54 protein-coding genes, 2 tRNA genes and 1 pseudogene (1 of these 57 only partly in view) are annotated in these 55,206 nt (G+C 69.8%); 28 read left to right on the plus strand and 29 right to left on the minus strand.

Features of this window, described 5'->3' with window-relative positions; genetic code table 11:
- A pseudogene (locus BA895_RS09195) lies at positions 1–779 on the plus strand (IS481 family transposase); the annotation flags it as partial.
- Here the strand turns inward: BA895_RS09195 and BA895_RS09200 are convergent.
- Entirely contained in the window at positions 776–1,711 is a 936-nt protein-coding gene (locus BA895_RS09200) for a hypothetical protein (RefSeq protein WP_070191609.1), read from the minus strand. The pseudogene BA895_RS09195 and the gene BA895_RS09200 sit on opposite strands and share 4 nt — an antisense overlap.
- A 228-nt stretch (positions 1,712–1,939) precedes the next feature.
- Between BA895_RS09200 and argG the strand changes: the two genes are divergently transcribed.
- The 7 genes from argG (at position 1,940) to fabF (ending at position 9,226) form a co-directional block, all read left to right on the plus strand.
- On the plus strand, positions 1,940–3,364 hold the full coding sequence (gene argG / locus BA895_RS09205) for an argininosuccinate synthase (RefSeq protein WP_070191610.1): 1,425 nt from the start codon (positions 1,940–1,942) through the stop codon (positions 3,362–3,364).
- Positions 3,365–3,393: 29 nt separating this feature from the next.
- Positions 3,394–3,858, plus strand: coding sequence for an SRPBCC family protein (locus tag BA895_RS09210; RefSeq protein WP_070191611.1), 465 nt, complete (start codon positions 3,394–3,396; stop codon positions 3,856–3,858).
- A 144-nt stretch (positions 3,859–4,002) separates the two neighbouring features.
- On the plus strand, positions 4,003–5,220 hold the full coding sequence (locus BA895_RS09215) for a CdaR family transcriptional regulator (protein WP_070191612.1): 1,218 nt from the start codon (positions 4,003–4,005) through the stop codon (positions 5,218–5,220).
- A gap of 133 nt (positions 5,221–5,353) precedes the next feature.
- Positions 5,354–6,283, plus strand: a complete 930-nt coding sequence (locus BA895_RS09220; RefSeq protein ID WP_070191613.1) for an ACP S-malonyltransferase — start codon at positions 5,354–5,356, stop codon at positions 6,281–6,283.
- Positions 6,284–6,437: 154 nt separating this feature from the next.
- The gene (locus tag BA895_RS09225; RefSeq protein WP_070191962.1) at positions 6,438–7,517 is read left to right on the plus strand and encodes a beta-ketoacyl-ACP synthase III; all 1,080 of its coding nucleotides are present in this window, start codon (positions 6,438–6,440) and stop codon (positions 7,515–7,517) included.
- Positions 7,518–7,602: 85 nt separating this feature from the next.
- Positions 7,603–7,851, plus strand: a complete 249-nt coding sequence (locus BA895_RS09230) for an acyl carrier protein (protein ID WP_070191614.1) — start codon at positions 7,603–7,605, stop codon at positions 7,849–7,851.
- 124 nt (positions 7,852–7,975) lie between these two features.
- On the plus strand, positions 7,976–9,226 hold the full coding sequence (gene fabF, locus BA895_RS09235; protein ID WP_070191615.1) for a beta-ketoacyl-ACP synthase II: 1,251 nt from the start codon (positions 7,976–7,978) through the stop codon (positions 9,224–9,226).
- A 144-nt stretch (positions 9,227–9,370) separates the two neighbouring features.
- Here fabF and BA895_RS09240 read toward each other — a convergent pair whose 3' ends face one another.
- The gene (locus BA895_RS09240) at positions 9,371–9,886 is read right to left on the minus strand and encodes a DUF3145 domain-containing protein (RefSeq protein WP_070191616.1); all 516 of its coding nucleotides are present in this window, start codon (positions 9,884–9,886) and stop codon (positions 9,371–9,373) included.
- Positions 9,887–10,273: 387 nt separating this feature from the next.
- Here BA895_RS09240 and BA895_RS09245 point away from each other — a divergent pair, with 387 nt between their 5' ends.
- Positions 10,274–11,155, plus strand: a complete 882-nt coding sequence (locus BA895_RS09245; protein ID WP_070191963.1) for an alpha/beta fold hydrolase — start codon at positions 10,274–10,276, stop codon at positions 11,153–11,155.
- A 43-nt stretch (positions 11,156–11,198) separates the two neighbouring features.
- Here the strand turns inward: BA895_RS09245 and BA895_RS09250 are convergent, their stop codons facing one another.
- Entirely contained in the window at positions 11,199–11,537 is a 339-nt protein-coding gene (locus BA895_RS09250; protein ID WP_070191617.1) for a bifunctional 3-phenylpropionate/cinnamic acid dioxygenase ferredoxin subunit, read from the minus strand.
- A 121-nt stretch (positions 11,538–11,658) separates the two neighbouring features.
- Between BA895_RS09250 and BA895_RS09255 the strand changes: the two genes are divergently transcribed.
- Together BA895_RS09255 and BA895_RS09260 are read left to right on the plus strand one after the other, a co-directional pair.
- Positions 11,659–11,735 (plus strand) — tRNA-Ile (locus BA895_RS09255).
- 92 nt (positions 11,736–11,827) lie between these two features.
- Positions 11,828–14,719: a S8 family serine peptidase gene (locus BA895_RS09260; protein WP_217493870.1), complete on the plus strand. Its 2,892-nt coding sequence runs from the start codon at positions 11,828–11,830 to the stop codon at positions 14,717–14,719.
- A 94-nt stretch (positions 14,720–14,813) separates the two neighbouring features.
- On the opposite strand, the gene BA895_RS09265 is transcribed toward BA895_RS09260, so the two are convergent.
- Positions 14,814–16,706, minus strand: a complete 1,893-nt coding sequence (locus tag BA895_RS09265) for a glycoside hydrolase family 15 protein (protein WP_070191618.1) — start codon at positions 16,704–16,706, stop codon at positions 14,814–14,816.
- Positions 16,707–17,019: 313 nt separating this feature from the next.
- On the opposite strand from BA895_RS09265, the gene BA895_RS09270 reads away from it, so the two are divergent.
- The 5 genes from BA895_RS09270 (at position 17,020) to BA895_RS09290 (ending at position 21,918) form a co-directional block, all read left to right on the plus strand.
- On the plus strand, positions 17,020–18,399 hold the full coding sequence (locus BA895_RS09270) for a M23 family metallopeptidase (protein ID WP_070191619.1): 1,380 nt from the start codon (positions 17,020–17,022) through the stop codon (positions 18,397–18,399).
- Positions 18,400–18,576: 177 nt separating this feature from the next.
- Positions 18,577–19,305 (plus strand): amino acid ABC transporter ATP-binding protein, encoded by a 729-nt coding sequence (locus BA895_RS09275; protein WP_070191620.1) that lies wholly within the window; start codon positions 18,577–18,579, stop codon positions 19,303–19,305.
- Positions 19,306–19,441: 136 nt separating this feature from the next.
- Positions 19,442–20,281: a glutamate ABC transporter substrate-binding protein gene (locus tag BA895_RS09280; protein ID WP_070191621.1), complete on the plus strand. Its 840-nt coding sequence runs from the start codon at positions 19,442–19,444 to the stop codon at positions 20,279–20,281.
- 75 nt (positions 20,282–20,356) lie between these two features.
- The gene (locus BA895_RS09285) at positions 20,357–21,022 is read left to right on the plus strand and encodes an amino acid ABC transporter permease (RefSeq protein WP_070191622.1); all 666 of its coding nucleotides are present in this window, start codon (positions 20,357–20,359) and stop codon (positions 21,020–21,022) included.
- Positions 21,019–21,918, plus strand: a complete 900-nt coding sequence (locus BA895_RS09290) for an amino acid ABC transporter permease (RefSeq protein WP_070191623.1) — start codon at positions 21,019–21,021, stop codon at positions 21,916–21,918. The genes BA895_RS09285 and BA895_RS09290 overlap by 4 nt, the downstream gene beginning before the upstream one ends.
- Before the next feature lie 92 nt (positions 21,919–22,010).
- Here BA895_RS09290 and BA895_RS09295 read toward each other — a convergent pair.
- The 5 genes from BA895_RS09295 to BA895_RS09315 all read right to left on the minus strand — a co-directional run bounded on the left by BA895_RS09295 (position 22,011) and on the right by BA895_RS09315 (position 26,106).
- A tRNA-Asn gene (locus BA895_RS09295) sits at positions 22,011–22,083 on the minus strand.
- A gap of 92 nt (positions 22,084–22,175) precedes the next feature.
- Complete coding sequence (locus BA895_RS09300; protein ID WP_083283160.1) at positions 22,176–22,658, minus strand: hypothetical protein; 483 nt, start codon at positions 22,656–22,658, stop codon at positions 22,176–22,178.
- Positions 22,655–24,481 carry a glycoside hydrolase family 15 protein gene (locus tag BA895_RS09305; RefSeq protein ID WP_070191625.1) on the minus strand — a complete coding sequence of 609 codons (1,827 nt, stop codon included), beginning with the start codon at positions 24,479–24,481 and terminating at the stop codon, positions 22,655–22,657. The genes BA895_RS09300 and BA895_RS09305 overlap by 4 nt, the downstream gene beginning before the upstream one ends.
- Complete coding sequence (tal, locus tag BA895_RS09310) at positions 24,478–25,563, minus strand: transaldolase (protein ID WP_070191626.1); 1,086 nt, start codon at positions 25,561–25,563, stop codon at positions 24,478–24,480. The genes BA895_RS09305 and tal overlap by 4 nt, the downstream gene beginning before the upstream one ends.
- A gap of 57 nt (positions 25,564–25,620) precedes the next feature.
- Complete coding sequence (locus BA895_RS09315) at positions 25,621–26,106, minus strand: hypothetical protein (RefSeq protein ID WP_070191627.1); 486 nt, start codon at positions 26,104–26,106, stop codon at positions 25,621–25,623.
- Positions 26,107–26,200: 94 nt separating this feature from the next.
- On the opposite strand from BA895_RS09315, the gene BA895_RS09320 reads away from it, so the two are divergent.
- Positions 26,201–26,896 carry a helix-turn-helix domain-containing protein gene (locus tag BA895_RS09320; protein ID WP_070191628.1) on the plus strand — a complete coding sequence of 232 codons (696 nt, stop codon included), beginning with the start codon at positions 26,201–26,203 and terminating at the stop codon, positions 26,894–26,896.
- An 18-nt stretch (positions 26,897–26,914) separates the two neighbouring features.
- On the opposite strand, the gene BA895_RS09325 is transcribed toward BA895_RS09320, so the two are convergent.
- The 3 genes from BA895_RS09325 to BA895_RS09335 all read right to left on the minus strand — a co-directional run bounded on the left by BA895_RS09325 (position 26,915) and on the right by BA895_RS09335 (position 30,695).
- Complete coding sequence (locus tag BA895_RS09325; RefSeq protein WP_070191629.1) at positions 26,915–27,433, minus strand: hypothetical protein; 519 nt, start codon at positions 27,431–27,433, stop codon at positions 26,915–26,917.
- Positions 27,433–29,373 (minus strand): DNA primase, encoded by a 1,941-nt coding sequence (gene dnaG, locus BA895_RS09330; protein ID WP_070191630.1) that lies wholly within the window; start codon positions 29,371–29,373, stop codon positions 27,433–27,435. The genes BA895_RS09325 and dnaG overlap by 1 nt, the downstream gene beginning before the upstream one ends.
- Before the next feature lie 92 nt (positions 29,374–29,465).
- Positions 29,466–30,695 (minus strand): deoxyguanosinetriphosphate triphosphohydrolase, encoded by a 1,230-nt coding sequence (locus tag BA895_RS09335; protein ID WP_070191631.1) that lies wholly within the window; start codon positions 30,693–30,695, stop codon positions 29,466–29,468.
- An 82-nt stretch (positions 30,696–30,777) separates the two neighbouring features.
- Here BA895_RS09335 and BA895_RS24705 point away from each other — a divergent pair, with 82 nt between their 5' ends.
- Entirely contained in the window at positions 30,778–30,909 is a 132-nt protein-coding gene (locus tag BA895_RS24705) for a hypothetical protein (RefSeq protein ID WP_256388441.1), read from the plus strand.
- A 32-nt stretch (positions 30,910–30,941) separates the two neighbouring features.
- Here BA895_RS24705 and BA895_RS09340 read toward each other — a convergent pair whose 3' ends face one another.
- Positions 30,942–31,580: a YdeI family protein gene (locus BA895_RS09340; protein ID WP_070191965.1), complete on the minus strand. Its 639-nt coding sequence runs from the start codon at positions 31,578–31,580 to the stop codon at positions 30,942–30,944.
- Positions 31,581–31,650: 70 nt separating this feature from the next.
- On the opposite strand from BA895_RS09340, the gene BA895_RS09345 reads away from it, so the two are divergent.
- Positions 31,651–32,358 (plus strand): hypothetical protein, encoded by a 708-nt coding sequence (locus BA895_RS09345; RefSeq protein ID WP_070191632.1) that lies wholly within the window; start codon positions 31,651–31,653, stop codon positions 32,356–32,358.
- Between the two features lie 27 nt (positions 32,359–32,385).
- Here the strand turns inward: BA895_RS09345 and dusB are convergent, their stop codons facing one another.
- Together dusB and BA895_RS09355 are read right to left on the minus strand one after the other, a co-directional pair.
- Positions 32,386–33,618 carry a tRNA dihydrouridine synthase DusB gene (dusB, locus tag BA895_RS09350; protein WP_070191633.1) on the minus strand — a complete coding sequence of 411 codons (1,233 nt, stop codon included), beginning with the start codon at positions 33,616–33,618 and terminating at the stop codon, positions 32,386–32,388.
- Between the two features lie 54 nt (positions 33,619–33,672).
- Positions 33,673–34,389: an alpha/beta fold hydrolase gene (locus BA895_RS09355; protein ID WP_070191634.1), complete on the minus strand. Its 717-nt coding sequence runs from the start codon at positions 34,387–34,389 to the stop codon at positions 33,673–33,675.
- A gap of 17 nt (positions 34,390–34,406) precedes the next feature.
- Between BA895_RS09355 and BA895_RS09360 the strand changes: the two genes are divergently transcribed.
- Positions 34,407–35,258 (plus strand): sulfurtransferase, encoded by an 852-nt coding sequence (locus BA895_RS09360; protein WP_070191635.1) that lies wholly within the window; start codon positions 34,407–34,409, stop codon positions 35,256–35,258.
- Positions 35,259–35,328: 70 nt separating this feature from the next.
- On the opposite strand, the gene BA895_RS09365 is transcribed toward BA895_RS09360, so the two are convergent.
- The 3 genes from BA895_RS09365 to BA895_RS09375 form a co-directional block, all read right to left on the minus strand.
- Positions 35,329–36,270, minus strand: a complete 942-nt coding sequence (locus tag BA895_RS09365; RefSeq protein ID WP_070191636.1) for a type IV toxin-antitoxin system AbiEi family antitoxin domain-containing protein — start codon at positions 36,268–36,270, stop codon at positions 35,329–35,331.
- Positions 36,271–36,398: 128 nt separating this feature from the next.
- Positions 36,399–37,451, minus strand: a complete 1,053-nt coding sequence (locus BA895_RS09370; protein ID WP_070191637.1) for an ROK family protein — start codon at positions 37,449–37,451, stop codon at positions 36,399–36,401.
- 14 nt (positions 37,452–37,465) lie between these two features.
- Entirely contained in the window at positions 37,466–38,860 is a 1,395-nt protein-coding gene (locus BA895_RS09375) for a glycine--tRNA ligase (RefSeq protein ID WP_070191638.1), read from the minus strand.
- 65 nt (positions 38,861–38,925) lie between these two features.
- Here BA895_RS09375 and BA895_RS09380 point away from each other — a divergent pair, with 65 nt between their 5' ends.
- The 5 genes from BA895_RS09380 to BA895_RS09400 are packed head-to-tail and all read left to right on the plus strand — an operon-like array spanning position 38,926 to position 42,547.
- Positions 38,926–39,222 carry a DUF6703 family protein gene (locus BA895_RS09380; RefSeq protein WP_070191966.1) on the plus strand — a complete coding sequence of 99 codons (297 nt, stop codon included), beginning with the start codon at positions 38,926–38,928 and terminating at the stop codon, positions 39,220–39,222.
- 42 nt (positions 39,223–39,264) lie between these two features.
- The gene (locus BA895_RS09385) at positions 39,265–40,239 is read left to right on the plus strand and encodes a metal ABC transporter substrate-binding protein (RefSeq protein WP_070191967.1); all 975 of its coding nucleotides are present in this window, start codon (positions 39,265–39,267) and stop codon (positions 40,237–40,239) included.
- Positions 40,236–41,111, plus strand: coding sequence for a metal ABC transporter ATP-binding protein (locus BA895_RS09390; RefSeq protein ID WP_070191968.1), 876 nt, complete (start codon positions 40,236–40,238; stop codon positions 41,109–41,111). The genes BA895_RS09385 and BA895_RS09390 overlap by 4 nt, the downstream gene beginning before the upstream one ends.
- A gap of 18 nt (positions 41,112–41,129) precedes the next feature.
- Positions 41,130–42,146 carry a metal ABC transporter permease gene (locus tag BA895_RS09395; protein WP_070191639.1) on the plus strand — a complete coding sequence of 339 codons (1,017 nt, stop codon included), beginning with the start codon at positions 41,130–41,132 and terminating at the stop codon, positions 42,144–42,146.
- Positions 42,143–42,547 carry a Fur family transcriptional regulator gene (locus tag BA895_RS09400; protein ID WP_070191640.1) on the plus strand — a complete coding sequence of 135 codons (405 nt, stop codon included), beginning with the start codon at positions 42,143–42,145 and terminating at the stop codon, positions 42,545–42,547. The genes BA895_RS09395 and BA895_RS09400 overlap by 4 nt, the downstream gene beginning before the upstream one ends.
- A 9-nt stretch (positions 42,548–42,556) precedes the next feature.
- Here BA895_RS09400 and BA895_RS09405 read toward each other — a convergent pair whose 3' ends face one another.
- The gene (locus BA895_RS09405; protein ID WP_070191641.1) at positions 42,557–43,330 is read right to left on the minus strand and encodes an isoprenyl transferase; all 774 of its coding nucleotides are present in this window, start codon (positions 43,328–43,330) and stop codon (positions 42,557–42,559) included.
- Between the two features lie 49 nt (positions 43,331–43,379).
- Positions 43,380–44,108: a DNA repair protein RecO gene (gene recO / locus BA895_RS09410; protein WP_070191642.1), complete on the minus strand. Its 729-nt coding sequence runs from the start codon at positions 44,106–44,108 to the stop codon at positions 43,380–43,382.
- A 140-nt stretch (positions 44,109–44,248) separates the two neighbouring features.
- On the opposite strand from recO, the gene BA895_RS09415 reads away from it, so the two are divergent.
- Together BA895_RS09415 and BA895_RS09420 are read left to right on the plus strand one after the other, a co-directional pair.
- On the plus strand, positions 44,249–44,899 hold the full coding sequence (locus tag BA895_RS09415) for an alpha-ketoglutarate-dependent dioxygenase AlkB (RefSeq protein ID WP_070191643.1): 651 nt from the start codon (positions 44,249–44,251) through the stop codon (positions 44,897–44,899).
- Between the two features lie 15 nt (positions 44,900–44,914).
- Entirely contained in the window at positions 44,915–45,754 is an 840-nt protein-coding gene (locus BA895_RS09420; RefSeq protein WP_070191644.1) for a maleylpyruvate isomerase family mycothiol-dependent enzyme, read from the plus strand.
- Between the two features lie 94 nt (positions 45,755–45,848).
- Here the strand turns inward: BA895_RS09420 and leuA are convergent, their stop codons facing one another.
- The 9 genes from leuA to BA895_RS09460 all read right to left on the minus strand — a co-directional run bounded on the left by leuA (position 45,849) and on the right by BA895_RS09460 (position 54,783).
- Entirely contained in the window at positions 45,849–47,582 is a 1,734-nt protein-coding gene (gene leuA / locus BA895_RS09425; RefSeq protein WP_070191645.1) for a 2-isopropylmalate synthase, read from the minus strand.
- A gap of 466 nt (positions 47,583–48,048) precedes the next feature.
- Positions 48,049–48,585: a hypothetical protein gene (locus BA895_RS23495; RefSeq protein WP_139142591.1), complete on the minus strand. Its 537-nt coding sequence runs from the start codon at positions 48,583–48,585 to the stop codon at positions 48,049–48,051.
- Positions 48,586–48,588: 3 nt separating this feature from the next.
- Positions 48,589–48,756 (minus strand): hypothetical protein, encoded by a 168-nt coding sequence (locus BA895_RS23895; protein WP_175442287.1) that lies wholly within the window; start codon positions 48,754–48,756, stop codon positions 48,589–48,591.
- A 224-nt stretch (positions 48,757–48,980) separates the two neighbouring features.
- Entirely contained in the window at positions 48,981–49,991 is a 1,011-nt protein-coding gene (era, locus tag BA895_RS09435; RefSeq protein WP_083283162.1) for a GTPase Era, read from the minus strand.
- Complete coding sequence (locus BA895_RS09440; RefSeq protein ID WP_070191647.1) at positions 49,978–51,285, minus strand: hemolysin family protein; 1,308 nt, start codon at positions 51,283–51,285, stop codon at positions 49,978–49,980. The genes era and BA895_RS09440 overlap by 14 nt, the downstream gene beginning before the upstream one ends.
- Before the next feature lie 14 nt (positions 51,286–51,299).
- On the minus strand, positions 51,300–51,767 hold the full coding sequence (ybeY, locus tag BA895_RS09445) for an rRNA maturation RNase YbeY (protein WP_070191648.1): 468 nt from the start codon (positions 51,765–51,767) through the stop codon (positions 51,300–51,302).
- A complete protein-coding gene (locus BA895_RS09450) occupies positions 51,764–52,900 on the minus strand; it encodes a PhoH family protein (protein ID WP_139142592.1) in 1,137 nt (378 codons plus the stop codon). Before BA895_RS09450 ends, ybeY begins: the two co-directional genes overlap by 4 nt.
- A gap of 13 nt (positions 52,901–52,913) precedes the next feature.
- The gene (locus tag BA895_RS09455; protein WP_070191649.1) at positions 52,914–54,431 is read right to left on the minus strand and encodes a S10 family peptidase; all 1,518 of its coding nucleotides are present in this window, start codon (positions 54,429–54,431) and stop codon (positions 52,914–52,916) included.
- A gap of 1 nt (position 54,432) precedes the next feature.
- Positions 54,433–54,783 carry an HIT domain-containing protein gene (locus BA895_RS09460; RefSeq protein ID WP_070191650.1) on the minus strand — a complete coding sequence of 117 codons (351 nt, stop codon included), beginning with the start codon at positions 54,781–54,783 and terminating at the stop codon, positions 54,433–54,435.
- Between the two features lie 67 nt (positions 54,784–54,850).
- On the opposite strand from BA895_RS09460, the gene BA895_RS09465 reads away from it, so the two are divergent.
- Positions 54,851–55,206 carry the 5' portion of an RNA polymerase sigma factor gene (locus BA895_RS09465; protein ID WP_083283164.1) on the plus strand. The gene runs 304 nt beyond the window's last position, so the window shows 356 of its 660 coding nt (coding positions 1–356); its start codon is at positions 54,851–54,853; its stop codon lies off the right edge, out of view.

The following is a 55,206-nucleotide window of genomic DNA, read 5'->3' on the forward strand; positions in this document are numbered from 1 at the left end:
CCCACGTCGTGCCCGCGGCAGCTGGACCGGCGCACCGAACGGCGGATTATGGGGTCTCGCGGCGCTGGGGTCCGGCCCGGATCGGGTACCGGCTGCGGCTGAACCCGGCGACCGTCCACAAGGTCCTGACCCGCCACCACGCGCCGCCGCTGTCGTGGACCGACCCGGCTACCGGGGCCCGGCTACGGGCCAAACCCGCGCCGCTACGGTACGAACACGAGGCCCCCGGTGACCTGGTGCACGTGGATGTCAAGAAGCTCGGCCGGATCCCCGATGGTGGTGGGCACCGCATCCACGGCCGGGCCAAAGGCAACCGGATCAAGAAGGCCGCCCGGCCGGGGACCGCGTTCATCCACAACGCGGTCGATGACCACTCCCGCCTGGCGTACGCCGAGATCCTGGCCGATGAGCGGAAGGAGACCGCGTCGGGGTTCTGGGCCCGGGCGAACGCGTACTTCGTCTCGTGCGGGATCACGGTCAAACGGGTCCTGACCGACAACGGGTCTGCCTACCGCTCAGGGGCTTTCGCGGCAGCCCTCGGCCCGGTCGTACACAAACGGACCCGCCCGTACCGGCCCCAGACCAACGGCAAGGTCGAACGGTTCAACCGAACCCTCGAACAGGAATGGGCCTACGCCCGCCCGTACCGCTCCGAAACCGAGCGGGTCGCCGCGTTCCCCAGCTTCCTGCACACCTACAATCACCACCGCGGCCACACCGCACTCAAGGGCGCCTCACCAGCCGAGCGCGTACCCAACCTCTGTGGGCACAACACCTAGCAGGCCGCCAGCGCGCATGCCGCCATGACCCGGCGCCTGAGGCCGTCAGGGTCGGACAGGTCGACCCACACCAGGCGCACGACGACCCAACCGTCACGACGGAGGACGTCCTCGCGCCGCTTCTCGTCGAAGAGCACCCGACGGTCGCCATCGGCGTACTTCACGGCCCCGTCGAACTCGACGAGCACGCGGGTGCCACGAATCCGGAAGTCGGCCCGGTACCGACGACCCTCTGCGACGACCTCGAACTGGGGCTCGAGCTCGAAACCGAGCATGGAGAGCACGAACGCGGTGCGAGACTCCCCGGGGGACTCATGCTGAGGATCGACGAGCGACAGCGCCGACCGGACGGGTCCGATGCCTGTGTGCTTCGCAAACACCGCAACGGCCCCGGAGAGCTCGGTCGCGGTCGCCGCTTGGGCTCGGAGCGCCGCATCGGCCGCCACGAGGAAGGCCTGGGGCCCCGCCAGCAGCCCGGCCTGCACCGCGGCGTAGGCGACGGGTACGGCTCGCGGGCGATGGCTCTCGAGGCTGCCGGCAACGTCGGCCGCTGGACGATGCAGGCCGGCCACCTGTCGGTGCACCCTCACGCCTGGGCGTGACACGGACACGCCTCCCGCCGCCGGCGCCCATGCGGTCAGGTGCACCGTGTCGAGGGGGGCGGCGTACGTCGGGAGGCCGGCGAGAACGAGTCTCGAGTGGTGGCTGAGGGCAGCCCGCATGCGGAACTGGCGACCGAAGGCGATCGAACGCAGGCGATGCAGCTGCTCTCGCTCCGGGGGTGCCCCTTCGGCGATGGCGTACCAGCCGACGGCCAGCCGCAGACAGCGACCGTCCTTCACCAGCCGCCCCAGAGCATTCTTGTCCAGGCCGACGCGCGCGGCGTCGGCGGCTGCAAAGACCCCGTCACGGGCAATGAGAGTCAGGTCCATGACCAGAGCCTCCGGCACGACGGGCGCACCGTCAGGTGCTGGCCCGGCCAGCTGTGGACAACGCTGAGACCACGCAGGGAGGTGTGGATGGGTCAGCAGAGCCGAACTGGGTCAGCGGCGCCGCAGCGCTCGGCCGCTGCTGACCCTCAGCCCGCTCACTGACCCGGGGCGCAGCCGGTGATGAACCCGCGTTGGATAGGTATGCATGACTGTGCATATACTTGCAACATGTCAAAAGTTCTGACCTCGCTCCCCGTCGGCGACCGCGTCGGCATCGCCTTCTCGGGCGGTCTCGACACCTCCGTGGCCGTGGCCTGGATGCGCGAGAAGGGGGCCGTGCCCTGCACCTACACGGCCGACCTCGGGCAGTACGACGAGCCCGACATCGACTCGGTGCCCGGGCGGGCCGTTGCGTACGGGGCCGAGATCAGCCGCCTCGTCGACTGCCGAGCCGCGCTCGTCGAGGAGGGCCTCTCGGCCATCGCGTGCGGCGCCTTCCACATTCGCAGCGGCGGCAAGACCTACTTCAACACCACCCCGCTCGGCCGGGTCGTCACCGGCACGCTGCTCGTGCGCGCCATGCAGAACGACGACGTCTCGATCTGGGGCGACGGTTCGACGTTCAAGGGCAACGACATCGAGCGGTTCTACCGCTACGGCCTGCTCGCCAACCCCCACCTGCGCATCTACAAGCCCTGGCTCGACGCCGACTTCGTCACCGAGCTCGGCGGGCGGCACGAGATGTCGCAGTGGCTGAGCGCCCGCGACCTGCCCTACCGGGCGAGCGCCGAGAAGGCCTACTCGACCGACGCCAACATCTGGGGCGCCACCCACGAGGCCAAGACCCTGGAGTTTCTCAGCGAGTCGATGGAGGTCGTCTCCCCCATCATGGGCGTGGCCCACTGGGACCCGTCGGTGACCATCGAGACCGAGGACGTCACCGTCACCTGGGAGTCCGGGCGCCCGGTCGCCATCAACGGCCGGACCTTCCCGGATGCCGTCGCCCTCGTCGACGAGGCGAACACCATCGGCGGGCGGCACGGGCTGGGCATGAGCGACCAGATCGAGAACCGCATCATCGAGGCCAAGTCGCGGGGCATCTACGAGGCACCGGCCATGGCCCTGCTGCACCTGACCTACGAGCGCCTGCTCAACGCGATCCACAACGAGGACACCATCGCGAACTACCACGCCGAGGGCCGCAAGCTCGGGCGGCTGCTCTACGAAGGCCGTTGGCTCGACCCGCAGAGCCTGATGATCCGCGAGTCGCTGCAGCGGTGGATCGCCTCGGCCGTCACGGGCGAGGTCACCGTGCGCCTGCGTCGCGGCGACGACTGGTCGATCGTCAACACGGCCGGGCCGGCCTTCAGCTACCACCCCGAGAAGCTGTCGATGGAGCGCACCGAGGATGCCGCGTTCGGCCCCGTCGACCGCATCGGCCAGCTGACCATGCGCAACCTCGACATCGCGGACACTCGCGCGAAGCTCGAGCAGTACGCTGCCGCGGGCCTGCTCGGACAGGGCGCCACCGATCTTGTCGGCGAGCTGGCGCCCGGTGGCGCCGCGGCCATCTCTGCCAACCCGGCGGCATCCGGTGTCGACGCCGAGGACGACGCGCTCGACCGGGCCGCGATGGAGTTCGGCACCGACTGACTCCCACGGTTAACGGGTACGGTCCACGCATGAGTGACGACGGAAAAATGACTGTCCACCGCGCGATCGACGCCTCGGCTGCCGACATCTTCGACGTGCTGAGCAACCCCAAGCGCCATACCGAGCTCGACGGCTCGGGCTTCGTCCGTTCCGACGAGAAGGCTGAACGCATCAAGGCGGTCGGCGACGTCTTCCGGATGAACATGGAGGGCCCGCACATGGGCGGTGAGTACCAGACCGACAACACCGTCAGCGGCTTCGACCACAACAAGCTCATCGCCTGGAAGACCGCCCCGGCCGACACCGACCCGCCCGGGTGGGAGTGGCTGTGGGAGCTCGACCCGACGGGCCCTGACTCGACCGACGTCACCCTGACCTACGACTGGTCGAAGGTGACCGACAAGAAGATCCTGTCGATGGTGAGCTTCCCCCTCATCACCAAGGAACAGCTCGAGGACTCCCTCGGCAACCTGGCGTCCTCCGTCTCCAGCTGAGCGGCCGGCCCCCTCGGAGCACCGAACGCGAGACCATCCGCACGAGCCCGCCCACTGCCCCACGGCAGCGGGCGGGCTCGCGTGCGTCAGAGCCGTTTGTGGGCCGCCCACAAACCACCGGCCGGCGACCCTAGGCTGGGGCGGGTGAACCAGCCGCCGCGTCAGCGACCGAGCGAGGTGACCGCCCTCGCGGTCGCCCAGAGTGCCGGCGAGCTCGCCACGCTGGCGGCGCAGCGGATGGAGGCGAACCTGCGCTGGTACCGCGACCTCTCGGCGCAGGAACGCTCGCAGGTGGGCCTCGTCGCCCAGGCGGGCATCTCGCAGTTCATCACCTGGTTCCACCATGACGAGGGTCACGCACCCTCGGCGATCTCGATCTTCGCCAACGCACCCCAGGAGCTGACCCGGTCGGTCAACCTGCGTCAGACCCTCGACCTCGTGCGCACCGTGGTCGACGTCGTCGAGTCGCGCGTGGAGAGTCTGGCCGGGCCGGGCGACGAACAGCTGCTGCGCGAGTCGGTGCTGCGCTTCTCGCGCGAGATCGCCTTCGCCGCGGCCGAGGTGTACGCCGGGGCGGCGGAGGCCCGCGGAGCCTGGGACGCCCGCCTCGAGGCCCTCGTGGTCGACGCCGTGCTGCGCGGTGAGGCAGATGAGTCGATGCAGTCGCGCGCCACGGCCCTGGGCTGGGGAGAGGTGGCCGACGTCACCTTCGTCGTCGGCGCCACCCCGGATGACCGGCTCGGGGCCGGCGGGCCGGCCGCCGCCGTCGACGATCTGCGCCGGGCGGTGCGCCACCACCGGGTCGAGGCGCTGGCCATCGTGCAGCGAACCCGACTCATCGCCATCCTCGGGGGCACGCGTGAGCCCGCGCGTGTACTGGCGGACGTGCAGGACTGCTTCGGTGAGGGGCCGATCGTGATCGGGCCCACGGTGCCGCACCTCTTCGCCGCCGGTCGTTCAGCCCGTGCGGCCCTCAGCGGTCTGTCGGCCGCACCGGCTTGGCCGGCGTCGCCACGGTTGCTCGAGGCCGATGCCGTGCTGCCCGAACGGGCCCTGGCCGGCGACGGGCCGGCGCGACGAGCGCTGGTCGACCGGGTGTTTCGCCCGCTCGCGCGCCCATCGCAGGCATCGCTTCTCGAGACCGCGACGGCCTACCTCGAGAACGGCGGATCGATCGAGGCCACCGCCCGGATGCTGTTCGTGCACCCGAACACCGTGCGGTACCGGGTCGGCCGCATCGCCGCGGTCACCGGCTACGATCTCGGCACGCCGCGCGAAGCCTGGGCCCTGCGCATCGGGCTCTCTCTCGGCCGCCTCGACGCGAGCACCCCGGGGCGTTCGGCCCCACCTACCACGGGTTGAGCAGTGCTGACCGCCGTCCATCCGGCGAGCGTATTCATTACCGAGCAGTTTGGAGGTTTCCTCCAAACAATGTCATGTGACTTGGTGACTTTCGCTGGCGCCGTCGAGGGGGCTGAGCCGCCATGGTGGAGGGGTGCTAGCCATCGTGTGCCCCGGACAGGGCTCCCAGACCCCCGGCTTCCTCGCCCCCTGGCTCGAGCTCGACGGGGCGCGTGAGCAGCTGACCGCGCTCGGAGGTGCCGCTAGCCTCGACCTCGTCGCGCACGGCACCGAGTCCGACGCCGAGACCATCAAGAACACCGCCGTCGCCCAGCCGCTCATCGTCGCGGCCGGCCTGGTGGTCGCCTCGGCGCTCTTCGCCTCGCGCGATGACCTCGTCGCCACCGGCGCGGTGCTGGCCGGCCACTCCGTCGGGGAGCTGACCGCAACCGCCCTGGCGGCGGTCATCACCGACGAGCAGGCCATCACCCTCGTCGCCGCCCGCGGACGCGCGATGGCGCAGGCCAGCGCGGTCACGCCCACCGGTATGGCCGCGGTGCTGGGCGGCGACCCCGACGAAGTGCTCAGCACTCTCGAGGCGCTCGGCCTGACCCCGGCCAACGTCAACGGCGCCGGCCAGGTGGTCGCCGCGGGCACGATCGAGCAGGTCGCTGCCCTGCGTGACGCCCCGCCGGCCAAGGCCCGCGTCATCCCGTTGCAGGTGGCCGGCGCCTTCCACACTCATCACATGGCTCCCGCGGTCGAGGTGCTCGGAGCGGCAGCCGCGTCCGTCACACCTGCCGATCCGGCGCTCACCCTGCTCAGCAACGCCGACGGCACACCGGTCGAGAGCGGCGCGCAGGCCCTCGACCGGCTGGTTCGCCAGGTGAGCAACCCCGTGCGCTGGGACCTCTGCATGGAGACGATGCTCTCTCTGGGCGTGACCGGCCTGATCGAGCTCGCCCCGGCCGGCACTCTCGTCGGTCTGGCGAAACGGGCCATGCGAGGCGTGGAGACGCTCGCCCTCAAGTCGCCCGACGACCTCGCTGCGGCCCACACCCTGATCGATGCCCACCGCGCATGACCCCTGCGGTCCAGACTGGCGCGAAGGGCCCCTCTAGGGGCACGCTCAGGGGTAGGGCCCCGGCCGACGGTGATCCTGCCGGTCGCCTGCTCCTGCGTCGCCGCCTGATCTCCGCAGCTCTCCGAACCCGACCCGAGAAGGCCACGTGACCTCGATCCCCTCCCCCGTCTCGCCCAAGGGCACCGGCACGCTCGCCGACCTGGGCCCGGGCAGACACTCCCGCGTCCTCGGCGTCGGCGCCTACCGCCCGGCGCGCGTGGTGACCAACGCCGAGCTCGTCGACAAGATCGACTCCAGCGACCAGTGGATCCGCGAGCGCACGGGCATCATCAGCCGACACTTCGCCGCCGAGAACGAAAGCGTCATCGACATGGCCGAGGCGGCCTCACGGCAGGCCCTCGAGCTCGCCGGCATCCGCGCCGACCAGATCGGGTTCGTGCTGCTGGCCACTGTCACCCACCCCTACCAGACTCCCGCAGCCGCCCCCGAGCTCGCCTACCGCCTGGGCTCTACGGCGCCTGCGCTCGACATCTCGGCCGCCTGCGCCGGGTACTGCTTCGGCGTGGGTATGGCCAGTGACCTGGTCAAGGCCGGGTCGGCCGACTACGTGCTCGTCGTCGGCGTCGAGAAGCTGAGTGACTTCACCGACCCCTACGACCGCGGCAGCGCCTTCATCTTCGGTGACGGCGCCGGTGCGTGCGTCATCGGTCCGAGCGACACACCCGGCATCAGCCCCACGGTGTGGGGCTCCGACGGTTCCCAGCGCGACGCCATCACCCAGCGCGAGTCCTGGGTCGCGGTCAAGGACACCTGGCTCAACGAGGAATGGACCCCCGGCGAGGAGCAGGCCGATCTCGCGGGCCGCAGCTCGAAGGGGTGGCCCGCCATCGGCATGCAGGGTCAGTCCGTGTTCCGGTGGGCCGTCTGGGGCATGGCCCCCGTGGCGCAGCAGGCCATCGACAGGGCGGGCATCACCGCCGACGACCTCGACGCCTTCATCCCGCACCAGGCGAACGTGCGCATCATCGACGCGATGGCCAAGCAGCTGAAGCTTCCCGCCGACATCCCCATCGCCCGCGACATCGCCACCACGGCCAACACCTCGGCGGCCTCCGTGCCGCTCGCGACAGCGCGGATGCTGGCCGAGAAGGAGATCCCGAGCGGTGGCCTCGCGCTGCAGATCGGGTTCGGGGCCGGCCTCGTGTATGCCGCCCAGGTCATCGTGCTGCCCTAGGCACGCCCAGGTTCCCGCCGGTCCGACGGGTCACATCGGACCACTGCAGAGCGCCACCACCACCGTCAACACAAGGAGCAGCCAGATGGCTCAGTCCGAGCAGGAGATCCTCGCGGGTCTCGCCGACATCGTCAACGAAGAGACCGGTCTCGACACCGCGTCGGTCGAGATGGACAAGTCGTTCACCGACGACCTAGACATCGACTCCCTCTCGATGATGACCATCGTCGTCAACGCCGAGGAGAAGTTCGGGGTGCGCATCCCCGACAGCGAGGTCAAGAACCTCAAGACCGTTCGCGACGCCGTCACGTTCATCGGCGGCGCGCAGTCCTGAGCCACCGTCACCCTCGGGTGACCGACGCTGGGTCACGAGCCCGATCTCGTGACCCGGCGTCCGCTCGGCCCCAGCACGAACACCCAGAAACGACCACGGCTCAATCCCTAAGGAGCACCTCACCATGACGTCCCTTCGCGACCGACGAGTCGTCGTCACCGGTCTCGGTGCCACCACCCCCGTGGGCGGCACCGTCCCGCAGACCTGGGACGCCATCCTCGCGGGCCAGTCCGGCGCCCGACCGATGGAGTACGACTGGGTCAGCAAGTACGAGCTGCCCGTCACCTTCGCCGCGACCATCAAGGTTCCGCCCATCGAGGTGCTGACCAAGGTCGAGACCCGCCGGCTCGACCCCTCCAGCCAGTACGCGCTGATCGCCTCGCGCGAGGCCTGGGCGGATGCCGGCTCCCCCGACGTCGACCCCGAGCGACTCGGCGTCGTGATCGGTTCGGGCATCGGCGGAGTCTGGACGCTGCTCGACCAGTGGGACAACCTGCGCGAGAAGGGCCCGCGTCGGGTCTACCCGCTGGCCGTCCCGATGCTCATGCCGAACGGCCCGGCCGCCGCCGTGTCCCTCGAGCTCGGTGCCCGTGCGGGCGCCCACACCCCCGTCAGCGCCTGCGCGTCCGGCGCGGAGGGGATGGGCTACGCCATCGAGATGATCCGTACCGGCCGCGCCGACATCGTCGTCGCCGGTGGCACCGAGGCCGCGGTGCACGCCCTGCCGATCGCCGGTTTCGCCGCCATGCAGGCGCTCTCGACGCGCAACGACGAGCCCGAGCTCGCGTCGCGGCCCTACGACATCGACCGTGACGGGTTCGTTCTGGGTGAGGGCTCGGCTCTCATCGTGCTCGAGTCGGAGGAGCACGCGAGGGCCCGCGGTGCGCGCGTCTACGCCGAGCTCGCCAGCGTCGGCATCTCGTCTGACGCGCACCACATCACCGCGCCCGAACCGGAGGGCGCCGGCGCCTCACGGGCCATGCTGGCCGCGATCGAGCGGGCCGACCTCGACCTACGCGACATCATCCACGTCAACGCCCACGCCACCTCCACCCCGGTCGGTGACATCGCCGAGTACAACGCCATCAAGCGGGCCTTCGGCGACTTCACCGACCACCTCACCGTCACCGCCACCAAGTCGATGACCGGGCACCTGCTCGGCGCGGCCGGTGCGCTCGAGGCGGTGTTCACGATCCTGTCGGTCTACCACCGCACCGTTCCGGCGACGATCAACCTCGACCATCAGGACCCCGCGATTGCCCTCAACGTCGTCACGGGTGAGCACCAGACGCTGCCGGCCGGCGACATCGCCGCCCTGAACAACTCGTTCGGGTTCGGCGGGCACAACGTGGCCCTGGCCATCCGCAGCATCTGAGCGGGCGGGCCACCTCCTTCCGACGCAGACCCGAAGAACGTACGACGAAGGCCCGGAGGCACGAACCCTCCGGGCCTTCGTCGTCCCGGTGTCGCCGCACTGGAGGTCGCGACGGCCGGGAGGTCGGAGAGGCGTTCTGGCTGCTCAGCCCACCTGGTGCAGCCAGCGCACCGGGGCGCCGTCTCCGGCGTACCGGAACGGCTCCAGCTCGTCGTCCCAGGGGGCGCCGAGCAACAGGTCGATCTCGTCCTGCAGAGCGAGCACGTCGCCCTTGGTGCGGGCGATGGCCTCTCGCAACCGGTCCTCCTGCACGACGGCATCCCCCGAGACGGAGGTCATCGTGTGGTGGATGCCAAGGCTCGGGGTGTATGACCAACGGCCCCCGTCGGCGTGCGCAGACGGGTCCTCGGTCACCTCGTAGCGCAGACCGTCCCACCCACGAAGGGCGCTGGCGAGGTGAGCCCCGGTGCCGACCGGGCCGCTCCAGCCCAGCTCGGCGCGCATCGACCTCGGCGCCACCGGTTGGGGCGACCACTCGAACGAGACCTGCTCACCGAGCACGGCCTCGACCGCCCAGGTGATGTGCGGGCAGAGCGCGGCGGGGGTCGCGTGAACGAACACGACCCCGCGCGTGGTGACACGCGACCTCACGGCAGACATCCGAACCTCCTGGGTGTGTGAGGGACGTCTTCCCCAACGACCTCTCACACCCGGGCCAGCCATACCACCGAACGATCTTCGCCGGCGTCCGCCCGAACTCTGAGCGGATGCCGCCGTGCCCACCGGAGCGGGCATGGGGCCCATTGTGCACCACGAGCCCCCGCGTGCACCAGAGGCACCATCAGTCACAGCGTCGGTACAACGGCTCGGTGGCAGCAGACACGGCCGACCAGGCGCCGGCCGCAACCGTCGGAAACGGCATCTCGGCAGTCCTGGTGGTCCACAATGGGTACAACGCCGGATCGCGGCCGGGCCCAGTGCGCCCGCCGGGGTCAGCGTCGGGCTCGAGGTGCGAGCCGGCAGCAGACCAAGGAGGTGTCGACCGTGATGGGTCCGCAGACCATGTCCCTGCACGGCAACGCCTTGAGCTACGTCGACAGCGGCAGCGGGGACGTCGTGCTCTTCGTGCACGGACTGCTCGGCTCACACCGCAACTGGCGCACGCTGATCGACCGCATCGACGACACGCACCGGGTCATCGTCCCCGACCTGTTCGGGCACGGGTCTTCAGCCAAGCCGCAGGGCGACTACTCCCTCGGCGCCCACGCCGGCATGCTGCGCGATCTGATCGATGCCCTCGGCGTCGACAAGGTCACGCTCGTCGGCCACTCCCTGGGCGGCGGCATCTCGCTGCAGTTCTGCTACCTCTTCCCCGAGCGGGTCGAACGGCTCGTTCTCGTCGGCTCCGGCGGGCTGGGCCGTGAGGTCATCCCGGCCCTGCGGGCCGCCACCCTGCCGGGAGCCGAGTGGGTCCTTCCCCTCATCGCCTCCACCAGGGTGCGCGGTGGGGTCGAGACCATCGGACGCGGCCTTGCGCGGGTGGGTTGGCGAGCCAGCCACGACATGCGCGCTGCCTGGGAGGGGTTCACGGCGCTCAACGACGCCGACAGCCGACGCGCCTTCCTGGCCACCACCCGTGCCGTGATCGACCCGGGGGGGCAGAGTGTCACCGCAAAGGACTACCTGCCTGACCTCGCCGACCTGCCCGTGCTGGTCGTCTGGGGAACCAACGACATGGTCATCCCGGTCTCGCACGCCGAGCGGGCCAGGGAAGCGATTCCCGGGTGTCGCGTCGAGCTGTTCGACGGGGCCGGACACTACCCGCACCTCGATGACCCCGACCGCTTCGCGATGCTGTTGCGCGACTTCATCGCTGTGACCGGGCCGGGCCAGGAAGAACCCGCCCCGAACACGAAAGCCGCAGGCTGACCGAGCGGTTGGTTCGGCTCGCCACCGGGCCGCGGGGCCGCAGTCAGGCGGCCGGCACCCCCACGAAGAGGAACACGTCGTCATCGCGCACCTCGACCTTGTGGGTGCGCACCGGCTTGGTGGCCGGCAGGCACTGTGGCACCCCGTCGGCCAGGCAGAACCGAGTCGCGTGGAGCGGACACTCGACCTCGCCGGCCTCGACCCACCCCTCGGAGAGGCTGGCGTCCTCGTGGGAGCAGGTGTCATCGAGCGCGTAGTACGTGCCGTCGTCGTCGCGAAAGAGCGAGATCGGCTCAGCCGACCCGGTCAGCTCCATCGGAAGCAGCAGGGCCTCCCCCGGCTCGACATCGCCCACCGCGGCGGCGCGGATTCCCTCGCTCATCTGGCTCCTCCCGTGCATCACGTGCCCGCTCAGGGCTCTCGTGCGAGCCTAGGCGATCCAGGGCAGGGCGCGGGCCCCGGCTAGGATCATCGCGTCCTGGCGCGAGGTCGGCGTGAGGTCAGGGGCAGTAGCTCAGCCGGTCAGAGCAGCGGACTCATAATCCGTCGGTCCAGGGTTCAAGCCCCTGCTGCCCCACCAGTACCACGCAGCAGTATCTCACTTGGGTCCCTTTTGTGGCACTCATACTATTTGGGCGCGCGAAGACGCATTTGTTCAGGTAAGTGTGTTTCATGCATTCGAACACGCGCCGTTCGGCGCCTCAGGGGTTCACCAAGATGCGTTCCGTACGTGGCGCCATGACCTTCGTCGTGGTAGCCGCCATGTCACTACCACTCACCGCGGCCGCTCTCACGCCGCCTGACCGACCTGTCGCCCGCCCGGTCGTCTTGCCGGGCCAGATGCCCGCCACCAGCTCGGCCCAGATCGCCGCACTCCAGAAGATCAAGTCCTCGCTCACCGGGGCCGAGCGCAAGCTCGACAGCCGGCTGGCCGTCTCGCTGCGGGCGCGCAGCAACGGCGCCCTGCGTGCCGCCCTGCCCGCCCTCGACGCGGCGTCGGCGACCAAGGGCGCCACGGTCGCGGTCGACATCGACGTCAGCACGGTCACCGACTCGCTGCTCGCCCGCCTGCGCGCGACCGGGGCGAGCGTCGTCTACTCCTCGCCGACCGTGCGCTCGGTACGGGCGAACGTTCCGCCCGACGCGCTCACCACCGTGGCGGGCTGGAAGGAGGTGCGTTCGGTTCGTGAGGCCGGCGGCGCGATGACCAGCGATGACGACCGCCGAGCCCCGGGCCGCATGGTCGACCCGAACAGTGCGACGTCGGAGAAGCAGCAGCGCACCGCGCGCGTGGAGGCCGCCCTGAAGAGGGCGCTCAAACCCACGACCAACAAGCTGGCCGCCGGCTCGGTCACCTCCGAGGGCGACAAGGCGCACGCCGCCGACACCGCTCGCCAGCGGTTCAAGGTGACCGGCACCGGCGTCAAGGTGTGCGCTCTCTCTGACGGCGTCGACTCGCTGGCCGCCTCGATCGCCTCGGGCGATCTGCCCCCGGTCGACGTGCTGCCGGGGCAGGAGGGTAGCGGCGACGAGGGCACCGCGATGCTCGAGATCATCCACGACCTCGCCCCTAACGCCGAGCTGGGCTTCGCCAGTGCGTTCATCAGCGAGGCCTCCTTCGCCGACAACATCCGGGCCCTGCGCTCGCAGGCCGACTGCGACATCATCGTCGACGACGTCCTCTACTACGCCGAGTCGCCGTTCCAGGACGGCCCCGTCGCCCAGGCGGTCAACACCGTGACCGACGACGGTGCGCTCTACTTCAGCTCGGCCGGCAACGAGGGCAACGTCATCGACGGCACCTCAGGCAACTACGAGGGCGACTTCGTCTCCTCCGGTCAGGGCGTCGGCAAGTTCGCGGGTACGGCTCACGACTTCGACCCCGGCCCCGGGGTGCAGGTGTTCGAGCCGCTGTCCGACGAGAGCTCCGGCGTCGTGGTGCCGCTGTTCTGGGCGAACCCGCTGGGGGCGGCCACCGACGACTACGACCTCTACCTGTTCGACTCGGCCGGCAACGTCACCGACTTCTCGCAGCAGGTGCAGAACGGCACCCAGGACCCCTTCGAGATCCTCCAGACCGGGTTCGGAGCCGGACAGCGGCTCGCCGTGGTCAAGTTCTCCGGCGCCGACCGCTACTTCCAGCTGTCTGCGTTCCGAGGTCGCTACTCCGACTCCGCCGACGGCCTCAAGGCCTACGTCACCCCCGGCATGACCCGCGGTCACTCGGCCACGGTCAACGCCTTCAGCACCGCGGCAGCGCCCGCCGCCGACCCCCTGCCCTTCGCCCTGGAGACCGGCGACCCACCGAACCCCTCGGGACCGTTCCCGAACGCGTTCACCCGCAACCAGCTGCCGGAGCGGTTCACCTCCGACGGCCCCCGCCGGGTCTTCTTCCAGGCCGACGGCACCCCGTACACGCCGGGTAACACCAGCTCGACCGGTGGCGTCGTGCGCCAGAAGCCCGACATCACCGCGGCCGACGGGGTGTCGACCACGGTGCCCGGCTTCTCGCCCTTCTTCGGCACCTCGGCGGCCGCTCCGCACGCGGCCGCTCTGGCCGCGCTGGTGCTGTCGGGCAACCCCCGCATCTCGCTGGCAAGCGTGCGCAGCGCGCTGACGTCAACCGCGATCGACCTCGCTCCCGCCGGGGTCGACAACCGCACCGGCCACGGTGTGGTGCTCGCCACGAGGCTCCTGCGGCAGACCGGGGCCACCCCGCAACCGCTCGTCAGGGCGGGCCAGGCCACGGTGGCCCCCGCCGGTGACGGAGACCCGTACCTCGAGCCGGGTGAGAGCGGTGTGCTCACGCTGCCGGTCACCAACGTCGGCGACGGGCGGGCGACCTCGGTCAGTGCCCGGCTCAGCTCCGACGACCCCCAGGTCACGATCACGCCGGCGTCACGCGGTTACGGCGCCATCGCTGCGGGGGCCACGACGTCGCGGACGTTCACAATCACGCTGGCCGCCGACTACCCGCTGGGCAAACCGATCTCCGTCGCTGCGCAGGTCGCCTTCGTCGGCATCCTGTCGCCGACGACGGAGACCGTCGCACTCCAGTCAGGCCAGCCGGCATCCTCGCCCACGGCCTACTCGTACACCGGTCCGCCGGTTGCGATCCCCGACAGTGACGAGGCCGGAGCCTCCGTCACCATCCCGGTGGCCGGCTCGGAGTACGCGTCCGCGATCACGTTCTCGGTCGACGGAACGACGTGCTCGACCGACATCGGGTCGACGGCGGTGGGCATCGACCACACCTGGGTCGGCGATCTCACCGGCACGCTGACCTCGCCGTCAGGCGCGACAGCGACCGTGTTCAGTCGCAACGGCGGCTCGGGCAACAACCTGTGCCAGGTCGTCTTCGACGACAGTGCCGCCACCAGCATCACGTCGGTCCTGTCGAGCGACGCCCCGTTCACCGGCACGTGGAAACCGGTCAGCCCGCTCTCGTCCCTGCTGTCCGCCCCGGCGAACGGTGACTGGACCTTCACTTTCACCGACGGGGCCTTTGGGGACACGGGCACGGTTCGGGCGGTGACCCTCAACCTCACCGGGTACGTGCAGTAGCACCACGCACCAACGCTGGCCCCGGTCGCTCTCGCGGCCGGGGCCGGCGGCGTCCGGTGGACTCTGTAGGCGGTACGTGGGCGGTTGCGACCGGTCAGTCGTCGCGGTCGTCGGCCTCCATGGCGCGTTCGGCCGCCATGATGTGCAGCACGGCGTTGATCAGCCCGAGATGGGTGAAGGCCTGCGGGAAGTTGCCGAGGTGCCGGCCGCTCTCGGCGTCGAGCTCCTCGGCGTAGAGCCCCAGCGGGCTGGCCATGCGCAAGAGCTTCTCGCACAGGTGGCGCGCCTTGTCGACCTCGCCGATGAGCGCCCAGGCGCTGACCAGCCAGAACGAGCAGATGGTGAAGGTGCCCTCCTCGCCCGACAGCCCGTCGTCGGTCGACTCCACCCGATAGCGCAGCACCAGCCCGTCGTGGGTCAGCTCCTCGGCGATCGCGTGAACGGTCGCGACGAGGCGCGGGTCGTCGTAGGGCAGGAAGCCGACCAGCGGGATGAGCAGCGCTGAGGCGTCGAGCCCGGACGTGGCGTAGTGCTGCACGAACACTCCGCGGTCGTCGACACCGTGCTGCAGTACGTCGTTCTTGATCTCGTCGGCTTCACGCTGCCAGCCGGCCGCCCGATCGTCCTGGCCTCGAGAACGGGCGAGCCTGGCCCCCCGGTCGACCGCCACCCAGCACATCACCTTGGATGCCGTGAAGTGCTGGGGCTTGCCGCGCACCTCCCAGATGCCCCGGTCGGGTTCGCGCCAGTTCTTGATGGCGTCGTCGACGAAGCGGCAGAGGATGGTCCACATCCGGTCGTCCAGCCGGTCGCTGCCGCGGGTGTGTAGATAGACGGTGTCGAGCAGGGCGCCCCAGACGTCGTGCTGCTTCTGGTCGAAGGCCCCGTTGCCGATGCGCACCGGTCGCGACCGCTCGTAGCCCTCGAGGTGGTCGAGGGTGCCCTCGGTGAGCTGTCGCTCCCCGTCGATGCCGTACATGATCTGCAGGTCGTCACCGGTGCCCGTGACGTCGGCGATGAAGGAGAAGAAGTCGTCGGCCTCCCAGTCGAAGCCGAGGCGGTCCATGGCCCAGAGGGTGAGGGTCGAGTCGCGGATCCATGTGTAGCGGTAGTCCCAGTTCCGTTCTCCCCCGGGGTCTTCGGGCAAAGAGGTGGTGGCCGCGGCGACCAGCGCACCCGACGGCGCGTACGTCAGGCCCTTGAGGGTGAGGGCGCTTCGCTCGAGGTACTCGCGCCATGGGTGGTCGGGGAAGCGTCCGCGAGCAAGCCAGTGCTGCCAGTGGTGAGCGGTCCACACCTGCCGGTTGTAGGCCCCCTCGTAGGTCGTCGGGGGCTCGTGCTCACTCCATGACAGCGCCACGAAGCGGGTGTCGCCTTCCTTGACGAGCGTGCGTGCGACGGCGCGACCACCCTCGAACCCGACCCGTAGGTCGGTCGTGAGACGCAGCACCGGGTCGTCGTCACCGCCTCGGGCGGAGGCGTCGGAGTAGCCCTCGCCGTTGTACTGCCACGCGGCCGGTGTGCGCCCGTAGTCGAACACGGGGCTGCAGTCGAGCGAGACCTGCACCTCTCCGTCGACACATCGGACCGTACGGAGCAGCACGTGGTCGCAGTCGTAGTCGGTCGGGGCACGCCGGTGGCTGGCGGACCGTTCGGCGTCGTGGTGCCACGGCCCGATCAGCAGCGCGTCGCGCACGATGATCCAGCCGGTCGGGGTGCCCCATGACGTCTCGAGGATCATCGTGCCGGGAAGATAACGCCGCGCTGCCGGCACGCGCACGTCGGCCGGCCCGAGCCGGAAGCCACCCGCGTCGCGGTCGAGGATCGAGCCGAACACGCTGGGGCCGTCCATCCGGGGCAGGCACATCCACTCGACGTTGCCGCTCGGAGCCACCAGGGCGGTCACCTCGCAGTCAGACAGGAAGCCGTAGTCGGCAATGGGGGGGTAGGTGGAGCTCCTCCGGGTGTGCCCGGTGCCAGCAGCCATGCAGACCTCCGTCAACGATGCGCGGTGATGTCCGGTCAGGTGGTGCGATCCGGTCGTCGCAGTCTGGCCCCAAACAGCCGCCGCGTCGAGCAGAGCGGCAGGCCGTGGAGCTGCCCCAGCCGACACTCTGGTCACTCCCGTCCCGGTATCTGACAAAAGTTTCGCAACCACCGCGCGGCGGGCCCGGCCGAGACCTATGGTTGGCAAATCGGAGGTCGACGTGGCGCCGGGGGTCGGTGCACGTCGTCTTGCGAGCCGGGGGCGGCGATGCTCTCGGAACCAGTCGACCAGCCTCACCGGGAGTGACCTGCGGATGCAGGAAGCGAAGCAGTCCGAGCGAGATCTCGTCGTGCTCAACATCCGGCTCCGGGTTCGGGCCGCGCCTCTCGGCGCGCTGCTGCTCCTGTTCGCCCTGCTCCCGTTCCTGGCCGGTAGTGCCAGCCCGGCCCTCAGCCAGCAGAACGTCGTTCTCGCGGCGGGCACGCCCGAGGCGGTGGAGTCGGCGGCCGCCGCCATCGTGGCCGCCAACGACCAGATCACCCAGCAGCAGGCCCTGGTCGTCAGTGACGCGGCGGCCCTGGGCGGCGGGCAGATCGTCTTTCCCGAGCTGGCTCTTCCGGGAACACCTGGCGCGCCTGCTGCCTTCGGATCCGACGGTGTCGTTGTGGCCGGCAGTGCCGGTCCGGAGTTCGGGAGCACCCTCCTTGCCGGGTCGATGGCTGGCTCGGTGGGCTTCATCCGCCCCGTCAACGCGCCCGAGACCTCCGGCTTCGGGCCTCGGATCCACCCACTGCTCGGCCGCGCCATGTTCCACACCGGCATCGACCTCGGAGCGGTGTGTCGTACGCCGATCAGGGCGGCGGCCGACGGAACGGTCGTGTACGCGTCGACGACTCCCTCGTGGGGCAACCGCATCATCATCGCCCACTCCGCCACGCTCAAGACCGCCTACGGGCACCAGTCGAAGATGATCGCCAAGGTCGGCGACGTGGTGAAGCAGGGCCAGGTCATCGGGCTGGTCGGCACGACCGGCTGGTCGACCGGCTGCCACCTGCACTTCGACGTCATCGTCAACAACCACTACGTCGACCCCGCTCCCTACCTCGGCCTGGCCGGCACGCACGCCGCCGCGATCCCGTTCTACTCCCCGGCCCCGGGTCGCTCCGGCAGCTCGCCCAGCAAGCCGGTCGTGAAGAACCCCAACCCGCCGGTCATCGACGGCGACGTGCCGATTCCGCCCGCGCCGACCACGTCGACCGCAGCGCCGGCGGCCGAACCTTCCACCACGCCGACGAAACCGACCAAGACGCCGCCCCCCACCAGCACGACACCGCCGCCCGTCACCACCACGACGCCCAAGCCGTCGATGACCACGACGCCGCCGCCCGTCACCACCACCACGACACCGCCCGTCACCACCACGACGCCGCCGCCCGTCACCACCACGACGACACCGCCCGTCACCACCACGACGGCGCCGCCCGTAACCACGTCGACCACCTCGTCTCCGACGCCGACGGAGTGTTCTTCGACAGAGACGCCCAGCCCTACGCCGACCACGGGTGACGGAGGCCAGGTCCCGACGCCCACCTGCACGGTCTCGACGCCCCAGTCGGCTAAGTCCCCCGCCGCGACCGTGACGCAGGCCGCCGAGGCCGTGCTGGAGACGGCGTCGAACATCGTCGCCCGCTGAGCGGCATCCACTGCCTGGCCGGCCTGCCGGGTGACGGCTCGCTCACGATTCGGCTTCGCTGTGCCCGCAATCCCGCTTGAGGCCCCTGTGACCTAGTAGGTTGCCCGCATGGACGCAGCGCAGCATGACAGGGTCGATTTGTCGAAAGGCCAAAAAGCGGGAGGCAACCGCGAGCCGATGGTCGTCGTGAAAGACGTCAACAAGCACTTCGGCGACCTGCACGTGTTGCGCGACATCAACCTGACCGTCGGGAGGGGCGAGGTCGTCGTCGTTCTCGGCCCGTCGGGGTCGGGAAAGTCGACGCTCTGCCGCGCCATCAACCGTCTCGAGACGATCGAGGGCGGCACCATCACCATCGACGGCAAGGTGCTGCCCGAGGAGGGCAAGGGCCTGGCGCAGCTGCGGGCCGACGTCGGCATGGTGTTCCAGTCGTTCAACCTGTTCGCGCACAAGACGATCCGTGACAACGTCACGCTCGGGCCGATCAAGGTGCGCAAGACGAGCAAGAGTGATGCGAAGAAGCAGGCCGAGGCCCTGCTCAAGCGGGTCGGCATCGAGGCTCAGGCCGACAAGTTTCCGGCTCAGCTCTCCGGTGGCCAGCAACAGCGCGTCGCCATCGCCCGTTCCCTCGCGATGGGCCCCAAGGTGATGCTCTTCGACGAGCCGACCTCGGCCCTCGACCCCGAGATGGTCGGTGAGGTGCTCGACGTCATGGTCGCCCTCGCGAAGGAGGGCATGACCATGATCGTGGTCACCCACGAGATGGGCTTCGCCCGCAAGGCCGCCGACCGCGTCGTGTTCATGGCCGACGGCCAGATCGTCGAGGTCGCGACCCCCGAAGAGTTCTTCACCAGCCCGAAGAGCAACCGCGCCAAGGACTTCCTCGGCAAGATCCTCACCCACTGACCCCCGAGCGCCCGGCTTCCTTCGCGGATGCCGTCCGCCGGGCCACGACCGTCCCCGCGCCGGGGGCCGCACCGCCGACCGAAATGCACAACTCACAGCCGCCAGCACGACACGGCAACACCTCTGGAGGAAATCAGTGAAGACACGACGAATCGGAGCGATCGCAGCAGGAGCGGCGCTCGCCCTGACCCTCGCCGCTTGTGGGTCCGACAGCGGAGGCGGCTCCGGCTCCGGTGGCGGAGACAGCAAGGGCCTGAAGATCGGTATCAAGTTCGACCAGCCCGGCATGGGCCTGAAGAAGGGCAGCGACTTCACCGGCATGGACGTCGACGTCGCCAAGTACGTTGCCAAGAAGCTCGGCACCGACGAGGGCAACATCACCTGGGTGCAGGCGCCCAGCGCTCAGCGCGAGACGCTGATCTCGACCGGCCAGGTCGACATGATCGTCGCCACCTACTCGATCACCGACACCCGCAAGGAGAAGGTCAGCTTCGCCGGCCCCTACTTCATCGCTGGGCAGGACCTCCTCGTGCGCGCCGACGACTCCTCGATCACCGGTCCCGACTCGCTCAAGGGCAAGAAGCTGTGCTCGGTGACCGGGTCGACCTCGGCGCAGAACGTGCTGAAGAAGGTGCCCGGGGTCAACCTGCAGGAGTTCGGCACCTACTCCGAATGTGTGGCGGCCCTCGCCTCCGGTTCCATCGACGCCCTCACCACCGACGACACGATCCTGGCCGGCTACGCGGCGCAGGAACAGTACAAGGGCAAGCTCAAGGTGGTCGGCAAGCCGTTCTCCACGGAGAACTACGGCATCGGCCTCAAGAAGGGTGACACCGCCCTGTGCGGCAAGATCACCGACGCGATCAAGTCGATGATCTCCGACGGCTCCTGGCAGAAGGCGGTCGACAGCAACCTCGGGCCCGCCGGCTACAAGCCCGGCGAGGGCAACCCGCCCACCCCGGCCGCCTGCTCCTGACCGACCACCCGGTGCGGGGTGCCGACGACGTGAGTCGCGGCGCCCCGCCCACGGGCTCACCACGAGAGGTGATGCATGGGCGACATCCTGAGCAAGTACGACATCCTCGGTGCCTTCTGGGTGACGATCCAGCTCTCCTTGCTGGCCGCCATCGGCGCCTTGGTTCTGGGCACCATCGTCGCGATCCTGCGGGTGTCGCCTGTCGGCGTGCTGCGCTTCATCGGCACGAGCTACGTCAACATCTTCCGCAACACCCCGCTGACCCTCCTGATGGTGTTCAGCATCCTCGGCATCTCCTTCATCCTCGGCATCAGCCTTAGCCAGGACCTCAGCCGCAACGCCTACTGGTGGGCGGCCATCGTGCTGTCGGTCTACCACGCGGCGTTCGTGTGCGAGGCGTTGCGTAGCGGTGTCAACACCATTCCGACCGGCCAGGCCGAGGCGGCCCGCTCGATCGGGCTCACCTTCAACCAGTCGCTCACCGAGGTGCTGCTCCCCCAGGCCTTCCGAGGCGCCATCGCACCCCTGGGCTCGGTACTCATCGCGCTCATCAAGAACACGACCGTCGCGGCCGTCATCCTCGGCACCTCCGAAGCCGCGGGCCTGCTCGCTCAGATCACCGAGAACGAGGGGGCCAGCCTGCCGACCTTCTTCCTCTTCGCGCTCGGCTTCGTCATTCTCACGCTGCCCCTCGGCATCCTGTTCACGAACCTCTCTAGGCGCCTGGCGGTGAAGCGATGAGCTCCGAGATCGTTCTGTTCGATGCTCCCGGCCCCAAGGCCCGGCGACGGCACGCCATCCTCACGGTGGTGGGCATCGTCATCGCCCTCGCGATCGCCTGGCTCGTCCTACGAAAGATGGGCGAGGCGAACCAGCTCGAGAAGTCGCTGTGGACGCCCTTCGTGACCGACCCGGAGGTCTGGACCCAGTACCTGCTGACCGGCCTCTGGGGCACCATCAAGGCCGCCGCGTTGTCGGTGGTGTTCGCCGGCATCTTCGGCCTCGTCTTCGGCATGGGCCGGCTCTCGGGCAACCGGTGGATCAGCGGCCTCTGCGGGGCGGTCGTCGAGTTCTTCCGTTCGGTGCCCGTGCTGATCATGATGGTGTTCGCCTACTTCGGCTACTTCGCCACGAGCGACCTGGTCTCCGCCAGCACCGCCCCGCTGGCCTCGGTCGTGCTGGCGCTGACGCTCTACAACGGGTCGGTCATCGCCGAGCTGGTGCGCTCCGGCGTGTTCAGCCTGCCATCGGGCCAGCGCGAGGCCGGCCTGTCGATCGGCCTGTCACCGTCGCAGACCCTCCGGTCGATCCAGCTGCCGCAGGCGTTGACGGCCATGCTCCCGGCTCTCGTCGGACAGCTCGTCGTCGTGCTCAAGGACACCGCCCTCGGGGTGGTCATCACCTACCCCGAGCTGCTCAACGCGGCCAAGACGTTGGGCTCGGCCTACGCCAACACGGTGCCGGCCTACATCGTGGCCGCGCTCATCTTCATCGTCATCAACTACGCGTTGACCCGGGTCGCAGCGGCCGTCGAACGGTGGCTCAAGAGCCGGGGTCAGGGCCCGCAGAAGGCTGGTCCTGCGGGCATCACCGCTGCGGCGGTTGCGGAGGCAGAGTCGGCCTCCCACGGCCACTGAGCCCTCTAGGCTGCTGACCTACTCAACGGGCGCCGTGGCCCCGACGACCGAAGGCCCCGACACGATGGTGTCGGGGCCTTCGGTCGTGTCGGCTCCCCCGATTGGACTCGAACCAATAACCTGCCGGTTAACAGCCGGCTGCTCTGCCAATTGAGCTACAGGGGAATGCTGCGGGGCAAACATAGCAAAGGGGCAGGGCCGTCGCTAAATCGGCCAGGCCGCCGGCCGGCCGGGACAACGGGGATGGCCACGCGGGTTCAGGCGGCCAGCGAGATCAGCCCACCGACCAGGGCCCCGTAGGCGATATGGGCGGCGATGGTGATCTCCGGAGTGCGCGCGCCGTAGTTGCGCATCAGGAACCCCGGTGGCTCCAGCAGCGGGGACGATCCGGCGGCGGTGTAGGTCGAACCCATCCGTGGGTGCACCACCGGCAACAGCACGTTGACCAGGGCCGTGATCGAGAACAGTCCGTGGGTGAGGCCGAAGACTGCTCCCAGGAGCCAGCCGGAGTGGCCGATCACGACGAACATCCCGAGATAGCCGAAGGCGAAGAGCTGACCCACCGCGAAGTGCAGCACGTAGCCCAGCGCCTTGGCCCGACTGCGGTCGCTGGTCAGAGCGGTGCCCAGCAGGAAGGGCAGGTCGATGCGGGTCAGAGACAGCTCGCCGGCCGCCCGTAGCAGGGTCGTGAGCACCAGCGTTCCGGCGAAACCTCCCGCGACGGCGCCCCACAGCATCACGGCCGGTACCCTTCACCGGCCAGGGCCGTGGCTGCGCTGATCAACGCCAGATGGGTCAGGCCCTGAGGGAAGTTGCCGAGGAACGCACCCGTTTCAGGGTCGACCTCCTCGGCGTAGAGCCCGACGTCGTTGGCGTGGCTGAGCAGCTGCTCGAACAGGGCGGTGGCCCGGGCTCGTCGACCGGTGCGGGCCAGCGCCTCCACGAGCCAGAAGGAGCAGGCCAGAAACGCTCCTTCGGTGCCGGCCAGTCCGTCGTCACCGGTGTACCGCGCCACGAAGGGCCCCTGCGCCAGGCGTTCGCCGATGACGTCGACGGTCGACCGCAGGCGCTCGTCGTCGGGTGGGGAGTAGCCGAACAGCACCGCCAGCAAGACCGAGGCGTCCACATCGGTGCTCCCGGCCGAGCGAACGTAGGCACCGGCATCCTGCGACCAGCAGTTGCGCTCGACGAAGTCGCGCACCGCACGCGCCTCGGCTAGCCAGCGGGCGACGTGCCGGCTCGGCAACGCGCCGAGATCGGCCAGCGCGGCGGCCCGCTCGAGTGCGATCGCGCACATCATCTTGGAATGGGTGAAGTGCTGCGGCTCGCTGCGCACCTCCCACATGCCGGAGTCTGGTCGGGGCCAGATCTCGGCCACGAGGTCAGCCGTCTGGGCCAGCCGGCGGGCGATCTCGGGGTCGATGGTGCCGCAGGTGTGGGCGTAGCGCCACGCCGCCTCCAACAGGTCGCCGTAGACGTCGAGCTGGAGCTGCCCCGAGGCGCCGTTGCCCACGCGTACCGGGCGCGACCCGCGGTAGCCGTCCAGGGCCAGCTCGGTCTCGGTCGCCTGGGCGCCACCGTCAAGTCGGTAGAGCACCTGCAGACGCGGGTGGGTCAGCGCGGAGGCGTGCATGAGCCACCAGAAGAACGCCTCAGCCTCCGGCGCACAGCCCAGGGAGGTCAGGGTGTCGAGGATGAACGCCGAGTCGCGCACCCAGCAGTAGCGGTAGTCCCAGTTGCGTTCGCCGCCGAGCATCTCGGGCAGGGCGGTCGTGGCCGCCGCAGCCAGCGCCCCCGACGGGGCGTAGACCAACAGCTTGAGCGCCAGCGCGCTGCGCACCACCGCCTCTCTCCACGGTCCGTCGTGGTGGCGGCTCTGCGCCCACTCCCGCCACGTGCGACAGGTCTCGCGCAGCCGCTCGTCGACCTCCTCCCGCGGCGGCAGCACCAGCGGCTCACCACGCGCGTAAGCCAGCAGGATGCCGGCTGACTCGCCCGCGTCGAGGGTGAACTGCGCCGCCAGCTGGGTCGGGCGCAGCTCGGGGTCGCCGGCTCCCCAGCTGCACACGGCCAGAGCCTGACCGCGCCCCTGCGCCACGGGGACGCCGGCCCGCCGCACCAGGCGGGTCGGGGTGCGACCGAAGTCGAAGCGCGGTGCGAGCTGCCAGCGCATCATCACCTGACCGGCCACGCCGTCGACCCGTCGATAGAGCTCGCGAAGCGGCGCGAGGCCAGGTTGGCCGAGCAGCAGCGCGTCGGTGACCCGGACCGCGCCGGTGGCGGTGGTGAACGTCGTCTCCAGCACGTTGGTGTTCGTGACATAGCGGCGCGAAACGGTGTAGGCCGCGGTGGGCGCCAGCGTGAACCGCCCGCCGCTGTCGGCGTCAAGCATCGACCAGCACACCGCCGCCGAGTCGATGTCGGGCAGGCACCACCAGTCGATCGCCCCGTCGGCGGCGACCAGCGCCACCGTGCGACCGTCGCCGATCGCCGCGTACTGCTCGATCGGGGCGTAGCCATCAGTCCGGCGCGGCACCACCGGGACCCCCTGACCCCAGCTCATCGGGGGTCCAGCGCCGCAGTCTTGACCGAGATGGCCGCCAGCAGCGTTGACCAGTCGGCTTCGAAGGCGCGGGCTCCGCGCCGTTGCAGAGACTGTGCCAGTGCGTCGATGTCGATACCGTGCCCGGCGACATCCGCGAGGAAGCGTGCGGCCGCCGCGTCGTCGGCCTCCATCGGCTGCACCGGACCACCATGGTCGGCGTAGGCCAGCAGAGTCTGCTCGGGCATGGTGTTGATGGTGTCGGCGGCCGCGAGATGGTCGACGTAGTAGGTGTCAGGAAGGTTCGGGTCTTTGGTGGCCGTCGATGCCCACAGCCCCCGCTGAGGTCGGGCGCCCGCCGCAGCCAGCGCGGCCCACCGCTCAGTGGTGAGCAGCGATCGGTAGGAGGAGTAGACCTGCCCGGCGACAGCCAGCCCGAGGCGCCCCCGCAGCTGCGCGGGCAGCTGCGGGTCGGCGGCAACATCCCAGCGGCTGACGAACACCGAGGCCACGCAGGGCACGTCGAGCGGCGCATCGCCCCGCCCCCGCCGCTCCAGCGCCCGGAGGTAGGCCTCCGCGGTCTGCCGATAGTGCGTGTCGGAGAACAACAGGGTCACGTTGATCCCGATGCCCTCGGTCACCAGCTGTTCCATCGCCACCAGGCCCGCAGGTGTGCCGGGGATCTTCACCAGCACGTTCGCCCGGTCTGCCTGCCGATGCAACCGGCGGGCGACCTCGATGCTGGCGTCGGCATCGTCGGCCAGACCGGGCGGCACCTCGATCGAGACGTACCCGTCGACGCCCCCGGAGCCCTCCCACGCCGGTCGGAACAGGTCAGCCGCTGCGGTGATGTCCTCCAGCGCCACCGAGAGCACCAGCTGCTCCGGCTCCCGGCATCCGGCTGCGAGGTGGGCTCGGAGCGAGCCGTCGTAGCCGGTGCCGGCAGCCATGGCCCGGCCGAGGATGGTCGGGTTCGACGTGAGCCCGGTCAGGTCGAGCTCGTCGATGTAGCCGGCCAGGGTGCCGTTCGTCAGCATCGCGGCGTTGATCGAGTCCAGCCACAGGCTCTGCCCGGCGTGGTGCAGCTGCCGCGTGGGATTCATCAGGATCTCCTTCTCGTCAGAGGCGGGCGCATCCGGGCGACCGCCCCCGCTTCGCTTTCAGTGGTGCCGGCGCCGTACGCGGTCGATCGGGTGGCGGCCAGCCCAGGCGTGGTCGTAGGTCGCGGCCAGTCGTGCCAACGCCAAGGCCCCGATCAGCAGCCCGAAGTCACGCAGGGCCACGTCGTAGAAACCCGAGTAGGTCAGCAGGTTGACGACGATCCCCGCCAACCAGGCAGCAACGACGTAGGCGGCGTACCGGGGCGTGAGCGCGACGAGCACCCCAGCCACGATCTCGACCACCCCGATCAGGTACATCGCGGTCTGCGCCGAGAACGGCAACAGGTGAACGACCCACGGGGCCAGGTAACCCGGCCAGTCGGGGTTGAGAACCTTGGCGAACTTGTCGATCCCCATCAGCAGCGGGAGCGCCACGTAGCCGATGTGCAGCAACACGTAGGCCCCGTAGGCCGGCTCGCCGATGCTGTGGTTCCAGACGCTGCCGAGCCGGTGCAGACCAGACGGTGGTGCGGTGGTCGAGGTCATGTGGATCCTCTCCTTCTAACGATTGTTTGAACCATTTTTAGAATGGTCCTCGTCAGGATCTTTTGTCAATGGGTGCTGGTGTTAGAATTTGGGCATGGTCAACAACCCGGTCCAGGACGACGCACTCGCTGACCTCAGCGCCCTCACCGACCCGGTGCGTCGCCGGCTGTACGCCTACGTCTCCACCCAGGACCGGCCGGTGCGCCGCGACGACGCGGCTACCGCCACGGGGATCAGCCGCGCCCTGGCGGCCTACCACCTCGACCTGCTGGCCGCGGCCGGCCTGGTCGCCACCAGCTACGCCCGCCCGGCCGGTCGCGGCGGCCCCGGGGCCGGACGTCCGGCCAAGCACTACGAACCGGTTCGGCAGGAGGTGAGCCTGTCGATCCCGCCGCGCAACTACACGCTGCTTGCCCGGCTGCTCGCCGACGCGGTCGCCGCCGACCCCTCCGGAGCCGTGCGCTCCGCCGTGCTCGCCGCCGCCGCCGCCGAGGGCGAGTCATCAGCAGAACCGGAGCGAGACCTGCTCACCACGCTGACCGCGAGCGGCTACACCCCCACCGAGAACGACCAGGGCGACATCGAGCTGACCAACTGCCCCTTCCACCAGCTGTCCCAGCGTCAGACCGAGCTGGTGTGCGGCCTCAACCACGCCCTTCTGCGCGGCACCCTGAAGGGGCGCGGAGACAATCCCGACCGGGCCGAGCTGGCCCCCTGCCCCGGCCGCTGCTGCGTCATCATCCACCCCGAACGCAGCGCAGCATCCGAAGCCCCTGCACCCACGACGTGACGCTCGACTCTTGGGCCGTCAAAGGCCCACTTCAGAGCGCAACCGCGCCAGGCGGGCCGTGGCCTCGGCTGCCACGGCCGGGTCGCGGAGGTCGGCGCCCCTGCCGGGCACGATCTGCTCGATGAAACTGCCGGTGGCGAGGTTCTGGCGCAGCACGACCCGCACCGTACGCCGGTTCTCGGTGCGAAACTCGTCGGCCAGCACCACGCTCGCCTGAAGTCGCTCGCGCAGAGTCTGCTGCAGCAGTGACGGCTCCCGGACCAGCCACTGGGTCGGTCGACGATGGTCGACCCAGACCACGGTGAGCAGGCCTGAGTCACCCTGCCAGGTGCCCGACTCCGCCTCGTGCCAGGGGCGCTGCCACACCAGTCCGCCGTCGGCCCCGACGAGGCCAAGGTGGTAGGTGGTGGCCACCGCGTAGTCACCGGTGTTCTCGTCGGTGGCCCACGCCAGCACCCGCTCACCGGAACCGAGTGGCACGGCATCGCGCACCGCCTGGGGAAGGTCGGGTCGGCGACGTCGTTCGAACAGTGCCATCAGCCCATCGCCGCCTTGATCGTCGCCAGCTCGCGTTGCAGCACCTGCAGGCTCATGGAGAGCTCGCGGGCGCGCTCGGGGTCGGGCGTCTCGGCGTGGTCGAGCCGGCGCATCTCGCTCAGGGCGTCGGCGATCCGCCGAGTCAACGCGATGGTGCGCACCCGGTCGAAGAGCTCACTGACGTAGCGAGAGGTCGGCAGCCCGGTCAGGGGGTCCATCCGGCTCGGCAGGTTGGCTACGGCGAGCTCACTGACCAGACCGGCGACGGCGCTCGGCGCTGCCTCGATGACCGACGAGGTCCAGGCGCGCACGGTGGCGTGGTCAGTGCCCTGCTGAGCATCGTGACGAGCGATGCGGATGCCGTCGAACACCGCCCGATGGGCCGGCGCCGAGAACGACTCGGGCGTCAGCGCGTCGAACGACGCGGCGGCGAAGACCGTTGGGAACTGGAGCAGCACCTGAAGCAGCTGACGCTCGGCTCGCACGACCGGGTCCCGTGAGTCGGGCACCGGTATCGCGTCGCGCAGCTCGCCCTCCCCCGGCTCGAGCGACTCCTCGACCATCCGGTCGGGCTGGCGTTCGGGCTTGCGCTCCTCGTCGACCTTGAGACGCCCGGCCCGCGACACCTCGCTCGCGACCTGCTCCACCTCGAGGCCGAGCAGGCCCGACACCTCTCGGGTGTACTCCGGCTGCAGCGACTGGTCACGGATCGAGGCCACGATCGGCGCCACCGCTCGCACCGCCTGGATGCGGCCCTCGGCGGTGGCGAGGTCGAAGCGCTTGATCGTGGTGCGCACCGCAAACTCGAACATCGGCACGGCATCCTCGATGAGCGCCTGCACGGCGGGGTCTCCCCCGGCCTGGCGCAGCTCGCAGGGGTCCTTGCCCGACTTCTCGACCGCGACGAACGACTGCGAGCTCCACTTCTGGTCGTCGGCGAAGGCGCGCATGGCCGCCTTCTGACCGGCAGCGTCGCCGTCGAAGGTGAAGATCACCTTCGCGGGGGCTCGGTCGGCCTCGTCGCGCATCATCCGGCGCAACACCTTGATGTGCTCGGCGCCGAACGCGGTGCCGCAGGTGGCGACCGCGGTCTCGACCCCCGCGAGGTGGCAGGCCATGACGTCGGTGTAGCCCTCGACGATGACCGCCTGGCGATCTGCGGCGATGCGCTTCTTGGCGAGGTCGAGTCCGTAGAGCACAGCCGACTTCTTGTAGATCGGGGTCTCTGAGGTGTTGAGGTACTTCGCCTCGATGCGGTCGTCGTCGAACAGCCGGCGGGCCCCGAAGCCCACCGTGTCGCCGGTGATGTCGCGGATCGGCCACACCAGCCGCCCCCGGAACCGGTCGTAGAGGCCGCGTGAACCACGACCGGCCAGACCGCCTGCCACCATCTCGTCGTCGCTGAACGACTTGGCCCGCAGGGCCCGCACGAGGTCTTCACCCCCACGCGGGGCGAAGCCGACCCCGAAGCGCTTGGCGACAGCGCCGTCGAAGCCGCGCGCGCGCATGAAGTCACGACCGGCTCGCGCGACCGGCAGGTTGAGCAGCGCGTCGGCGTAGAACTCCTGAGCCACCCGGTGGGCCTCGACCAGGCGCGTGCGACGACCGAGCCCCTCCTGGCGTGGGCCGGACCCGCCGTCTTCGTAGCGCAGCTCCATGCCGAGCTTCTGCGCCAGTCGCTCGACGGCCTCGGAGAAGCTCAGGTGCTCGGTCTTCTGCACGAACGAGATGACGTCGCCACCCTCACCGCACCCGAAGCAGTGGAAGAAGCCGGCGCCCGGGTTGATACCGAACGAGGGGCTCTTCTCGTCGTGGAAGGGACAGAGTCCGACGAGACGGGCACCCGAGCGCCGAAGGGTGACGTGCTCACTGACGACGTCCTCGATCGACGACCGGTCTTTCACGGTCGCGATGTCCTCGCTCTTGATCAACCCCGCCATGACGTCGCCGGCCCTCCTCTTCCTGACCGCGAGTCTAGGTCGTGAGGCCGACGGCGGGACCGCGGCCCAACGCTCGGCGCCAGGGGTAGCGCTCAGGCCCACTGCTGGTGCAGCAGCAGTGCCCGCACGTCGGTGAGCGAGGCCACCTGGTCGACCACCACGCGCAACCGGTCGGCGTCGGTGTCAGCCGTGACGAGGTCGGCGCGCAGCGGTGGATCGAGGCGGGCCTCGGGCTCGGACCGGTAGGCCGCCACGAGCGCCGCCACGACGTCGCGCTGCGTGGCCATCACCGTAAGCCGCTCGTCGGTGGTCATCACGAAATGGTTGGCCAGCGCCTTGAGCACCGAGCACTCGGCTCGCGTGTCGTCGGGCACGACCAGGTTGGCCTCGAAACGGGTCAACGGTCCAGGCCCGTGCCGTTCCCGGGTCGCCTGCTCAACGACAAGCACGAAGCGACCGATCAACCGGCTCGTCATGTCTTTGAGCCGGGCCAGGTCGCGTCGCGACCCGCCGTAGTCGGGCGGGATCGCCCCCGTGCCGATCACCCGTTGGAGCGCCTCACCGAGGGCGTTCGGGTCGAGGTCGGGGGCGTACGTGCGAGCGGCCACTGCGACGACGGTCGCCATGTCGGTGGTCGAGGTCAGCACGCGCGGGTCGATCCAGCCGGAGGCGATCCCGTCCTCCACGTCGTGAACCGAGTAGGCCACATCGTCCGACCAGTCCATCACCTCCGCCTCGAGGCACCGGCGGGCCGGCTCGGCCCCGTCTCGAACCCAGTCGAAGACCGGCAGGTCAGACGCGTACACCCCGAACTTGGCCGTCTCGTGAGGTGCCTGCCCCCGCGCCCAGGGGTACTTGGTCGTGGCGTCGAGACTGGCCCGGGTCAGGTTGAGGCCGGCCGAGGTGCCGTCGGGGTGCGAGCGCTTGGCCTCCAGTCGGGTGAGCAGCCGCAGGGTCTGAGCGTTGCCCTCGAACCCCCCGATGGGCGAGGCGATCTCGTTGAGCGCCGTCTCACCGTTGTGGCCGAAGGGCGGGTGACCGAGGTCGTGCGCGAGACACGCGGTGTCGACGACGTCGGCGTTGCAGCCGAGGGCCGCACCGAACTCGCGACCGATCTGGGCGACCTCGAGCGAGTGGGTGAGCCGGTTGCGCACGAAGTCGTCGTGGGCCGGCGCGAGCACCTGGGTCTTGGCGGCGAGCCGACGCAGGGCAGACGAGTGCACGACCCGTGCGCGGTCGCGCGCGAAGTCGTCGCGGTCGGCCCGTTTCTGGGCAGGGTCCTCCGCCACCCAACGCTCCCGGTCTCGACCCTGGTAGCTCACGCCCTGACCCTATGCGGGAGGCCCACCTCCGAGGGCATACTGGTGGCGAAGCCGTTCGGGCTTCCGACTCAAGGAGTTCGTCATGGGCGACAAGTCACCGAAGTCCCACATGTCAGAGAAGGCCAAGTCTCTGAAGGAGAAGCGCGCTGACAAGCACGCGAAGTCGGCGGCGAAGGACCACCCGGAGATCATCGCCCCCAAGGCCAAGCGCTGACCCGTACGGGCTCGAGCGCAGATCACGTCCGCTCAACCCAGCTCTGAGTGCAGGCGACGCACCCACGCGGGTTCGTCGCCGTAGCGCTGCGACGGAATGAGGCGAAGGTGAGTGCAGTCGTCGACGAGCTGCGCCATGCGCCGGCGCTGGGTCGACTCCTGCTTGGCGGTGACGACCCAGTTCGTCGCCACCTTGCGGTAGCTCGGGGTCGCGGCGTCCCAGAAGAGGGATGCCGTGTCGCTGGCCCGCAAGAGCGCCTCGAACTCGGGGGGCCAGACCCGGTCGCGGTTCTCGTAGGCGTAGACCCCGGACCGGTCTGCCCGTCGTCGTTCGAAGGCTGCGAGCCCGGCCGGCCACATGCGACCGGAAGCGGTCAGCTCGGCGACGGAGTCGATGTTGATCGTGCTCCAGTTGCTGCCCGGCTTGCGGGGGGTCCACCGCTGCCGCACCGCGTCATCGTCGATGCGCTGGGCCATGGAGTCGATCCAGCCGAAGCACAGGGCCTCGCGCACCGCCTCGGCCCACTGCAGGCCCCTGGGCTCGACATGCTTCTTGTGCAGGCCCATCCAGAGCTCGGTGGCGCGCTCGTGGTTGACCTCGAGCCACGCACGGAAGTCGTCGGCGTCGTCGAAAAAGGTGGCCGGCCGCTCGCTCGTGCCTCCGTCACGCATGACTCGATCGTGCCAGCCACCACCGACAGGTGACCACCCGGCACAGCACCGCACCTGCGAGGATCGAACGGTGACCGACCGCATCCTCATTGCCGCCCACAACAACGCCCTCTGGTGCGACGCCGTCTGCCGAACCTACCGACTGCGCACCACCATCGATGACCGGGCCTGGAGCGTGCAGAGTCGCACACCGCCGTACTACCCCGATGCCGTCACCCTCTCCCCCGACCTCGACGAGCTCGAGCTGCTGGGTCGCATCGACGGCTCTGACGGTGCATCGGTCAAGGACAGCTGGAGTGCACTCGACCTCACGGGCGACGACTTCGCCCGACTGGTGGCCGGCCAGTGGCTGTGGCACGACGGCACGAGACACGTGCCCGCACCGGAACCAGCGCTCGTCTGGCGCCAAGCGCACACGCACGAAGACATGATGGCCTGGACCGCGGCCTGGGCAGACGAGCCCGACGCCGCCAGCATCCTGCACCCGAGCCTCGTCGACGAGCCCGGGGTGCACGTGCTCGCCGCCTCCGCGACCGGCGCACCGGACGCGCCCATCGTCGCGGGCTGCATCGTCAACGTCACCGGCGACGTGGCCGGTCTGGGCAACCTCTTCAGCCGCTCCGGCACCGCCGGCTCAGCCTGGGGGTCGGCGGTCACCGCGGCCCGCGAGGTCGTCGGCGGCATCCCGATCGTGGGTTGGGAGGCCGGCGACAGCATCGCTGCGGCGGTGGCGGCAGGGTGCGAGGCCATCGGCCCCGTGACGGTGTGGGTGCGCTGAAGCCCGACCTTCTGGCGTGCCCCCGGCTCAGCCGCCGCTGACCGAGAGCTCGGCCTCGGCGATCGTGCGCCGGTGCGTCTCGGAGAGCTCGCGCGACTCGAGCCACTGCTCGGGCAGGGCCACCCTGCGAGGTGAGCCGGCTCGTCCGCGCTGGCCCTCAGCTGCGTCGCCCGGCCACGGCACATCGGGGTCGAGCATGGCGATCAGGGCATCGAGTGAGCTCAGGGAGTCGACGAGGGCCAACGAGTTGCGCACCGTCGAACCGGCCGGAAAACCCTTGAGGTACCAGGCAATGTGCTTGCGGATGTCGCGGCAGGCGCGCCCCTCCTCGCCGTAGAAGTCACAGAGGTAGGTGGCATGCGTGCGTAGCGCGTCGGTCACCTCGCCCAGGTTCGGCGTCACCCGAACGTCGCTGCCGGCGAACGCGGCCGCGAGGTCGGCGAACAGCCACGGCCGGCCGAGGCAGCCGCGGCCGACGACCACCCCGTCGCACCCGGTCTCGGCGACCATCCGAAGGGCGTCCTCCGCCGACCAGATATCGCCGTTGCCGAGCACCGGAACGGTGGTCACCGTCTGCTTGAGCAGCCGGATGGCCGCCCAGTCTGCGGTGCCCGAGTAGGCCTGGGATGCCGTTCGGCCGTGCAGTGCGACCGCGGCCACCCCCTCCTGTTCGGCCGCGAGCGCAGCGTCAAGGTAGGTCAGGTGCTCGTCGTCGATGCCCTTGCGCATCTTGACGGTGACCGGCACGTCGCCGCGCGCGCCCTCCTCGACGACGGCGCCGACGATGGCACGGAACAGGTCCTTCTTCCAGGGCAGCGCCGCGCCACCACCCTTGCGCGTCACCTTGGGCACGGGGCAGCCGAAGTTGAGGTCGATGTGGTCGGCGCGGTCTTCGGTCACGAGCATGCGGGCCGCGGCCCGGGCGGTGGCGGGGTCGACGCTGTAGAGCTGGATCGAGCGAGGGTGCTCGTCAGGGTCGTGCTCGATCAGGCGCATCGACTCCGGTGTGCGCTCGACGAGCGCCCGTGAGGTGATCATCTCGCTGACGTAGAGGCTGCTCGCGCCCGACACCCCGGCAGCGGGGGCCCCTGGGCGGTCGGGTCCGAAGCGGGTGCCCGACTCGCGACACAGTCGGCGGAAGGCGCGGTTGGTGATGCCGGCCATCGGCGCGAGCACGACGGGTGAGTCGATGACGTGACGACCGATACGCAGTGGAGGCAGGACCGCGCCGACGCGTGCGGAACCGTCGACGGCGGTCAATCCAGCGTCGCGCTCGGGGGTCAGTACGGCAGTCACAGGAGAGATTTTCGCAGATCAGCAGCGCGGCACCGAATCGGCGAAGCGCAGGAGGGCCTCGGCGAACGCCGCGGGCTGGTCGAGGTTCGAGAGGTGACCGGCCCGCCTGATCACCTCCACCCTGGCCTGGGGGCACGCCTTGACATACCGCCGCGTTCCGAGCCGGAACTGGTCGTACCGACCGTTCAGCAGCAGCACCGGGCAACCGACGTCGAGGAGCATCGAGGGCCGGCACAGGCGCATCACCTCGCTCCAGGCGGCAGCCGTCGGGTCGAACCAGTAACCGCCCGCGATGACCGGGTCGATCCGTTCGGCCGGGTAGAGGCGGTGCAGCACCCGGTCGTTGACGCGCGTCATCCGCACCGGTCCCAGGAGGTCGGTCAGCGCCGCCACGCCGCGGTAGACGGCGGCACCCGGGCCGGTCGGGGTCGTGCTGCACCCGGCGAGCACGAGGCCGTGCGGCTCGGCGGGGTGCTGGGCGGCGTACGCCATCGTGGCGTAGCCGCCGAGCGAGTGCCCAACGACGACAGCCTCCTCGCCGGCGGGCACCCCAGAGACGGCCTCGTGGATCACCTCGGCGCAGCGGGCCAGGGTGAAGCCCTCGCCTCCACGGGCCCCGTGGCCCGGCAGGTCCACCAGTGTCAGAGCGACCCGGCCCTCGAGCAGCGGCAGCTGCGGCGCCCACTGCGCACTCGACAGGCGTGAACCGTGCACGAGAACAAGATGGGCGGCCACCTCCCGAGGATGCCACGATGGGGGGCGTGACCAACCTCATCAGCGCGTTCCGGCTCGCCCACGAGATCGAAGAGGTCGTGGTCATCGACGTGCGGTGGGCGCTGACCATCGGCCGAGCCCCCGGCGCCGCCCCCGTGGGTCGGGCCGACTACGCGGCGGCACACGTGCCGGGCGCCTTCTTCGTCGACCTCGACTCCGAGCTGGCCGGCCCGCCCGGCGAGCGCGGACGGCATCCCCTTCCCGAGGCCGCGACCGTCGAGGCCACCCTGCGGCGCTGCGGCGTCAGCGAGCACACGCGCGTCGTGGTCTACGACGGGCGTGACTCCTGGGCCGCGTCGCGGGCGTGGTGGGTGTTCCGCTGGGCCGGTCTGGCGGATGTGCGGGTGCTCGACGGTGGGTTCGCCGCGTGGTCGGCGGCCGGCCTGCCGGTGAGCGCCGAGCAGCCGGAACCGCGGCACGGCGATGTCACGGTGCGGCCCGGCTCGATGCCGGCCATCGACGTCACCGAAGCGGGGGTCTGGGCGCGGGATGGCCTGCTGCTCGATGCCCGCTCGGCCGAGCGGTATGCCGGTGAGGGCGAGACCCTCGACCCGGTCGGCGGCCACGTACCTGGCGCGGTGAGCTCACCGCTGACGACCTGGCAGGCGGGCGACGGCCGGTTCCGGCGCGACCTGGCCAGCCGTTGGGCGCAGGTGAGTGCCGGCCACTCCGGAGAGGTGGCCGTCTACTGCGGGTCGGGCATCACGGCGGCGCACCAGGTGCTGGCCCTCGCCGAGATCGGCGTTCACGCCAGCCTCTACCCAGGTTCGTGGAGCGAGTGGTCGCTCGACCCGGAACGCCCGGTGGCCACCGGCCCCGAGCCCGGCTGACCGGCTGACCGGCCGCCCCCGAGCCGGGGTGGTGAAGGCTTTTGGCCCCCCGGCGGGCGAAAACCCTTCACTATCCCCGTCTGACCGCGCAGTCCGAGCGTCTGCAGGGGTGAACATGTCCCTTCCATCCCCTTGACCTGAAGATCGTCTCGAGCTCGAGGGCGAACCCGCAGCGGCCACCGGCCACATCGGGCCAGAAGCCGCGCACCGTGAGGTAGGAATCGGCGGCGGCCTGACGGTCGCGCCGACCGTCCCGCTGCTGAGCCCGCCACCCGGCGTGAGCCCTTCGTCCGTCGATCTCCACGATGACCTTGATCTCGTCGTAGACGTTGTCGCGACGCGTGCCTCCTCGCGCGGCTGCTTGCCGACGCCCGCGGGGCAACGCGTGAGCGATCTCGACATCCCGGATGTATCGACGCTCCGCACTGCTCTCGGCACCTCCCTGCACATCGCCGATCACGTCGTAGAGCAGAGACCGCGACGTCTGGGTGGGACGGTGGTCAAGAGCCTGACGCAGGTTGCGGGCCGTGGTCAGACCGAGCTGGTCGGCCCTGGCGATCAGACCGACGGCGACGTCGAGCGGTTCGCCGTGGGCGAGGTCGAAGATCGTATGCTCCACCGTGGTGCGATGCGGCCAGGCCGTCTCGTGGGTGCGGTCGATCGCATGCTTGCTGCGTCGCACGACGACACCCCTGACGGGGCCAGGATTTCGAGAGGCACCCACGACGACCTCGACGGTGGGGCCCGGAGCGGGGGCCAGTCGCCAGAGGTACGCGGCGCTGGCTCGACACAGTGCCGACGGCGTGCCGATGTGGAGCAGCACCGCCAGCGCCCTCACCTGCCAGTCGTCTCGACCGGGAACGGTGAGATACACCCCGGGATGAACCCGCACCCACCTGCCCGAGTCGACCTTCCAGCGCACCGCTTTGTCACTCAGCCCGAAGGCAAGAGCCTGCGTGCGCGTGACGAGACCGAGCTGCCCGTCGATGCGAGCGGTAAGACGCCGGTCCATGGCCCTATCGTGATCGCCGACGACCCGGACGCGCCTGCCTCATCCACAGGCAGGGTGGTGAAGGGTTTTCGCCCGCCCAGGGGCGAAAACCCTTCACCACCCACGGTGTCCCGTGCCTTGGGCTCCGGTCACGCGATGTCAGGGGCGAGACTGCAGCCGATCGCCGTGCCGAGCACGATCGCGACATCCGCGTCGGGCTGCTCGACCTGAGCACCGAGCAGAGCGGCAGCGCCGTCGTGGAGCACGGTCACCGTAACGCGCCCGTTCACCGTCCGCCCGATCGCGTCGGCGAGCCCAGCCCGGAGGTCTACCTCGCCCAGCGGTGCGTACGGACCGAGCTGGCCTGCGTACGGCTGACCAGTCCTGTCGACGTACGTGGCGATGGCCAGCGCCACCTCGACCGGCCCGGGGGACGCTGCCCGGGCCACGGCGTGCGCGATGACGTCGATGACCGCTTGGGCTCCCACGCGACCGGGGGCCGGCAAAGGCCCCAGCGTTTCGACGTGTCGGCCGTGTGCGTCACACCGCACCAGTGCGCGCTTGATGGCCGTGCCGCCACAGTCGAGCGCGACCCCGGATGCGTGCAGCAGGGATGCCGCTCCACGCAGCCCCAGCCCAGCGGCATCCGTCGCCCTCGTGAGACGAGCGTCGACACCCATCTGCTGCAGTCGTGCACCGGCCCGGTCGACGACGTGGGCACCGAGCATCCCCCGCACGACACCACCACCGATGACGACCCTGCGCACCGACCGCCACCTGTCCCAGTACTCCGGCGGCCAGTCGGGCCTGGCGCGCCGGGCATCCTCGGGGCCCACGATGAGGGAGGCCACCAGTGCAGCCAGTGCGTCGCCGAGCTCGTCGGCGACGGGCAGCGCTCTCGCGTCTCCGGCCACCACCAACGCGTCCAGCGCTGCCGGCCACACGGCCGCCGCCTCCATGAGGGCAGCCGAGACCGGAGCTCCGCCGGGCAACGGCGCGACCTTGAGGCCGTGCTCGATCAGCGCGGCTACGACTTCGGGCCGGGCAGCCATCGAGCGGGCGATGCTCCAGGTGGCCAGCCAGTCTCGGGCCGCGGTGCCCGCCAGGTGCGCCGGCAACCCGGCGAGGTCGCCGAACACGGTGGGGTTGAGGCTCGGCGACCGCAGCAGCCGCACCGGGTTCGGGGGTCGGCGCAGCGGCATCCTCAGGTCGCGGGTCAGCAGCCGATGAGCCGCTGCGCCAGGTAGCCCTCGACCTGGTCGAGAGAGACCCGCTGCTGTGCCATCGAGTCACGCTCGCGGATGGTTACGGCATGGTCGTCGAGGGTGTCGAAGTCGACGGTGATGCAGAACGGCGTGCCGATCTCGTCGTGCCGGCGGTAGCGCTTGCCGATGGCTCCGGCGTCGTCGAAGTCGATGTTCCAGTGGCGCCGCAGGGTCGCCGCGAGATCGCGCGCCTTCGGCGAGAGGTCGGCGTTGCGCGACAGGGGCAGCACCGCTGCCTTGACCGGCGCCAGCCGCGGGTCGAGCCGCAGCACGACACGCTTGTCGACACCGCCCTTGGTGTTGGGCGCCTCGTCCTCGCTGTAGGCGTCGACGAGGAAGGTCATCAGCGATCTGGACAGGCCGGCCGCCGGCTCGATGACGTAGGGCGTGTACTTCTCGCCGGTCGTCTGGTCGAAGTAGACGAGGTCGGTGCCGGAGTGCTTCGAGTGCGTCGACAGGTCGAAGTCGGTGCGGTTGGCGATGCCCTCGAGCTCACCCCACTCGGAGCCCGCGAACCTGAACCGGTACTCGATGTCGACCGTGCGCTTCGAGTAGTGCGACAGCTTCTCGGGCGCGTGTTCGAAGTGGCGCAGGTTGTCGGGGTTGATGCCGAGGTCGGTGTACCAGTGGGTGCGCTGGTCGAGCCAGTACTGGAACCACTGGTCGTCCTCACCCGGCTTGACGAAGAACTCCATCTCCATCTGCTCGAACTCTCGGGTGCGGAAGATGAAGTTGCCCGGCGTGATCTCGTTGCGAAAGCTCTTACCCGTCTGTGCGATGCCGAACGGGGGCTTCTTCCGCGAGGCCTGCATGACGTTGAGGAAGTTGATGAAGATGCCCTGAGCCGTCTCGGGCCGCAGGTAGTGCAGACCCGACTCGTCGTCGATGACGCCGAGGTAGGTCTTCAACATCATGTTGAAAGCGCGCGGAGCGGTCCACTGGCCCTTCGTGCCGCAGTCGGGACACACCACGTCCGACATCTGGATGCTGTCGGGGTCGTCGATGCCCTTCTTCGCCGCCAGCGCCTCCTGGAGGTGGTCCTGACGACGCCGCTTGTGGCAGTTCAGGCACTCGACGAGCGGGTCGGTGAAGGTGCCGACGTGACCCGAGGCGACCCAGGTCTCGCGCGGCAGGATGATCGAGGAGTCGAGACCCACGACGTCGTCGCGACCGGTGACCATCGACTTCCACCACTGCCGGCGGATGTTCTCCTTGAGCTCGACACCCAGGGGGCCGTAGTCCCACGCCGACCGGGTGCCTCCGTAGATCTCACCGCTCGCAAAGACGAAGCCCCTGCGCTTGCAGAGGCTGACGACGGTGTCGACGACGGAAGTCTGTTTGGCCATGAGGCTAGGTTATCGGGCTCACAGCCAGTGACCACGCCGTGTCCGACCTCACCTACGCTGAGCGCGTGGCCCTTGGTTTTCGATCCCGCGTCGAGCACGCCTCCTACCCGTTGATGGAGCGGCTCAACTCGCTGCCGCGAGCCGTGTCGTTGGTCGCGCTGCTCGCTGCGCTGGCGGTCGGGCTGCTCGCGCCCCGACCCTTCGGGGGCCTCGCGTTCCTGCTTGTGACGGTCTTCGTGGGTTGGCTGCTCTTTCTCACCTGGCCCCGCCTGACGATGCCGGAGCGGATGATGCGGTTGGCGGTGCTGGTGCTGACGCTCGCCGTTGCGGTCGTGCGGACCGTGCCCGGAACGGGCGGCTGACCGAACTTGACAATCGTTCTCATAATGAGAACCATTGTCATCATGAGACGAACCCTCAACCGACTGCCGATGCTCGCCGGCGCGGCTGCCCTTCTGCTGGCCGTGAGCGCGTGCGGCAGCTCCTCGGGCTCGTCCGAGGGTGGCGACAGCGGGCGGCCGGTTGTGGTGACCTCGTTCTATCCCCTGGCGTTCGCCACCACCCAGATCGCCGGTGGAGCGGTCGACGTCTCGGTGCTGACCAAGCCCGGCGCCGAACCGCACGATCTCGAGCTCGGCGCTCAGGACATCGTGGCCATGACGAAGGCCAGGCTGGTGATCTACGCCGACGGCTTCCAGCCGGCCGTCGACGACGCCACCGCGCAGGTCGACCCGGGCCATCTGCTCGATGTCGCAGCGGCGGCCGACCTCACCCTCGAGTCGACCGAGGACGGCCACAAGCATGGCGGCGAGAGTCCTGCCCAGCTCGCGCAGCAGGACAAAGAGCACGACCACGCCGGCAACGACCCGCACTTCTGGCTCGACCCGCTCCGCTACGCCGCGGTGGCCAAGACGATCGGGCTGCGCCTGGCCACCGACGACCCCGCGAACGCTGCCGCCTACGGCAAGAACACCGACGCCTTCGTGGCGAAGCTGACCGCGCTCGACCGCGACTACCGGGCCGGCCTCACGTCATGCACCCACAAGGTGATCGTCACGAGCCATTCGGCCTTCGGCTACCTGGCGCAGCGGTACGGGCTCGACCAGCACGGCATCGCGGGGCTCTCCCCCGAGGTCGAGCCGAGTGCGGCCGGACTCAAGCAGATCAACGACCTCGTGCGCACCGAGGGGATCACCACCGTCTACCAGGAAACCCTGGTGGAAGGCCGCTTCGCGGAGACGGTCGCGGCCAGCACCGGCGCGAAGCTCGCCACTCTCGACCCCATCGAGGGGATCAACGACAAGTCCGCAGGCAGCGACTACTTTGAGGTCATGCGCAGCAACCTCAAAGCCCTTCGTGCGGGCCAGGGGTGCGCGTGACGCTCGCCCCCGCTCCCACCCCGGCGCCCACCCCGGCCCCGGCGACCGAGGCCGTGCTCAGCCTGCGTGCCGCCTCGTTCGGCTACGGTGACCGGCCCGTGCTGGCGGACGTAAACCTGATGGTGCGCCCCGGCGAGGTCGTGGCCGTACTGGGGCCCAACGGTGCCGGCAAGTCGACGTTGATGAAAGGCATCCTGGGGCTCAACGAGCTCGTGTCGGGTTCGGTCACCCTCTTCGGCGTCCCCAGCACCGAGTTCCACGACCGCGCCAGGATGGGCTACGTCCCCCAACGTCACACGCTCTCGGCGTCGGTCCGGGCCACGGTGGAGGAGATCGTCTCGTCGGGCCGACTGCCTCGGCTCGGCCGGCTGGGCCGGATGCGAGCCACCGACCGCCAGATCGTCGCGCGCGCCCTCGACGTGGTCGGCCTCGCCGACCGGGCCGCGACGGAGGTCAGCACGCTCTCGGGCGGCCAGCAGCGACGCGTGCTGATCGCGCGCGCGCTCGCGTCCCAACCTGACGTGCTCATCATGGACGAACCGACCGCAGGGGTCGATGCTGCGAACCAGCGCGTCCTGGCCGCAGTGCTCGAACGGCTGGCCGACCGCGACGTCACCATGGTCATCGTCACGCACGAGATCGGGGCCCTGAAGCGGCTGTTCACCCGTGTCGTCGTCGTGGATGCCGGGCGCATCCAGTTCGACGGCACCCCTCAGCAGTACGCTGCCCGGCGAACCGTGGCGCGCCACGACGACGGCAACGGCTGCGACACCCACCCCGTCGACCAGCAGGACGGGCGCGGAACGAACCGTGGAACGCTCGCCCTGGGGCCCCTCGACCACCTCCGTGGACACCATGGGTGGTCGGCGTGACCAGTAGGAGCGGCCACCATGAGTGACCTGCTCAGCATCGACTTCATGCAGCGAGCACTCATCGCCGCGCTGCTCGTCGGCACCGTCGCCCCGATGGTCGGCATCTTCCTCGTTCAACGACGGCTGTCGCTCATCGGCGACGGGATGGGTCACGTGGCCCTGGCCGGAGTCGCCATCGGTCTCGTCACCGGGCAGGGGCCGGTGCTCACCGCTCTCGTCGCGGCGGTGATCGCGGCGGTCGTCATCGAGCTGTTGCGCGACCGGGGCCGCACCAACGGCGACGTCGCTCTCGCGGTGATCTTCTACGGCGGAATCGCGGCCGGGGTCGTCATCATCAGCAAGGCTCCTGACGGCACCCCGGCCAACCTGACGAAGTACCTCTTCGGCTCGATCCTGACGACCCAGCGCGAAGACCTCTACGTCTTCGCCGCGCTGGCGGCGGTGATCTCGTTCACCACCTGGGCGTTGCGGCCACGACTGTTCGCCGTGGCCAACGACGAGGAGTACGCCCGGGCCGTCGGGTTGCCGGTGCTCGCCCTCAACATCGTGCTGGCCGTGCTCACCGCGGCCACCGTCGTCATCGCGATGCGGGTCGTCGGACTGCTGCTGATCAGCGCCCTGATGATCGTGCCGAACGCCGCGGCGCAGCTGATCGCGCGCAGCTTCAGCAGCGGGGTGCGCTGGGCCGTCGCCTTCGGCCTGGTCTCGGCCGTCGGGGGGGTGGCCGTGTCGTACCCGCTCAACACCCCCTCCGGCGGCACGATCGTGCTCGTGGCCGTGGCGATCTTCATCGTCACGGCCGCCGTCGCTGCAGCCATCGCTCGCGTGAGCCAGCACCGTCACGCCGTTGCCGAGCGCCACGACCACGAACACGGGCTCGACTGCGGTCACCTCGCCGTTCCGCACGGTGACCACGTCGACTACGTGCACGACGGCCACCGGCACGCACCCCACGAGGGTCACTACGACGAACACGGAGACCCGCAGACCGCCGGATCGAGCGGCGCCGAGACCACCGGAACGAGGCGAGGATGAGCAGCCCCCTGACCCGACGCCCGACCCGCCAGCAGGCCGCCGTCGCAGAGCTGCTCGGCCGCAGCAACGACTTCACCTCGGCCCAGACGGTTCATGCGCGGCTGCGCGAGGCCGGCGAAGGAGTGGGGCTCGCCACCGTCTACCGCACCCTGCAGGCCATGGTCGAGGCCGGCGCCGTCGACGTGCTGCGCACCGACGACGGGGAGGCCGTCTACCGGGCCTGCTCCACCCACCACCACCACCATCTCGTGTGCCGCTCGTGCGGCAAGACCGTGGAGGTCGAGGGCCCGGCGGTCGAGACCTGGTCAGACCGCGTGGCTCAGGAGCACGGGTTCACCGAGGTGACCCACAGCCTCGAGATCTTCGGCACCTGCTCCGACTGCGCTGCAGCCCGCCCGTAGCCCTCGCCGTCAGCTCGTCGGCACGTCGACGGCGCCTCCGTAGCGCCGGTCGCGGGCCGCGTACTCCTCGATGGCCGCCCACAGGTCGCGTCGGTCGTAGTCGGGCCAGAGCTGGTTCTGGAACACCATCTCGGCGTAGGCCGACTGCCACAGCAGAAAGTTGCTCGTGCGCTGCTCTCCCGAGCTGCGGACGAAGAGGTCGACGTCGGGCATCGTCGGCTCGTCGAGGTATCGCTGGATCGTCTTCTCGTCGACCGAACCGGGCCGCAGACGACCGTCCTTGACGTCGTGGGCGATGCGCTGCACGGCATCCGCGATCTCGGCCCGCCCGCCGTAGTTGACGCAGAAGTAGAGGGTGAGCCCGGTGTTGTGCGCGGTGAGGTTCTGCGCGACCTCGAGCTCCTTGATGACCGAGCGCCAGAGCCGTGGTGCACGACCGACCCAGCGCATCCGCACCCCCCACTCGTTCAGCTGGTCGCGCCGCCGCCGGATGACGTCGCGGTTGAAGCCCATCAGGAACCGCACCTCATCGGGTGACCGTCGCCAGTTCTCGGTCGAGAACGCATAGGCCGACAGGTGAGTCACTCCCACCTCGATCGCGCCGGCCACGACGTCGAGCAGCGACGCCTCCCCTGCCTCGTGGCCCTTCGTTCGGGGCAGCCCGCGGGCGTTCGCCCAGCGCCCGTTGCCGTCCATCACGATGGCCACGTGCCGGGGCAGGATCTCGGCGGGAATGGTGGGGGCCGTCGCACCGCTCGGGTGCAGGAAGGGTCTGGTCGTCATCGACGCTCCGGTTCTGGCTCGTGTCGCAGCTGTCGGATCCGACTGCGAGTCAAGCACGTTCGACGAGCCGAAGCGACCTCAACCCGCGCTCGATGTGCCACTGCAGAAAGGCGGCGACGAGGCCGTTGCCCTGGCGACGGTGACGCGGGTCGCTGGCGTCGGCGACCTCCCAGTCGCCGCTGAGCAGAGCCGCAAGCAGCACGAAGGTCTCCGGAGCCGGCGCGCTCGAGCCGGGTGGACGGCATCCGGAACACACCGCCCCTCCGGCCTGCACGTTGAAGGCGCGGTGCGGCCCGGGCGCGCCGCACTTGGCGCAGTCGTGAAAGCTCGGCGCCCACCCGGCGACGGCCAGCGACCGCAGCAGGAACGCGTCGAGCACGAGCTCGGGGTCGTGGGCGTGCTCGGCGATCGAGCGCAGTGCCCCCGCCAGCAGGAGGTACTGCTGGGTCTGCGGCTCGTGCTCCTCGGTCAGCTGTAGAGCGGTCTCGAGCATGACGGTCGCGGTGGTGTACGCCACGTAGTCGCGCGCAATCGCGTCACCGTACGGCGCAAGGGTCTCGACCTGCGTCACCGTGTCGAGGTTGCGTCCCTCGTAGCACTGCACGTCGATGACCATCCCCGGCTCGAGGCGCGAGCCGAAGCGTGACTTCGTGCGCCGCACGCCTTTGGCGACCGCCCGCACCCGGCCCCGACTGCGGGTGAGCATCGTGATGATGCGGTCGGCCTCACCCAGCTTGTGGGTGCGCAGGACGATCGCCTCGTCTCGATAGAGCGGCATACCCCTCATTGTCCACCCGACGGCGGCGCTGGGGCACCGCGCGCGCCGCGACGGCGGAGGCGAGACCGCCACGATTGCCACTAAAGCCACGACCGTCAGCGGGGTCGAACAGGCGTTCGACCATGGGCTATCGTGGGCGGATGGACCTCGCTCTCCAAGGATCCCTACTCGACCTCACCGACGAGATGACCCTGCGCGACGTCGGCACGGGGCTGCGTCGAGCCGAGCTCGGCAACGGCGCGTGGGTCGACGTGCGACCCGGGTGGCTGGCAGCCGGCGACGACCTGTTCACCTCCCTCCTGCGCGACGTGCCCTGGCACGCCGAACGTCGCCAGATGTACGACTCCGTGGTGGCCGTGCCCCGCCTGACCAGGTTCTACGGCGCCGACGAGCGTCTCCCCCACCCGATGCTGGCCATCGCTCGTGACGCGCTCAGTGCGCACTACGCGACCGAGCTGGGCGAGCCGTTCGCCACCGCCGGCCTGTGCCTCTACCGCGACGGCCACGACAGCGTCGCCTGGCACGGCGACCGGGTGGGCCGGTCGAGCAGCCACGACACCATGGTCGCCATCCTCTCGCTCGGGTCGGCGCGGGTGCTTGCCCTGCGGCCTCGCGACGGGGTCGGCGCCCTGCCCAGCGGCGTAAAGAGCTTGCGCTTCCCACTCGCCCATGGTGACCTCGTCGTCATGGGCGGGTCGTGCCAACGCCGTTGCGACCACGCCATCCCCAAGACCGCAGAGCCCGTCGGGCCCCGCATCTCGGTGCAGTTCCGAGTGGCGGGCGTCCGCTGACAGAGAGATGACCGGATGCCGCACAGCTCGACGCAGCCCAGCCCCACCTTCGCGTACTTCCTCGAACACCTCGCCGACGAGTCGGCCCGGTTCCGGGAGGTGCTGGCCGACGCTCGGGCGGGCGTGCGGGTGCCCACCTGCCCCGACTGGGACGCCGACGACCTGTTGTGGCACCTCGGTGAGGTGCAGTGGTTCTGGGGCGAGATCGCCGAGCGAGGCCTGACGACCGGCGAACAGGTCGAGGCGATGAACGCCGACCGCGACCCCCGACCCGCCGACCGCGACGGACTGCTCGCCTTCTACGACCGGTCGAGCGAGCGGCTGCACCGGGTGCTGTCGGGCCTCGCGCCCGAGACCGAGCTGTGGATGTGGGCCGACGACCACACGGCCGGCTACATCGCTCGTCGTCAGGCTCACGAGGCACTCATCCACCGCCTCGACGCCGAGCTGACCGCCGGTGTTGAGCGCTCGCCCTTCGACCCGGCACTGGCGGCCGACGGCGTCGACGAGGCCCTGAACGTCATGCGCGGGCACGAGGACGACCCTGACGAGCCCGGTATCCGGTCTACGCCCCTCGGCCGGCCCGTCGTCATCTCGGCGGTCGACACGATGCACAGCTGGACCGTCACTCCCCTGCGGGTCCTCGGCACCGACCACGACGGCGAAGCGCTCGACGAACCCGCCTTCGGGGTCGAGCAGGGCGCCGTCGGCGACGCGACGACCGAGATCTGCGGCACGGCAGCCGAGCTCGACTGCTGGCTGTGGAACCGACCGGCGATTGGCGAGATCACCCGTCGGGGCGACGAGGCCACCCTCGCTGCCGTCGACCGGGTGATCGACGACTCGCTCGACTGACGACTCGCTCGACTGACGACTCGCTCGACTCACGACTCACTCAGCCCACGCTGGTATCAGGTGAAACACACCTGATACCAGCGGCGCTCGCCGGTCAGGCGTCGCGAAGGGCGCGGTTGACGGCGGAGACGACAGCCTTGAGGGAGGCTGTGACGATCGACGGGTCGACGCCGACCCCCCAGAGCACCCGTTCGCCGACCGCGCACTCGACGTACGCTGCGGCGCGGGCGTCGCCACCTTGTGACAGTGCGTGCTCGGCATAGTCGAGCACCCTGATGTCCGGGGTGTCTGCCACCCGCGACAGGGAGTCGACGAACGCCGCGATGGGGCCGTTGCCGCTGCCGGTGACGGTGACCGTCCTCCCGCTGTCGTGGATCGTGGCCTCGACGGTGCTGACCCCGTCGACGGTCGAGTCGGTGACGATGTTGACGAGGTCGAAGCGGCCCCAGTGCGACTCGGCGTTCGGCAGGTACTCGTCCTGGAACTTCGCCCACAGCGCCGCCGGCGCCACCTCGCCGCCGTCCTGGTCGGCGCCGCGCTGCACGACCCCCGAGAACTCGATCTGCAGCCGACGGGGCAGGTCGAGCTGGTGCTCGCTCTTCATGATGTAGGCGACGCCGCCCTTGCCCGACTGGCTGTTGACCCGCACGACCGCCTCGTACGAACGCCCGAGGTCGTGCGGGTCGATGGGCAGGTAGGGCACACCCCAGACGAGCTCGTCGATAGCCTTGTTCTTCTTGGCCGCCTCGGCGTCCATCGCGTCGAAGCCCTTCTTGATCGCGTCCTGGTGCGACCCGGAGAACGCCGTGAACACGAGGTCACCCCCGTAGGGGTGGCGTTCGCCGACGGGCAGCTGGTTGCAGTACTCGACGGTGCGGCGCACCTCGTCGATGTCGCTGAAGTCGATCTGCGGGTCGATGCCCTGACCGAAGAGGTTCATCCCCAACGTGACGAGGCAGACGTTGCCGGTGCGCTCACCGTTGCCGAACAGACAGCCCTCGATGCGGTCGGCGCCGGCCAGATAGCCGAGCTCGGCGGCGGCCACGCCGGTGCCGCGGTCGTTGTGCGGGTGCAGCGACACCACGACCGACTCTCGACGGTCGAGGTGGCGCACCATCCACTCGATCGAGTCGGCGTAGACGTTGGGGGTCGCCATCTCGACCGTCGCAGGCAGGTTGACGATCATCTTGCGGTCGGGGCTCGGGTCGACCACGTCGATCACCGCGTTGCAGATGCGCACCGCGAAGTCGAGCTCGGTGCCGGTGTAGCTCTCGGGCGAGTACTCGTAGTACACCTGCGTGTCAGGAATCGTCTGCTCAAGCTTGCGGCACAGCCGCGCGGCCTGCACGGCGATGTCGATGATGCCGTCCTGGTCGAGGCCGAAGACGACCCGGCGCTGCAGGGCCGAGGTCGAGTTGTAGAAGTGCACGATGGCCTGCTTCGACCCGGCGATCGCGTCGTAGGTGCGCTCGATGAGGTGGTCGCGGCACTGCGTCAGCACCTGGATCGTCACATCGTCGGGGATGTGCCCGCCCACGATGAGCTCGCGGCAGAAGTCGAAGTCGGTCTGGCTCGCCGACGGGAAGCCGACCTCGATCTCCTTGTAGCCCATCTTCACGAGCAGCTGGAACATGCGCAGCTTGCGCTCGGAGTTCATCGGGTCGATAAGGGCCTGGTTGCCGTCGCGCAGGTCGACCGCGCACCACCGCGGCGCCGCCTCGATGCGCTTCGTCGGCCAGGTGCGGTCAGGCAGGTCGAACGGCATCTGCTCGTGGAACGGCTGATACTTCGTGAACGGCATCCCGGAGGTCTGCTGCGGGTGGATCATGGCTCTGCTCTCTCGTCGGTGTCTCGCTCGGTGTCCGGCCGGACACGGGAAACTCCGCGACGAGGAGGGCCGGGGGTCAGGCCTCGTCGCGGCAGAGAAGAAGGAGGCTCACCGCACGCACATCAGCACCGTATGCCGCTGAGCCGGTTCGCGTCCACCCCTTGGGACCGCCGCCCGCATCCTGAGACCGGGCCTCCAGCGCCACTGTCTGGCGCTCAACCGAACGGGGGGCGTTGGCCGGCAACGGAACCCCGAGTGCCGGGTGGGTCGGTCACCCCGTAGTTGCGGTCGTCGCGGGCCGGCCCGACCGCGCTCAGAACAAACGGGCAGCAGGTGCCAGGCCGGCCGCGTCGAAGGCCGACGCCTCCTCGGGCGTCAGCTCGGAGTCAGCTTCGACCAGGTCTCGAGCCATCGTCGGGCGTCGGCCGGGTTCATCCGGTCGACGAGCTGGTGAGGTGTCTCGACATCACCGGCAGGGATACTGAGCGCCCGCCAGGCGACGACCCGCTCCACCGCGGCATCCTTGTCGTCGTCCACCGACCACGACACGGCCCAGACCCAGCCTGGGGCCTGGGCAGGGGTCGAGCCCGGCGCCCCCCTCGGCGATCGGAGCCGTCAGACGCTGGGCGTGGTGTGGGTGCAGCCCGGCCTGCGCGAACGCCGCGACCTCCTCCCCGGTGCGGCCCTCGTGGCGCCAGCCTTCGACGGCCGCTCGCTGAGACGTCGATAGATGACTCAGCACGCCTGCCTCGTCGAACCTGAGCAGCTCACGGGCCGCCCCGACGGCGATGCCGGGCGCGGCGTCGGCGTCATGGTCGTCGCGCACGTCGCGCACGTCGCGAAGCAGACGGAATACGTTCAGCACCAATGACATTCCGAGGCCGGGCCAGGGCGAGCGCAGCAGCCACAGCCGACCCGGTGGAGCGCCGGGCAGGCCCGCACGGCGTGCGTTCTCGTTGAGCTCGGCGAGCACCTCCGTGTTTCGCCCCGGCGGGTGCGGCACCAGCTACCGGCGACGACTCGGCATCTCCAGGCGTGTGCCGATGCCCGGCAACCGGTCGGGCAGCCAACCGCGGTGCTCGAGGGGCCACACCGCGGGCAGCAGCTCGAGCTCGGGGTTGGCAGCGAGAGCACGCCAGCCCGCCCCGCGCAGATCAGCCGGCTGCTCACTCATCCGGCGCGTCGGCGGCCGACGGCGCGTCGGCGATCTCCTCCTCGGGGCGCGGCGGCACCGTCTGGTCCTCCTCGAGAACCTCGAGCTCGTGGTCAGGCTGCTCGACCATCTCGTCTCCCTCGTCGGTGCCGATTCGCTGCCACGAGTCTAGGCCCGCCGCCTCGCGATCGCCGATGCCTGCGCACCTGGATCGGCACCCGACCGAAGCCGAGCACCGCAAGCCCCTAGAAGCCCAGCCGCTGCATCTGCTTGGGGTCGCGCTGCCAGTCCTTGGCCACCTTGACGTGCAGGTCGAGGTAGACCCGCTGGCCGAGCAGGGCCTCGATCGCCGTGCGCGAGCGGGTACCGACCTCGCGCAGGCGAGAGCCGCCGCGACCGATGATGATGGCCTTCTGGCTCGAGCGTTCGACGAACACGTTGACGCGCACGTCGAGCAGGGGGCTGTCGTCGGGGCGGCCCGCACGGGGCAGCATCTCCTCGACCACGACCGCCAGCGAGTGCGGCAGCTCATCGCGCACGCCCTCGAGCGCGGCCTCCCGCACCAGCTCGGCGATCATGACGATGTCCGGCTCGTCGGTGAGCACACCGTCGGGGTAGAGCTGCGGTGAGAGCGGCAGATACGAGCTGAGCAGGTCGCGCACCTGCGTCACCTGCTCTCCCGAGACGGCCGAGCAGGGAATGATGGCGTCCCACTCCCCCAGCCGGTCGATGGCGATGAGGTGTTCGGCGACCTTCTCGCGGCTGACCCGGTCGGTCTTGGTGGCAATGGCCACGACCGGGCGTTTGCGCACCGACCGCAGCTCACGCAGCTCGTTCGCGATGTAGGCGTCACCCGGCCCCGGCCGCTCGTCGACCGGCAGGCAGAACCCGATGACGTCAACCTCGAGCAGGGTCGCCCGCACGAGGTCGTTGAGCCGCTCTCCCAACAGCGTGCGCGGCTTGTGCAGACCGGGCGTGTCGACGAGAACGAGCTGAGCGGCATCCGTGGTGGAGATACCCCGGATCGTGTGACGCGTCGTCTGCGGCTTCGAGCTGGTGATCGCGACCTTCTGCCCGACGAGGGCGTTGGTCAGGGTCGACTTGCCGGCGTTGGGTCGGCCGATGAGGCAGGCGAACCCAGCCCGGTAGGAGTCGGGCCGGCCTCCCACCGCAAGCCCAGTCAGCCCATGCTCGGATCCGGCGTCAGAGCCGGAATCGGGGCCCGAGCCCGCGGGCCCATCGTCAGTGCTGGCCATGAGCTGCCTCGGTTTCGGTGTCCACGTCGTCAGTCTCCTTCGTTTCGGCCCGGCCCACGATGACCGACGCGACCCGGTGTCGACGACCGGCCATCCGCTCGGCGGTGAGCGTCAGCCCCGCGACGGTCGCCGACGACCCCACGATCGGAACCCGGCCGATCATCTTGGTCAGCAGTCCGCCGACCGTGTCGACGTCCTCCTCCTCGATCTCGACGTCGAACAGCTCGGCCAGGTCGTCGATGTCCATCGACGCAGGCACGCGCAGGGTGCCGTCGGGAAGGTGCTCGACCACGGGTGCGTCGCGGTCGTGCTCGTCGGAGATCTCGCCCACGATCTCTTCGATGATGTCCTCGATCGTGACCAGCCCCGCCGTGCCGCCGTACTCGTCGACGACGATCGCGAAGTGGGTCTGGTCGAGCTGCATCTCGCGCAGCAGGTCATCGACCGGTTTGCTCTCAGGTACGAAGTGCATCGGGCGCATCACCTCGGCGGCCAGGTGCTTGGCGTCGTCGGGGGCGGCGTTGAGACGCCGGGCGACGTCCTTGAAGTAGAGCAGGCCGCGCACGTCGTCGCTGTCGTCGCCGACGACGGGGATGCGCGAGAAGCCCGACCGCAGGAAGAGCGACATGGCGCTGCGCAGCGTCTTGTCGGCGTCGAGCACGACCATGTCGGTGCGGGGCACCATGACCTCACGGGTCACGGTGTCTCCCAGCTCGAACACCGAGTGCAGCATCTCGCGCTCATCGGCCTCGATGACCGCGGAGTCACCGGCCAGGTCGAGCAGGTCACGCAGCTCGGACTCGGTCTGGAACGGCCCGTTCGTGTAGCCCGCCCCCGGCGTGACGGCGTTGCCGAGCACGACGAGCAGCTTGGCGATCGGGCCCAGCACCCGACGCAGCCCGACCGCGAACGGGGCGGCCCAGAGCGCGACCGTGTCGTAGTTCTGGCGGCCGAGGGTGCGGGGCGAGACCCCGACGATGACGAACGAGACCACCGCCATGATCGCAATGCTGATCAGGGCACGCCACCAGGTCGCCTCGAACTGCCCGGCGACGGCGAGCGTGACGAGCACCGCAGCAGTGGCCTCGGCGACCACGCGCAGAAAGGCGATGACCGCGAGATAGGCCGGTGAGTCGCCGACGACGGTGATCAGCGACTTGGCTCCTGACCGACCCTCCTCGAACAGCTCGTGCGCCCGCACTCGCGACATGCGGAAGATGGCTGCCTCGGAGGCAGACAGCAGGAAGGCGATGACAATGCTGATCAGCGCCGGGAGAACCAGTTGCGGGAGCATCTCGGGAACGGCGCTCAGTCGCTCGGTCGGTTGCGGCTGGCGAGGAAGGTGAGCAGCAGCTGGCGCTGCAGCTCGAACATCTCCCGCTCCTCGTCGGCCTCGGCATGGTCGTAGCCGAGCAGGTGCAGGATGCCGTGGGTGGTCAGCAGCAGCATCTCCTCGACCGCGGCGTGACCCGCTTCGAGCGCCTGCTTGGCCGCGACCGACGGGCACAGCACGATGTCACCGAGGGTGCCCTCCTCCGGATCCTGGCCTTCGCGCCCGGGCCGCAGCTCGTCCATCGGGAAGCTCATGACGTCGGTCGGGCCGGGGAGGTCCATCCACTGCACGTGCAGCACCTCCATCGCCGGCTCGTCGACGAGCTTGATGCACAGGTCGGCCTGGGGGTGGACCTTCATCTCCGAGAGCACGTAGCGAGCACACGCGAGAAGCTCGAGCTCGTCGACCTCGGCATCGGTCTCGTTGAGCACGTCGATGCTCACGCGCGTGACTCCTTCGCCGACAGCTGCGCCGACGTTGACCTGGCCGGCCGCGCCGAACCGGCGGCCTGTTCTGCGCCGCGCCGACGCGTCTCGGTACGCACGTCATCACGCTCGTAGGCCTCGACGATCGCGCTCACCAGCCGGTGCCGCACGACGTCGTGCGAGGTGAGCTCGGCGAAGTGGATGTCGTCGACGTCGCCGAGGATGTCGCGCACGATGCGCAGCCCCGACTTCGTGCCGCCGGGCAGGTCGACCTGGGTGATGTCGCCGGTGACGACCATCTTGGAGCCGAAGCCGAGGCGGGTCAGAAACATCTTCATCTGTTCGCTGGAGGTGTTCTGGGCCTCGTCGAGAATGATGAAGGCGTCGTTGAGCGAACGCCCGCGCATGTAGGCGAGCGGCGCCACCTCGATCTGCCCTGAGGCCATCAGCCTCGGGATCGTCTCGGGGCTGACCATGTCGTGCAACGCGTCGTAGAGCGGTCGCAGGTACGGGTCGATCTTGTCGTTGAGGGTTCCGGGCAGAAAGCCCAGCCGCTCTCCGGCCTCGACCGCCGGCCGGGTCAGGATGATGCGGCTCACCTGCTTGGCCTGCAGCGCCGCCACGGCCTTGGCCATCGCGAGGTAGGTCTTGCCCGTGCCGGCCGGACCGATACCGAACACGACGGTGTGCTGGTCGATGGCGTCGACGTAGCGCTTCTGGTTCAGGGTCTTGGGCCGGATGGTGCGGCCCCGGTTGCTCACGATGTTGAGGGTGAGCACGTCGGCCGGTCGCTCGGCCGTCTGGCTGCGCAGCATCCCGATCGAACGCTCCACGGCGTCACGGTTGAGCGGCTGCCCGGTGGCCACGATGGTCAGCAGCTCATCGACGAGCCCGTCGATGATCTCGAGCTCACCGGCGGGCCCGGCGAAGCTCATCTCGTTGCCACGCACGTGGGTGTCGACGAGCGGGAACTGCCGCTCCAGGGTGCGCAACAGCTCATCTCGCGGGCCGAGCAGGGCCACCATCTCGGTCGGCGGCGGCACCTGCCGAAGCAGAAGGGAGCCCACGGTGGCGGCGGCCGGACGCTGACGGCGCTCGTCGGCGGGGGTGGCAGGCGTGAGATCGGGGTTCACGGGTTCGGCATCAGTCATGTTGCCCCTGATTCTACGGTCCCTGGGTCGCTGCCCTCACCAGGAAATCGGCGAGATCGGCGCTCTGCTGCACCCGGGAGGGCTCGTGGACGTACATCATGTGCCCGGCCGGGTAGTAACGGTGCTCGATGTTGGCCGTCAGCGCGGCCGGCAGCTGCAGGTGCGCGATCACGTCCTGGGCCGCGAAGTAGGGGGTGGCGCCGTCGTACCAGCCGTAGGCGACGTGCACCTGAAGGTGCGGGTTCTGGCGCATCGCCCTCTCGAGCAGCGGGGAGACGTCGATGGGCCGGCCCTCGAAGTCCTTGAACGACCAGGGGTGAACGCGTGAGCTGATCTGCTCGTAGTGGAGGTCGCTCTCGTAGCCGAGCTCGTCGCGGACGTAGTGGTTCCAGGCCGCGGCGTACGGCCCGGCGATCGCGTCCATCGACGGGTCGGCATCCATCTCCTCCGCAATCGCTCGGGCGGCCGGCCCGGTGAACCGTCCGTCGAGTCGACCCACGCTCAGACGGTCGTCGCGCAGCAGCTCGGTGAAGTAGCGCCAGTGCTCGATGCGCAGGTCGGCCCGGTCGACGTAGGCCGGCGTGAGGCCGCTGAGCCGGGCGAGGGTGGCCACCGCGTCGCTGCGTTCGGATGCCGTGAGCCGCGACCCGCGACCGAGCACCCACGGGTAGTCGCGGGCCGCGTAGGCCTCCGCCTCGGCCAGCACGTCCTCGAGCGGGCGGCCCGGGTGGCGACCGTGGACGTGCGCGATGGCGGCGTAGGTCGGCAGGTAGAGGGCGTGCGCCCGGTCGTTCCGTTGCTTCTCGAAGTCGACCGAGCTCAGGTCGAGCACGCTGGAGATGAGGATGAGCCCGTTGAGAAACATGCCGTAGCGATCCTGCAGGTGAGCGGTCAGGGCGGCCCCGCGCAGCGTGCCGTACGACTCCCCGGCGACGAACTTCGGTGACATCCAGCGACGGTTGCGCGAGGTCCAGAGCCGGATCAGCTCGCCGACCGACTCGATGTCCTTCTGGTAGCCGTGGTACTCGCCCGGCTTGCCGCCCTCGACCGACCTCGAGTAGCCGGTGGAGACAGGGTCGATGAAGACGAGGTCGCTCACCGCGAGCAGCGACTCGGCGTTGGGTACCAGCTCGTAGGGTGGCGGCGCGAGCGCATCGACATCGCCACTGACGACCCGGCGCGGCCCGAGCAGACCCAGGTGCAGCCAGACGCTCGAGCTGCCGGGGCCGCCGTTGAACGCGAACGTGACCGGTCGCGTGCGTGGGTCGGCGTCGTCCAGCACATAGCTCGTGATCGACAGCTCTGCCCGGGCCCGGTTGCCGCCGAACGTGCCGTCGGTGTGCTCCTCCTCGCGCAGCACGATGCGACCGGTCGTCGCCGTGTACTCGAGGCGAAGCCCGCCCACCTCGAGCGCGTGGTGGGTGGTGACGGTGTCGTCTACCGGGTCGGGCTTCTCGGCGGCCGATGTCACGCCGGTCGCCGAGACGCCTTCGGGCTTCTTCGCTGCCGTGTCGTCGGTGTTGGGGGCCACGTCAGAGCCCCAGCCCGTGGTCGGAGAAGTCGACCCCGCCCAGCACATGAGCGTGAGCGTGGAAGATGGTCTGTCCGGCTCCGGCGCCGGTGTTGAAGACGAGCCGGTGGTTCTGGGCCACCCCCTGCGCCTGCGCGACCTGCGACACCATCGCGAACAGGTCGGCGAGGTCGTCGCTCGAGGCCGCGGCCAGCGCGCCGATGTTGGGCTCGTGGCGCCGGGGAACGACGAGCACGTGCACCGGAGCCTGCGGGCTGATGTCGCGGAACGCGATCGATCGTTCGCTCTCGGCCAGCAGATCGGTGGGCAGGGCGCCGGACACGATGCGGCAGAACAGGCAGTCTTCGCTCATCCCCGAACTGTAGAGAGGTCAACCCGAAGCCGCACCCGCGCGTCTTGAGTCCGTGAGAGCGTTGGGCATGGCTGAGAGCGAGCTGGGTGGTGCCCACCCTGGGCAGCGGCGGTCGGTCGGCACCGGTCCGGTCGGGTCTACCGGTGGTACTGCGCCGGCGAACGTGTCGGCCGACCGTGGCATCGCCGACCTCTACACCGCCCACTGGCATCGGCTCGTGCGTCTGGCCTGGTTGCTGTTGCGCGACCAGCTGGCGGCCGAGGACGTCGTGCAGGACGCCTTCGTGGCCACCCACCGCCACTGGAGCTCGATCCGCGAGGGCGGCCGGGTGGTGGGCTACCTACAGACCGCGGTCGTCAACGGCTGCCGATCGGTGCAACGGCACAGCGTGGTCGTCAACCGGCAGAACGTCAAGGACGCCGC

This window comes from Humibacillus sp. DSM 29435 (assembly GCF_001758225.1).
Taxonomy (GTDB): Bacteria; Actinomycetota; Actinomycetes; order Actinomycetales; family Dermatophilaceae; genus DSM-29435.

What these genes read in the sequence shown, in the direction of transcription:
- BA895_RS09200 (WP_070191609.1), bottom strand. Translation starts at nt 1,711, where the DNA reads ATGGACCTGACTCTCATTGCCCGTGACGGGGTCTTTGCAGCCGCCGAC.
- argG (WP_070191610.1), top strand. Translation starts at nt 1,940, where the DNA reads ATGTCAAAAGTTCTGACCTCGCTCCCCGTCGGCGACCGCGTCGGCATC.
- BA895_RS09210 (WP_070191611.1), top strand. Translation starts at nt 3,394, where the DNA reads ATGAGTGACGACGGAAAAATGACTGTCCACCGCGCGATCGACGCCTCG.
- BA895_RS09230 (WP_070191614.1), top strand. Translation starts at nt 7,603, where the DNA reads ATGGCTCAGTCCGAGCAGGAGATCCTCGCGGGTCTCGCCGACATCGTC.
- fabF (WP_070191615.1), top strand. Translation starts at nt 7,976, where the DNA reads ATGACGTCCCTTCGCGACCGACGAGTCGTCGTCACCGGTCTCGGTGCC.
- BA895_RS09240 (WP_070191616.1), bottom strand. Translation starts at nt 9,886, where the DNA reads ATGTCTGCCGTGAGGTCGCGTGTCACCACGCGCGGGGTCGTGTTCGTT.
- BA895_RS09245 (WP_070191963.1), top strand. Translation starts at nt 10,274, where the DNA reads ATGGGTCCGCAGACCATGTCCCTGCACGGCAACGCCTTGAGCTACGTC.
- BA895_RS09250 (WP_070191617.1), bottom strand. Translation starts at nt 11,537, where the DNA reads ATGAGCGAGGGAATCCGCGCCGCCGCGGTGGGCGATGTCGAGCCGGGG.
- BA895_RS09260 (WP_217493870.1), top strand. Translation starts at nt 11,828, where the DNA reads ATGCATTCGAACACGCGCCGTTCGGCGCCTCAGGGGTTCACCAAGATG.
- BA895_RS09265 (WP_070191618.1), bottom strand. Translation starts at nt 16,706, where the DNA reads ATGGCTGCTGGCACCGGGCACACCCGGAGGAGCTCCACCTACCCCCCC.
- BA895_RS09270 (WP_070191619.1), top strand. Translation starts at nt 17,020, where the DNA reads ATGCAGGAAGCGAAGCAGTCCGAGCGAGATCTCGTCGTGCTCAACATC.
- BA895_RS09275 (WP_070191620.1), top strand. Translation starts at nt 18,577, where the DNA reads ATGGTCGTCGTGAAAGACGTCAACAAGCACTTCGGCGACCTGCACGTG.
- BA895_RS09285 (WP_070191622.1), top strand. Translation starts at nt 20,357, where the DNA reads ATGGGCGACATCCTGAGCAAGTACGACATCCTCGGTGCCTTCTGGGTG.
- BA895_RS09290 (WP_070191623.1), top strand. Translation starts at nt 21,019, where the DNA reads ATGAGCTCCGAGATCGTTCTGTTCGATGCTCCCGGCCCCAAGGCCCGG.
- BA895_RS09305 (WP_070191625.1), bottom strand. Translation starts at nt 24,481, where the DNA reads ATGAGCTGGGGTCAGGGGGTCCCGGTGGTGCCGCGCCGGACTGATGGC.
- tal (WP_070191626.1), bottom strand. Translation starts at nt 25,563, where the DNA reads ATGAATCCCACGCGGCAGCTGCACCACGCCGGGCAGAGCCTGTGGCTG.
- BA895_RS09315 (WP_070191627.1), bottom strand. Translation starts at nt 26,106, where the DNA reads ATGACCTCGACCACCGCACCACCGTCTGGTCTGCACCGGCTCGGCAGC.
- BA895_RS09320 (WP_070191628.1), top strand. Translation starts at nt 26,201, where the DNA reads ATGGTCAACAACCCGGTCCAGGACGACGCACTCGCTGACCTCAGCGCC.
- BA895_RS09325 (WP_070191629.1), bottom strand. Translation starts at nt 27,433, where the DNA reads ATGGCACTGTTCGAACGACGTCGCCGACCCGACCTTCCCCAGGCGGTG.
- dnaG (WP_070191630.1), bottom strand. Translation starts at nt 29,373, where the DNA reads ATGGCGGGGTTGATCAAGAGCGAGGACATCGCGACCGTGAAAGACCGG.
- BA895_RS24705 (WP_256388441.1), top strand. Translation starts at nt 30,778, where the DNA reads ATGGGCGACAAGTCACCGAAGTCCCACATGTCAGAGAAGGCCAAGTCT.
- BA895_RS09340 (WP_070191965.1), bottom strand. Translation starts at nt 31,580, where the DNA reads ATGCGTGACGGAGGCACGAGCGAGCGGCCGGCCACCTTTTTCGACGAC.
- BA895_RS09360 (WP_070191635.1), top strand. Translation starts at nt 34,407, where the DNA reads ATGGGGGGCGTGACCAACCTCATCAGCGCGTTCCGGCTCGCCCACGAG.
- BA895_RS09365 (WP_070191636.1), bottom strand. Translation starts at nt 36,270, where the DNA reads ATGGACCGGCGTCTTACCGCTCGCATCGACGGGCAGCTCGGTCTCGTC.
- BA895_RS09370 (WP_070191637.1), bottom strand. Translation starts at nt 37,451, where the DNA reads ATGCCGCTGCGCCGACCCCCGAACCCGGTGCGGCTGCTGCGGTCGCCG.
- BA895_RS09375 (WP_070191638.1), bottom strand. Translation starts at nt 38,860, where the DNA reads ATGGCCAAACAGACTTCCGTCGTCGACACCGTCGTCAGCCTCTGCAAG.
- BA895_RS09385 (WP_070191967.1), top strand. Translation starts at nt 39,265, where the DNA reads ATGAGACGAACCCTCAACCGACTGCCGATGCTCGCCGGCGCGGCTGCC.
- BA895_RS09395 (WP_070191639.1), top strand. Translation starts at nt 41,130, where the DNA reads ATGAGTGACCTGCTCAGCATCGACTTCATGCAGCGAGCACTCATCGCC.
- BA895_RS09400 (WP_070191640.1), top strand. Translation starts at nt 42,143, where the DNA reads ATGAGCAGCCCCCTGACCCGACGCCCGACCCGCCAGCAGGCCGCCGTC.
- BA895_RS09405 (WP_070191641.1), bottom strand. Translation starts at nt 43,330, where the DNA reads ATGACGACCAGACCCTTCCTGCACCCGAGCGGTGCGACGGCCCCCACC.
- recO (WP_070191642.1), bottom strand. Translation starts at nt 44,108, where the DNA reads ATGCCGCTCTATCGAGACGAGGCGATCGTCCTGCGCACCCACAAGCTG.
- BA895_RS09415 (WP_070191643.1), top strand. Translation starts at nt 44,249, where the DNA reads ATGGACCTCGCTCTCCAAGGATCCCTACTCGACCTCACCGACGAGATG.
- BA895_RS09420 (WP_070191644.1), top strand. Translation starts at nt 44,915, where the DNA reads ATGCCGCACAGCTCGACGCAGCCCAGCCCCACCTTCGCGTACTTCCTC.
- leuA (WP_070191645.1), bottom strand. Translation starts at nt 47,582, where the DNA reads ATGATCCACCCGCAGCAGACCTCCGGGATGCCGTTCACGAAGTATCAG.
- BA895_RS23895 (WP_175442287.1), bottom strand. Translation starts at nt 48,756, where the DNA reads ATGAGTGAGCAGCCGGCTGATCTGCGCGGGGCGGGCTGGCGTGCTCTC.
- era (WP_083283162.1), bottom strand. Translation starts at nt 49,991, where the DNA reads ATGGCCAGCACTGACGATGGGCCCGCGGGCTCGGGCCCCGATTCCGGC.
- BA895_RS09440 (WP_070191647.1), bottom strand. Translation starts at nt 51,285, where the DNA reads ATGCTCCCGCAACTGGTTCTCCCGGCGCTGATCAGCATTGTCATCGCC.
- BA895_RS09450 (WP_139142592.1), bottom strand. Translation starts at nt 52,900, where the DNA reads ATGACTGATGCCGAACCCGTGAACCCCGATCTCACGCCTGCCACCCCC.
- BA895_RS09460 (WP_070191650.1), bottom strand. Translation starts at nt 54,783, where the DNA reads ATGAGCGAAGACTGCCTGTTCTGCCGCATCGTGTCCGGCGCCCTGCCC.